General features: G+C 70.7%; 49 protein-coding genes (1 of these 49 running past the window's edge). 21 read left to right on the top strand and 28 right to left on the bottom strand.

Annotated elements, in window-relative coordinates:
- Window positions 1-130: 130 nt before the first annotated feature.
- Window positions 131-724, bottom strand: coding sequence for a DinB family protein (locus BMY07_RS07295; protein ID WP_092776108.1), 594 nt, complete (start codon window positions 722-724; stop codon window positions 131-133).
- A gap of 134 nt (window positions 725-858) precedes the next feature.
- Here BMY07_RS07295 and BMY07_RS07290 point away from each other — a divergent pair, with 134 nt between their 5' ends.
- Window positions 859-2,568, top strand: a complete 1,710-nt coding sequence (locus BMY07_RS07290; protein ID WP_092775701.1) for a PstS family phosphate ABC transporter substrate-binding protein — start codon at window positions 859-861, stop codon at window positions 2,566-2,568.
- Here BMY07_RS07290 and BMY07_RS07285 read toward each other — a convergent pair.
- The 3 genes from BMY07_RS07285 to BMY07_RS07275 all read right to left on the bottom strand — a co-directional run bounded on the left by BMY07_RS07285 (window position 2,565) and on the right by BMY07_RS07275 (window position 7,727).
- Window positions 2,565-4,994 (bottom strand): P-loop NTPase fold protein, encoded by a 2,430-nt coding sequence (locus tag BMY07_RS07285; RefSeq protein ID WP_092775700.1) that lies wholly within the window; start codon window positions 4,992-4,994, stop codon window positions 2,565-2,567. The two genes, BMY07_RS07290 and BMY07_RS07285, sit on opposite strands and share 4 nt — an antisense overlap.
- Window positions 4,995-5,007: 13 nt before the next feature.
- Complete coding sequence (locus BMY07_RS07280) at window positions 5,008-5,871, bottom strand: hypothetical protein (protein WP_092775699.1); 864 nt, start codon at window positions 5,869-5,871, stop codon at window positions 5,008-5,010.
- Window positions 5,872-6,527: 656 nt separating this feature from the next.
- Entirely contained in the window at window positions 6,528-7,727 is a 1,200-nt protein-coding gene (locus BMY07_RS07275) for a cytochrome P450 (protein ID WP_092775698.1), read from the bottom strand.
- A gap of 418 nt (window positions 7,728-8,145) precedes the next feature.
- Here BMY07_RS07275 and BMY07_RS07270 point away from each other — a divergent pair, with 418 nt between their 5' ends.
- Window positions 8,146-8,406, top strand: a complete 261-nt coding sequence (locus BMY07_RS07270) for a hypothetical protein (protein WP_092775697.1) — start codon at window positions 8,146-8,148, stop codon at window positions 8,404-8,406.
- Window positions 8,407-8,630: 224 nt separating this feature from the next.
- On the opposite strand, the gene BMY07_RS07265 is transcribed toward BMY07_RS07270, so the two are convergent.
- Entirely contained in the window at window positions 8,631-9,077 is a 447-nt protein-coding gene (locus tag BMY07_RS07265) for an ester cyclase (RefSeq protein ID WP_143073393.1), read from the bottom strand.
- Between the two features lie 5 nt (window positions 9,078-9,082).
- The gene (locus BMY07_RS07260) at window positions 9,083-9,637 is read right to left on the bottom strand and encodes an acyl-CoA thioesterase (RefSeq protein WP_092775695.1); all 555 of its coding nucleotides are present in this window, start codon (window positions 9,635-9,637) and stop codon (window positions 9,083-9,085) included.
- Window positions 9,638-10,005: 368 nt separating this feature from the next.
- On the opposite strand from BMY07_RS07260, the gene BMY07_RS07255 reads away from it, so the two are divergent.
- Window positions 10,006-12,984 carry a glycine--tRNA ligase gene (locus BMY07_RS07255; protein WP_218150626.1) on the top strand — a complete coding sequence of 993 codons (2,979 nt, stop codon included), beginning with the start codon at window positions 10,006-10,008 and terminating at the stop codon, window positions 12,982-12,984.
- Between the two features lie 722 nt (window positions 12,985-13,706).
- Window positions 13,707-14,108: a histone-like nucleoid-structuring protein Lsr2 gene (locus BMY07_RS07250; RefSeq protein WP_092775693.1), complete on the top strand. Its 402-nt coding sequence runs from the start codon at window positions 13,707-13,709 to the stop codon at window positions 14,106-14,108.
- A 64-nt stretch (window positions 14,109-14,172) separates the two neighbouring features.
- Here the strand turns inward: BMY07_RS07250 and BMY07_RS07245 are convergent, their stop codons facing one another.
- The 4 genes from BMY07_RS07245 to BMY07_RS07230 form a co-directional block, all read right to left on the bottom strand.
- Entirely contained in the window at window positions 14,173-14,520 is a 348-nt protein-coding gene (locus BMY07_RS07245; RefSeq protein ID WP_092775692.1) for a hypothetical protein, read from the bottom strand.
- A 262-nt stretch (window positions 14,521-14,782) separates the two neighbouring features.
- Window positions 14,783-15,871 (bottom strand): hypothetical protein, encoded by a 1,089-nt coding sequence (locus tag BMY07_RS07240; protein ID WP_092775691.1) that lies wholly within the window; start codon window positions 15,869-15,871, stop codon window positions 14,783-14,785.
- Between the two features lie 54 nt (window positions 15,872-15,925).
- Window positions 15,926-16,471, bottom strand: a complete 546-nt coding sequence (locus BMY07_RS07235; RefSeq protein ID WP_143073392.1) for a hypothetical protein — start codon at window positions 16,469-16,471, stop codon at window positions 15,926-15,928.
- Between the two features lie 1,547 nt (window positions 16,472-18,018).
- The gene (locus BMY07_RS07230) at window positions 18,019-19,182 is read right to left on the bottom strand and encodes a cytochrome P450 (RefSeq protein ID WP_245782255.1); all 1,164 of its coding nucleotides are present in this window, start codon (window positions 19,180-19,182) and stop codon (window positions 18,019-18,021) included.
- A 97-nt stretch (window positions 19,183-19,279) separates the two neighbouring features.
- Here BMY07_RS07230 and BMY07_RS07225 point away from each other — a divergent pair, with 97 nt between their 5' ends.
- Entirely contained in the window at window positions 19,280-20,317 is a 1,038-nt protein-coding gene (locus BMY07_RS07225; RefSeq protein ID WP_092776101.1) for a TetR/AcrR family transcriptional regulator, read from the top strand.
- Window positions 20,318-20,789: 472 nt separating this feature from the next.
- Here the strand turns inward: BMY07_RS07225 and BMY07_RS07220 are convergent, their stop codons facing one another.
- Genes BMY07_RS07220 through BMY07_RS07205 form a run of 4 tightly spaced genes read right to left on the bottom strand, consistent with a single transcriptional unit; the run spans window position 20,790 to window position 23,195 of the window.
- Window positions 20,790-21,413 carry an alpha-ketoglutarate-dependent dioxygenase AlkB family protein gene (locus BMY07_RS07220; RefSeq protein WP_092775689.1) on the bottom strand — a complete coding sequence of 208 codons (624 nt, stop codon included), beginning with the start codon at window positions 21,411-21,413 and terminating at the stop codon, window positions 20,790-20,792.
- Window positions 21,404-21,892 (bottom strand): hypothetical protein, encoded by a 489-nt coding sequence (locus tag BMY07_RS07215; RefSeq protein WP_245782254.1) that lies wholly within the window; start codon window positions 21,890-21,892, stop codon window positions 21,404-21,406. Before BMY07_RS07215 ends, BMY07_RS07220 begins: the two co-directional genes overlap by 10 nt.
- Window positions 21,865-22,620 (bottom strand): methylated-DNA--[protein]-cysteine S-methyltransferase, encoded by a 756-nt coding sequence (locus BMY07_RS07210; RefSeq protein WP_092775687.1) that lies wholly within the window; start codon window positions 22,618-22,620, stop codon window positions 21,865-21,867. The genes BMY07_RS07215 and BMY07_RS07210 overlap by 28 nt, the downstream gene beginning before the upstream one ends.
- On the bottom strand, window positions 22,617-23,195 hold the full coding sequence (locus BMY07_RS07205; protein ID WP_177215483.1) for an RNA polymerase sigma factor: 579 nt from the start codon (window positions 23,193-23,195) through the stop codon (window positions 22,617-22,619). The genes BMY07_RS07210 and BMY07_RS07205 overlap by 4 nt, the downstream gene beginning before the upstream one ends.
- A gap of 116 nt (window positions 23,196-23,311) precedes the next feature.
- On the opposite strand from BMY07_RS07205, the gene BMY07_RS07200 reads away from it, so the two are divergent.
- On the top strand, window positions 23,312-24,595 hold the full coding sequence (locus BMY07_RS07200) for an aminotransferase class V-fold PLP-dependent enzyme (RefSeq protein ID WP_092775686.1): 1,284 nt from the start codon (window positions 23,312-23,314) through the stop codon (window positions 24,593-24,595).
- Between the two features lie 5 nt (window positions 24,596-24,600).
- Here BMY07_RS07200 and BMY07_RS07195 read toward each other — a convergent pair whose 3' ends face one another.
- A complete protein-coding gene (locus BMY07_RS07195) occupies window positions 24,601-25,629 on the bottom strand; it encodes a TRM11 family SAM-dependent methyltransferase (RefSeq protein WP_092775685.1) in 1,029 nt (342 codons plus the stop codon).
- A gap of 118 nt (window positions 25,630-25,747) precedes the next feature.
- Between BMY07_RS07195 and BMY07_RS07190 the strand changes: the two genes are divergently transcribed.
- Both BMY07_RS07190 and BMY07_RS07185 read left to right on the top strand, forming a co-directional pair.
- Window positions 25,748-26,341: an ArsR/SmtB family transcription factor gene (locus BMY07_RS07190; protein WP_092775684.1), complete on the top strand. Its 594-nt coding sequence runs from the start codon at window positions 25,748-25,750 to the stop codon at window positions 26,339-26,341.
- Window positions 26,342-26,363: 22 nt separating this feature from the next.
- The gene (locus tag BMY07_RS07185; protein ID WP_092775683.1) at window positions 26,364-27,071 is read left to right on the top strand and encodes an SRPBCC family protein; all 708 of its coding nucleotides are present in this window, start codon (window positions 26,364-26,366) and stop codon (window positions 27,069-27,071) included.
- A 262-nt stretch (window positions 27,072-27,333) separates the two neighbouring features.
- Here the strand turns inward: BMY07_RS07185 and BMY07_RS07180 are convergent, their stop codons facing one another.
- Window positions 27,334-27,684: a hypothetical protein gene (locus BMY07_RS07180; RefSeq protein WP_092775682.1), complete on the bottom strand. Its 351-nt coding sequence runs from the start codon at window positions 27,682-27,684 to the stop codon at window positions 27,334-27,336.
- A gap of 158 nt (window positions 27,685-27,842) precedes the next feature.
- Here BMY07_RS07180 and BMY07_RS07175 point away from each other — a divergent pair, with 158 nt between their 5' ends.
- The 8 genes from BMY07_RS07175 (at window position 27,843) to BMY07_RS07140 (ending at window position 35,127) form a co-directional block, all read left to right on the top strand.
- Window positions 27,843-28,667, top strand: coding sequence for a helix-turn-helix domain-containing protein (locus BMY07_RS07175; RefSeq protein WP_092775681.1), 825 nt, complete (start codon window positions 27,843-27,845; stop codon window positions 28,665-28,667).
- Window positions 28,668-28,796: 129 nt separating this feature from the next.
- Window positions 28,797-29,351, top strand: coding sequence for a hypothetical protein (locus tag BMY07_RS07170; protein ID WP_092775680.1), 555 nt, complete (start codon window positions 28,797-28,799; stop codon window positions 29,349-29,351).
- 114 nt (window positions 29,352-29,465) lie between these two features.
- Window positions 29,466-30,584, top strand: coding sequence for an efflux RND transporter periplasmic adaptor subunit (locus BMY07_RS07165; RefSeq protein ID WP_092775679.1), 1,119 nt, complete (start codon window positions 29,466-29,468; stop codon window positions 30,582-30,584).
- Window positions 30,581-31,267, top strand: a complete 687-nt coding sequence (locus BMY07_RS07160) for an ABC transporter ATP-binding protein (protein WP_092775678.1) — start codon at window positions 30,581-30,583, stop codon at window positions 31,265-31,267. The genes BMY07_RS07165 and BMY07_RS07160 overlap by 4 nt, the downstream gene beginning before the upstream one ends.
- Entirely contained in the window at window positions 31,264-32,463 is a 1,200-nt protein-coding gene (locus BMY07_RS07155) for an ABC transporter permease (RefSeq protein WP_092775677.1), read from the top strand. The genes BMY07_RS07160 and BMY07_RS07155 overlap by 4 nt, the downstream gene beginning before the upstream one ends.
- 8 nt (window positions 32,464-32,471) lie before the next feature.
- Window positions 32,472-32,999 (top strand): DUF5666 domain-containing protein, encoded by a 528-nt coding sequence (locus tag BMY07_RS07150; protein WP_092775676.1) that lies wholly within the window; start codon window positions 32,472-32,474, stop codon window positions 32,997-32,999.
- Complete coding sequence (locus tag BMY07_RS07145; RefSeq protein WP_092775675.1) at window positions 32,996-33,679, top strand: response regulator transcription factor; 684 nt, start codon at window positions 32,996-32,998, stop codon at window positions 33,677-33,679. The genes BMY07_RS07150 and BMY07_RS07145 overlap by 4 nt, the downstream gene beginning before the upstream one ends.
- Complete coding sequence (locus tag BMY07_RS07140; protein WP_218150618.1) at window positions 33,676-35,127, top strand: sensor histidine kinase; 1,452 nt, start codon at window positions 33,676-33,678, stop codon at window positions 35,125-35,127. The genes BMY07_RS07145 and BMY07_RS07140 overlap by 4 nt, the downstream gene beginning before the upstream one ends.
- On the opposite strand, the gene BMY07_RS07135 is transcribed toward BMY07_RS07140, so the two are convergent.
- Genes BMY07_RS07135 through modA form a run of 4 tightly spaced genes read right to left on the bottom strand, consistent with a single transcriptional unit; the run spans window position 35,083 to window position 38,414 of the window.
- Window positions 35,083-35,838 (bottom strand): 2-phosphosulfolactate phosphatase, encoded by a 756-nt coding sequence (locus BMY07_RS07135; RefSeq protein ID WP_092775674.1) that lies wholly within the window; start codon window positions 35,836-35,838, stop codon window positions 35,083-35,085. The two genes, BMY07_RS07140 and BMY07_RS07135, sit on opposite strands and share 45 nt — an antisense overlap.
- 37 nt (window positions 35,839-35,875) lie before the next feature.
- Window positions 35,876-36,898, bottom strand: coding sequence for an ABC transporter ATP-binding protein (locus BMY07_RS07130; protein WP_092775673.1), 1,023 nt, complete (start codon window positions 36,896-36,898; stop codon window positions 35,876-35,878).
- The gene (gene modB, locus BMY07_RS07125; RefSeq protein WP_218150625.1) at window positions 36,895-37,662 is read right to left on the bottom strand and encodes a molybdate ABC transporter permease subunit; all 768 of its coding nucleotides are present in this window, start codon (window positions 37,660-37,662) and stop codon (window positions 36,895-36,897) included. Before modB ends, BMY07_RS07130 begins: the two co-directional genes overlap by 4 nt.
- Before the next feature lie 26 nt (window positions 37,663-37,688).
- Window positions 37,689-38,414 (bottom strand): molybdate ABC transporter substrate-binding protein, encoded by a 726-nt coding sequence (modA, locus tag BMY07_RS07120; protein WP_092775671.1) that lies wholly within the window; start codon window positions 38,412-38,414, stop codon window positions 37,689-37,691.
- Between the two features lie 171 nt (window positions 38,415-38,585).
- Between modA and BMY07_RS07115 the strand changes: the two genes are divergently transcribed.
- Both BMY07_RS07115 and BMY07_RS34185 read left to right on the top strand, forming a co-directional pair.
- On the top strand, window positions 38,586-39,122 hold the full coding sequence (locus tag BMY07_RS07115; RefSeq protein ID WP_092775670.1) for an EF-hand domain-containing protein: 537 nt from the start codon (window positions 38,586-38,588) through the stop codon (window positions 39,120-39,122).
- Window positions 39,123-39,174: 52 nt separating this feature from the next.
- On the top strand, window positions 39,175-39,321 hold the full coding sequence (locus BMY07_RS34185) for a hypothetical protein (RefSeq protein WP_177215482.1): 147 nt from the start codon (window positions 39,175-39,177) through the stop codon (window positions 39,319-39,321).
- Window positions 39,322-39,331: 10 nt separating this feature from the next.
- Here the strand turns inward: BMY07_RS34185 and BMY07_RS07110 are convergent, their stop codons facing one another.
- From BMY07_RS07110 to BMY07_RS35850, 4 genes are read right to left on the bottom strand one after another with little or no spacing between them, the layout of a single operon-like run.
- Window positions 39,332-39,919, bottom strand: a complete 588-nt coding sequence (locus BMY07_RS07110) for a hypothetical protein (protein WP_092775669.1) — start codon at window positions 39,917-39,919, stop codon at window positions 39,332-39,334.
- 11 nt (window positions 39,920-39,930) lie between these two features.
- On the bottom strand, window positions 39,931-40,629 hold the full coding sequence (locus BMY07_RS07105) for a response regulator transcription factor (RefSeq protein WP_245782253.1): 699 nt from the start codon (window positions 40,627-40,629) through the stop codon (window positions 39,931-39,933).
- Complete coding sequence (locus tag BMY07_RS07100; protein WP_092775668.1) at window positions 40,626-41,717, bottom strand: hypothetical protein; 1,092 nt, start codon at window positions 41,715-41,717, stop codon at window positions 40,626-40,628. Before BMY07_RS07100 ends, BMY07_RS07105 begins: the two co-directional genes overlap by 4 nt.
- On the bottom strand, window positions 41,714-42,850 hold the full coding sequence (locus tag BMY07_RS35850) for an ATP-binding protein (protein ID WP_143073391.1): 1,137 nt from the start codon (window positions 42,848-42,850) through the stop codon (window positions 41,714-41,716). The genes BMY07_RS07100 and BMY07_RS35850 overlap by 4 nt, the downstream gene beginning before the upstream one ends.
- Window positions 42,851-43,069: 219 nt before the next feature.
- Here BMY07_RS35850 and BMY07_RS07090 point away from each other — a divergent pair, with 219 nt between their 5' ends.
- Complete coding sequence (locus BMY07_RS07090; RefSeq protein ID WP_092775666.1) at window positions 43,070-43,342, top strand: hypothetical protein; 273 nt, start codon at window positions 43,070-43,072, stop codon at window positions 43,340-43,342.
- Here BMY07_RS07090 and BMY07_RS07085 read toward each other — a convergent pair.
- Genes BMY07_RS07085 through BMY07_RS07075 form a run of 3 tightly spaced genes read right to left on the bottom strand, consistent with a single transcriptional unit; the run spans window position 43,339 to window position 45,941 of the window.
- Complete coding sequence (locus BMY07_RS07085; RefSeq protein WP_092775665.1) at window positions 43,339-44,163, bottom strand: ABC transporter permease; 825 nt, start codon at window positions 44,161-44,163, stop codon at window positions 43,339-43,341. The two genes, BMY07_RS07090 and BMY07_RS07085, sit on opposite strands and share 4 nt — an antisense overlap.
- Entirely contained in the window at window positions 44,164-44,988 is an 825-nt protein-coding gene (locus tag BMY07_RS07080; protein WP_092775664.1) for an ABC transporter permease, read from the bottom strand.
- Window positions 44,988-45,941, bottom strand: coding sequence for an ABC transporter ATP-binding protein (locus BMY07_RS07075; RefSeq protein WP_092775663.1), 954 nt, complete (start codon window positions 45,939-45,941; stop codon window positions 44,988-44,990). The genes BMY07_RS07080 and BMY07_RS07075 overlap by 1 nt, the downstream gene beginning before the upstream one ends.
- A gap of 255 nt (window positions 45,942-46,196) precedes the next feature.
- On the opposite strand from BMY07_RS07075, the gene BMY07_RS07070 reads away from it, so the two are divergent.
- Both BMY07_RS07070 and BMY07_RS07065 read left to right on the top strand, forming a co-directional pair.
- Window positions 46,197-46,517 carry a hypothetical protein gene (locus BMY07_RS07070; RefSeq protein WP_092776089.1) on the top strand — a complete coding sequence of 107 codons (321 nt, stop codon included), beginning with the start codon at window positions 46,197-46,199 and terminating at the stop codon, window positions 46,515-46,517.
- Between the two features lie 81 nt (window positions 46,518-46,598).
- On the top strand, window positions 46,599-47,372 hold the full coding sequence (locus tag BMY07_RS07065; RefSeq protein WP_092775662.1) for an SDR family oxidoreductase: 774 nt from the start codon (window positions 46,599-46,601) through the stop codon (window positions 47,370-47,372).
- A gap of 4 nt (window positions 47,373-47,376) precedes the next feature.
- Here the strand turns inward: BMY07_RS07065 and BMY07_RS07060 are convergent, their stop codons facing one another.
- Window positions 47,377-47,449: the 3' end of a carbamoyltransferase family protein gene (locus BMY07_RS07060; protein ID WP_092775661.1), read on the bottom strand. The gene runs 1,655 nt beyond the window's last position; the window shows 73 of its 1,728 coding nt (coding positions 1,656-1,728); its start codon lies beyond the right edge, outside the window — the gene reads right to left on this strand; the stop codon is at window positions 47,377-47,379.

Below are 47,449 nucleotides of genomic sequence, written 5' to 3'. Positions count from 1 at the left end.
CGCCCGGTGCGCCAACGGCACGCCCGGTGCGCCAACGGCACGCCCGGTGCGCCAACGGCACGCCCGGTGCGCCAACGGCACGCCCGGTGCGCCAATAGGGTCAGCTCGCACAGCGCAACGGACAGGCGGGTCAGGCCTCGGTCTGGCCCGCCTTCCGCGCCACCTCCTCCAACCCAGCCCGGTACTCCGCCCACCACGCCGCGTCCCCCTCCGGCATGTTGTCCACCTCCTGCCGCAGCCCCGCCGCGCCGTCGATCAGTTCGCGGACGATGTCGGCGTGGCCCGCGTGCCGGTGCGTCTCGGCGATCATGTGGACCAGCAGCCGGTGCAGTGTCGTGTCCGCGCGGTCGGGGGCCCAGTGCGGTACCCGGGCGGGCGCGTCGAGGGCGTGGGTGGCGATGGTCGCGTCCGAGTGCGCCCAGACGTCGCGGTAGAGGCCGGTGATGTGCGACCGGGATTCCTCCGCCGTGGCCCACATGTCGGCGTTGGGTTCCGCGCCGTCCTCCATCCACGGGTAGCTCACCGGGAACGGGCGGCCGAAGCTGGCCCCGAAGTAGGCGGTCTCGCAGCCCGCCACGTGCTTGACCAGCCCCAGCAGGTTCGTCCCCGTCTGGGTCAGCGGTCGGCGGATGTCGTACTCGGACAGCCCCTCGAGCTTCCACAGCAGCGCTTCGCGCGCCACCGTCAGGTAGCGGAGCAGGTCGTCCTTCGGGTCCGAGGTCATGGCCGCCAGCATCCCACCGACCCCCGACACTTGCGCGCGGCTGAACCACAGGTGAACGGATGGCGGTCACGGTGTCCAGCCGGGACGCCGCTCCCTAGGCTTTCGCGCGGTGGCGGCGGGGGAGGGAGATCAACGTGACCGACCTGCGGGACGCGTTGCGCGCGGTGCTGGACTTCCTCGGCGCGGGCAACCTGGTGCTGGGGATCGTGCTGCTGGTCGCGACCCCGTTCGTCGACCGGTTCCTGATCCGGCGCAAGCGGGTCAGCTACCGGGTGCACTACAACTCCAAGATCGGCCTCGGCCCGGAGAAGCTGACCGACGAGACCGCTGGCGGCGACTCCGCGCAGCTGACCAGGCTGACCCGGCTGCTCGACCGGCTCAGCATCGTGGTGATCCGCATCCGCAACACCGGCGGGTACGACATCGACCCCGACGACTTCGACCGCCCGCTGACCTTCACCTTCGGCGAGCGGGTGGTGTGGAACGCGCGGATCTCCGAGGCCGGATCGGTCGAGGTGCGCGAGAAACTGCGCGCCGGACTGCGGTTCTTCCGCACCGACGGCACTGACGGCACTGACTCGGCGACCAACGGCCAGGTCGGGCCACCGGTGGCCGACGAGCGCGACAGCCTGCGCACGGTCAGGGACAAGATGGCCCAGCGCATGGTCCGCTGGATCGGCGGCCAGGCGCCCGCGCCGAAGGAGCCGGAGGCCGAGCCGCGCTGGCACGGGGTGCGGCTGGAGACGCTGGCGCTCAAGCGCAAGCAGAAGATCAAGCTGGTCGTCGTGCTCGAGGAGCCGGAGGACCACCCCGGCGGCGAGACCAGCAAGGAGATCACCGCCACCGGCAAGCTCGCCGACAACGGCATCATCAAGGACGAGAAGCGGCAGCGGCGGTTCACCCTGCCCAGGCTCACCGGCGCGCTCGCCCTGGCGCTGACCGCGTTCCTGGTGCTGAGCCTGGTGTTCGCCTCGCCGCCGGTGGACCCGTCAGTGCGCTGCGTGTCCGGTGAGCTGACCATCCGCGGCTCCAGCGTCTTCATGCCCACCATGAAGGCCATGGCCGCCGACTACACCGCCGCCTGCCAGGACGCCAGGATCACCACCCAGGCGACCGGCAGCATCGACGGCGTCCGCTGGCTCGCCTCGGCCGACCCGGCCACCTCCGCCGCGCTGTCGGACGGCCTGCAGAACACCAACGGCCTCGTCGCCCAGCAGTTGGCCATCGTCGTCTACCACGTCGTCGTGCACTCGGGCGTCCCGGTCGAGACGCTGTCCACAGAGGACCTGAAGCGCATCTACGACGGCACCTACACCGACTGGAACCAGCTCAACCCGAAGTCGCCGTCCCTGCCGATCCGCATCGTCGGCCGCGGCCAGTCCTCCGGTACCCGCCAGCTGTTCGAGAAGCAGGTCCTCGCGGGCGGCGAGGGCGGCCTGTCCTCGGACGAGTGCGTCGAGAAGAACCGCGACCCCAGGGCGCGCACCATCCGCTGCGAGCGCGAGTCGAACTCCGACGTGGTCGCGATGATCGGGGCCGTGCAGGGCGCCATCGGCTACGCGGACGCGCCATCGGTGGCCGAGGCCCGCAAGAAGGGCGACCTCAGGGCGGTCAGCATCGACGGCAAGACCTTCGACACCGCGGCCGCCCTGGCGTCGAACTATCCCTTCTGGACAGTCGAGCACCTCTACCTCAAGGGCGAGCCGGGCAAGGACACCCTGCTTGAGGCCTTCGCCGAGCACGTCCGCAAGCACGACAGCGCCCGGTTGCGGCTCAAGGACTCCGGCTACTTGCCGTGTGTCACACCGCAGGGCGCGCCGCTGGAGCTGTGCAGCACCCGTTAGCCGCCGCAGGCCTCGCGGATCAGGTCGGGCGTGAGTTGCTTGGCGAGGGCGACCAGGGCTTCGTCGGCGAAGACCGGGCGCAGTGCCTCGGGAGCCTGGTCCGCTTTGGTGTCGGCCAACAGGATCGCTTCCGGAGTGGCGCGCAGGTAGTCCGCGAGGCTGGGCCACCGGATCTCGACGACCGTCCACAGTGCCAGGGTTTGGACCGGGACCACGTTGCCCTCCAGGGTCCGCACGGCGCGCGACGTGCTGTAGGTGTTGATGAACCGCTTCATCGCCCGCGGGTTCGGCGGCAGCATCCCGCCGTAGCGCTGGAGGCTGTGCTCGGTCGCGACCACCGCGGCCGGGGTGCTCATCCGCCGCAGCGCTTCTCCTGCGACGCGACCGCGCACGACCGGGCTCGCGGTGCTCAGCGCGTCGACGACCTGGGCCTCGGTGACGCTGCGACCGAGCTGGGCCAGTACGCGGCCTTCCTCCGCCGCGATCTCCCGCGGTCGCGGGATGTCGACGGTGCGCAGGAGTTGGCGCAGGTAGTCCTGTCTACGCGGGGAGTCGATCGCCGGGACCTGGACGCGCAGCTGGAAGAACTTGTCCAGGAACAGGTAACCCAGCGGCCTGCCCGGTTCGGCGACGGCGGTGCTGAACTTCTCGTACGCCTGCTCGTAGCCCGCCCGGATCCAGGCGCCGTCCGCGGCGACGATGAAGTGCGGTCCGGTGTCGCGCACCAACGTCTGCACGGTGTCCAGCAGTTCGACCACAGTGGACTCCTTGCACCGGTCGAGGTCGTCGACCAGGAACACCACGGGTCGCTTGGCCCGCTTGGCGAGCCAGCTGAAGTGGCGGTTCACCTCCAGCATCGGGTTGGTGTTCGACTGCTCGAACAGCCGCGCCCCGCGCGCGGAGTCCCACAGCAGGAACCGGCTCGCCACCAACGCGCCCGCCCAGAGAGTGCCGACACCCGCGATCGCCCCGGTGACGGACTTCGCGATCTCGGCGACGTTCTTGAAGTCCGACGCGAACAGCCACCAGACGCCGAAAGTCAGCGCCAGCAACAGGATGAACGCGAACACGACCGGTGCTCCCACGCGTCGCAGCCGGGCGAAGGACTCGCTGATCCTGAGCCCGATCCGGCCGAGGAACCCGCGCTGGCCACGGATAGCGGTGCGCAGGGCGGTCAGCAGCGCCCACCAGGACGGCCCGACGCCTGCCTCGCGCCACGCGTCGAACGGCACGGTGGTGAAGTCGCGGTCCAGTTCGGTGCGCAGGAAGCCGAGGATGGTGCTCTTTCCGGAGCCCCAGGGGCCGTCGAGGTGCACGAGGAACGAGGAGTCGACCTGGCGGAGCTGTTCGGCGATCAGTGTCGCGAGTGGACGGCGGTGCAGGGCGTCCTGGGTGGCGGGGGCGTCGGCGGCCCATTCGACGTGGTCGGTGGTCGGGCGGGCCCACACGCGGACCGTGCCGTCGTCGCCGCCGCTGACCACGACGGGGCGTTCGTCCACGGTGCCGAAGGCGACTCCGCGCACCGGGCCGGTGTGGCCGGGGAGGTTGGTGAGGCCGCCGGTATCCGGCTCCCACAACCGAACCAGACCGTCCTCGCCTCCTATCGCGACGGTGATCGTGCCGTTGATCGCCGTGATGGCGATGGACAGGGGCACGGCGCCGAGGTGGAGCAACGAATCGCCGACGTGGACTTCGCGGTCTTGCGTGCCCAGGGCTGTTGCCGACTGGTGGGCGGCGACGCAGGTGGCCGGGACGAGAGCGCTGGCAGGCCTGTCCGGCTCCCCCCAGATCAACCACTGCCCATCGGGGGAGATCGACATGGGGGTGATCTCGTCCGCCAGGGCGACACCGGTGACGAAGTCGTTGTGGCCGCGCAGCTCCCGGACGTCACCGTTGGTCCAGCGGAACACCGAGTTGTCGTCGCCGCCGCTGATGACGGTGCTGCCCTTGCCCGCGGCGACCGCGTTGGCGATGCCGTTGTGCTGGTAGAGGGTGACGCTGTCGCCGCTGCCGTAGAGGGGCCAGGCGCGCACGGTGCCGTCCTGGCCCGCGCTGAAGACCTGGCCGGGGGAGTACCGGCTCGCCGCGACCGACCAGACCGGGCCCGCGTGCCCGCGCAGTGGCCGTTCGCCGAGGTCTTGGAGGTTCCACAGCCGGAGCACGCCGTCCTCGCACCCGGCGGCCAGGATCGCTGGCATCTCATCGGCGACCACGACTGAGGTGACCTTGGTGCCGACGTCGAACACGCGCTGCTCGCGGTAGGGCGCCATGGTGGGTTTGGCGATGTCGGTGCCGGACTTGACGACCTGGTCGGCGTCATCCGGCCGGTCGGTGAGCACGTACCCGGAATCGGCCGACAGCGACGCCAGGTCGGCGCCGCTGTGGCCTCCTTCGATGTGGAGGCGGATCTCCCGCTGCGGCGCCATGCGCCGAGATTACCTAGCCGAAGAAGACCGAGGTGGCCAGGTTGTCGAATCCGACCGCGGCCAGGTCCGGCACGTCACCGGTCACGACCAGCGACTTGCCCTTGCAGTCCTTCTCCGACCACAGCTTCAGCGACCCCTGCGCGGTCAGCGACGACGCGTTCCTCGGTCGGGCGAGGTTCTTGCAGCCCGGACCCGCGGTGCCCTCGGCCGCGCCGTTCTCGCTGAACCGCGGCTCGTCGAACAGGACGACACTGGTGGCCTTCGTGCTCTGGACGCCCGCCTTGGCACCGGTGGGCGTCACGCCGAACCAGGTGCCGCCGACGCCCTGCCCGTTGGTGTCGCCCGCCTTGGTGTCCTTGGCGAACCGGTACACCGGCCACCCGCCGATCGTGACCTGCTTGCTCCCGTCATCGCGGGTGACGAACCCGACCGCCGACTGCTGTACCCCCGACACGAACACCTTGCCACGCTTGGCAACGGTCACCGGCGGCCATTGCTTCGCGCACTCCCCAACACACACCGACTTCGACGGCGCCGCCGAGTCCTTGTCGAACCGGTACAACGTGAGCCCGGCCCCGTTGACCACCACCGGGTCCAACGCCCCCGCCTTGCCCGCGGTCAACTCCACCCACTTGCTCGAACTCTCCGCCTTGGCCGAGTTCACCGAGCCATCGGGCCCCTTGGCCCAGTCTCCGGTCCCCTCGGCCGCATTGTTCGCCTTCGCCGTCCCCGCAAAGAACGACGCGTCGCCCTGAGTGTCCATTGCGTACTCGTCGGTCGCAGTGACCTCAGTGGACACTGGCTCGGCCTTCTCGCCACAAGCCGACAACACCAACATCCCCGCCGCGATGACAACGAACCCGATCTTGCGCCTCATGGCAACTCCCCGATCTCCCGACAACCTCATGACCTCCCCAACACGGCCACCCCCCTCCTCCGGTTCACCCAACGAGTGAATCCCTCCCCTCTGCGCCCTCTTCCCCCAGGTCGAGTTATCCACAATCCCCCCAGTTGTCCACAGATCCCCACAACTCCCGTTGACCGCAACCCAGCCCCGATAGACTGGCCTCGGGGACGCCCCCGGAGTGGGTGGGGGCTGCGCCCGGACGCGCGCGCGAAGCAGTGGGTGTGGGGTAAGAGGCTGCGGGTGTTCGGGGCTTTGCGGCGGCCGAATGGGGCTGGGGAGCCGTAATGGCGCTGATGGGGATAGGGCGACCGGAAAGGTGGTGAGCGCCTGAAGAGAGGCGAGGGGTTGCCGAGAAAGGGCGGAAGTCCGCAGGAAGGTTGGCGGGGCATCGCCGGGCTAAGGCTGGGGTTAGGGGAAGGCTTGCGGTAAGGGTGTCTGCGAAGGCGCAAGGGCGGGCGCGCACAGGGGGAGTGGACGCCTGGCGGTGAGCCTGGAGAAGGGGAGCGGGGGCCGACAGGGCGTGCGTGAAGGGTGTCAACGGCTCGGTGGCAGAGGAGACCGCTCATAAAGCGACGCGGCGTCGGGGATGTGCCGTGGCGGGAAGACGGGTGCCTGGCGAGGAAGTGCTAGCGGCTGAGGTGGAGGGGGAGTTCGGTGAGGCCGCGGAGGTTGAAGTGGGAGTGCCAGTGCAGGTCGTCGGTGGCCAGGTCGATGTGGGAGTAGCGGGCCAGTAGTTCCGTGAACACCGTGCTGGCCTCGAGTTTGCCCAGTACCGCGCCGAGGCAGTAGTGGTTGCCGGAGCTGAAGGCCAGGGACTTCGGGTCCGTGCGGGACAGGTCGAGGCGGTCCGGGTCGGGGTAGCGGGCGGGGTCGCGGCCCGCGGCGTCGAAGAGGACGAGGACGGTGTCGCCAGCGGGGATGAGCTTGTCGCCGATGGGAGTGTCCTCGGTCATGATGCGGGCGGCGAGTTGGACCGGGGGGTCGAAGCGGGACAGTTCCTCGACCGCGGTGCCCATCAGGCCGGGGTCGGCGCGCAGGGCGGCCAGCGCCTCGGGTTGTTGGAGCAGGGCGAGCATGCCGTTGGCGATCAGGTTGACCGTGGTCTCGTGGCCCGCGTTGAAGATCAGCAGGATGTTGGCGACGATCTCCTCGTCGGTCAGCTTCTCGCCGTCGGCGTCGGCCTGCATCAGCACCGAGAGCAGGTCGTGCTCGGGGTCGGCGTCGCGGCGGGAGTCCATCAGCTCCAGCAGGTAGGCGCGGAACTCGGGCTCGGCCTTGTTCATCGCGATCCGCCGCTGCGGGGTGACGCCCGGGTCGATGACGTAGCCGACCTTGTCCGTCCAGTCCCGGCACCTGGCCCGGTCCTGCGGCGGGATGCCCAGCAGCTCACCGACCACCAGGATCGGCATCGGCAGCGCCAGCCCGGCGATCAGGTCGACCGGTCCGTCGCCCATCTCGTCGATGAGCCGGTCGACGACCTGCTGGATCCGCGGCCGCATCCGGTCGATGTTGCGCGGGGTGAACACGCGCGCGATGAGCCTGCGCATCCTGCGGTGCGCCTGGCCGTCCTGCATCAGCATCCACTTGCTGGTGCTCTTCACCACCGGGCAGGTCGGCCCGCCGCGCACCATCGCCCAGCCCGGGTCGGCCGGGAAGTTGCTCGACGCGGACGGCGCGCGCAGCAGGGCGTCGACGTCGTCGTAGCGGGTGAGGACCCAGTAGCCGAACGGCGAGCGGTGCACCGGGTCGGTCTCGCGCAGCCGCCGGTAGTAGCCGAAGCGGTCGGCGGCCAGTGCCGGGTCGTTGAGGTCGAAAGTTGCGGTCATCGCGGGATCCGTCCCAGACAGGCCTGGTCGCTCGACGGCTCCGATCGTGCTGTTCCCCACAGGCACCGTCAACCCCTAGGTGGACCCCTAGTGACGAAGCCGGTCACGCTCCGGAGTTTCCCAAGGCCATCACCGTGGGTGATCTAGCCGGTGGCGTTCGGTACAAGATCACTCGGTCGCGAGGCCTCTCGGAGAGTCGTCAGCCGAGGTCACGGCGTTACTTTACGGCTCAACGTGTACGCCGTACGAGTGATACTTGGTTGCGAGTCGGTTGTCATAAGTCACGACGTGTAACTGATGTTATGGGTCGGTGCGATGGAACGGGCAACAGAGCCCCCGTGCGGACCAACGAGCGCCAGGACCTCCGCGCTCACCATCGGCACCCGGGCTTGGCAATCGGAGAAGAATCGACATCGCCATGACACTGCTGTGGATCTTCGGTGGACTCGCGGTCATCGCCGCTCTCACCTGGCGTCTGCGTCGGGCCTCGGCACTGGTCGACCGCATGCTGCTCGAGGAACGAGTCGGCGCGGAACACGACGCCAGGATGGCCGACCACGCCCTCGCGATCGAGGTGGAGCAGGAGCAGGAGCTGACCGTGGACTGGCCGCACCCGCCGCGCCTGGCCTGGTCGCGGCCGCAGTCGCGCACCGCGGCGCACAACCGGCTCGCGGGCTAGGTCGGACGCACCACCCGGCACGGGAAATGACCTCTACCCAGCGAAAGACCTGAAGGCCCCGGGCCGGGTGGCCCTGGCCGGTCACCCGAGGAGGGGCGAGGATGGAACGGGACAGCAGGGACTGGACGCGGTGGGCGCCGCGTCGCGGGCGGGGCAAGCGACCGCTCGGTCCCCCGGTCGGTGGGCGCCGACCGGGGGACCACGCCAGCGGGTGCGGGGGACGGTCAGTACGGGTCGCCGAGCGCGGCGCGCAGCCCCCGGTGGTCGACCCAGCCCAGGTGCGCGCGGGCCAGTGAGCCGCGGAAGGACCACAGGTGGTGCTGGCACCAGGTCGCCGAGCGGCCGTGCCGCTGGCTCGGTGCCAGGTTCGACCCCAGGTAGGTGCCGGACAGCTCCAGCCGGGTCTCGACCGTGTCGGCCCCGGTGCGCCTGGCGCTGAGAATGCGGGCGTGGATATCGGGCATCAGCCGCCGCGCGGCCATCACCGAATGGCGCAGGCCGGATATCCCGTCGTCGAATACCCGGACGTCGGAGAGATCGCGGATATCGGGGTGGGCGAACTCGGCGAGAACGGTGTAATCACCCTCGTTCACCGTTTCCCGGACGAACGCGACGGCCATGTCGACCTGGTCGACGGCGCCACCGATCGCGGGTGGGCCGAGGGCGAGCACGCCGGTCACCGCTGTGCGGGGAGCGCGACCTCGGCCAGTGCTGCGGAGAGGGCTCTGCGGTGCTCGCGGCGGATGGCCGCGGCGCGGTGCTTGGCGTACTCGGCGTCGGTCTCCGGGTGCACCGGGCGGACCGGGCGCGGCGCGCCGTCCGCGTCGACCGCGACGAACACCAGGTGCGCCTCGGCGATCACCTCGAGCTCGTCGCGGCCCTGCCAGCGCCGGGCGCTGACCTGCACGCCGACCTCCATCGAGGTGCGGCCGGTGCTCTCCACGTGCGCGACGGCGGTGACGATGTCGCCCGCCCAGAAGGGGGTGAAGAAGGTCATGTCGTTGACCGAGGCGGTGACCGCGTGGCCGTCGCTGTGGCGCACCGCGGCCGCCCAGCCGACCTCGTCGGCCAGTTCGAGGATCAGCTTGCCCTTCCCGGAGCCGAACATGTTCTCGTCGCCTGGCCAGATCACCCGGGACAGCTCGCACCGGGAGTGGCCCATCGGCCGCCCGGTCGGCAGCGGCTGCGCGTCGGTCAGCGGTGCCCGTGTTGGTGTGTCGACAGGGGTCATCGGAAGTGGTTCTCCAAAGGGGTATTCGGTCACGTCGAATGCGGAAACGCCCGCGGCGGGGGGAGGCGTGGCCAGTCTAAACGATCACTTGGGTGACCCCGGCCAATTTCTCATGATCACCGCATATCTCCCTGTGTCGGGCGACAAAGTTGACTGGCTGTGATCGAAGTAGGCCCAAAATGTCGGATACCACTAGCTCGATCCGGTGATGGTGGTGCGAATGTCGCGGCGCGGTGCCCGGCGCGGTGCTCCAACCTGTGGGTGACCCCACCGCCACCGACGCGTGCGCGGGGATGACCCGGAGGCACCCCTCTAGACTTCGCGGGCACCCCCCACCAGCCCGTTAGTGAGGTTTCGCCGTGCTGACCATGCAGGACGCGTTGCTGGCGTTGACCAGGTATTGGACCGAGCGCGGCGCCATGGTGGTGCAGCCGTTCAACACCGAGGTCGGCGCGGGCACCCTGAACCCGGCCACGGTGCTGCGCGTGCTCGGCCCCGAGCCGTGGCGGGTCGCCTACGTCGAGCCCAGCGTCCGCCCCGACGACGCGCGCTACGGCGAGAACCCGAACCGGCTGCAGACCCACACCCAGTTCCAGGTGATCCTCAAGCCCGACCCGGGCAACCCGCAGGAGCTCTACCTCGGCAGCCTCCAGGCGCTCGGCATCGATGTCGCCGCGCACGACGTCCGCTTCGTCGAGGACAACTGGGCCTCGCCCGCGCTCGGCGCCTGGGGCCTCGGCTGGGAGGTGTGGCTCGACGGGCTGGAGATCACCCAGTTCACCTACTTCCAGCAGGCCGGTGGCCAGACCCTGGACCCGGTGTCGGTGGAGATCACCTACGGCGTCGAGCGGATCATGATGGCGCTGCAGGGCGTCGCGCACTTCAAGGACATCGCCTACGCGCCGGGCATCTCCTACGGCGAGGCGTTCGGCCAGGCCGAGTACGAGATGAGCCGCTTCTACCTCGACGACGCCGACGTCGACACCCAGCGCAGGCTCTTCGAGGACTACGCCGCCGAGGCGCGCAGGCTGCTCGACGCCCGGCTGCCGGTGCCCGCGCACATCCACGTGCTCAAGTGCTCGCACACCTTCAACGTCCTCGACGCGCGCGGCGCGGTCAGCACCACCGAGCGGGCCAAGGCGTTCGCCAGGATGCGCGGCCTCGCCCGCGAGGTCGCCGGGCTGTGGTCGGAGCGCCGGTCCGAACTGGACCACCCGCTGGGCCTGGTGCCCGCGCTGCCGCAGGCCGCCGCGCCCACCGAGTTCCCCGCCGTCGAGGGCGCGCACCCGCTGCTGTTCGAGATCGGCACCGAGGAACTGCCCCCGCACGAGGTGACCCGCACCGCGGCCGCCGTCGAGCGCGCGCTGACCGAGAAGCTCGCCGCCACCCGGCTCGGCCACGGCGCCATCACCACCTACGCCACCCCCCGCCGGGTCATCGCCGTGGTCGACGCCGTCGAGCCGGTCGAGCCGGACGCCGAGCGGACCGTGCGCGGGCCGAAGGCCGCCGCCGCGTACGACGCGGACGGCAACCCGACCAAGGCCGCCGCCGGGTTCGCCAGGGGCCAGGGCGTCGACCCGGCGGAACTGCGCCGCATCGATGTCGACGGCGTCGAGTACGTGGGCATCACCCGCACCGACATCGGCAAGGGCGCGGTCGAGGTGCTCAGCGGCGTCCTCGGCGCGGTCGTCGCCGAACTGCGCGCGGACAAGAACATGCGGTGGAGCGACCCGAAGCTGTCGTTCACCAGGCCGGTCCGCTGGCTGCTCGCGCTGCTGGGCACGACACCGGTGCCGGTCGCGGTCTCCGCGCTCACCGCCGGGCACACGACCCGCGTGCACCGCACCGCGGCCGACCCGGTCGTCGAGGTCGCCTCCGCCGAGGGCTACCTGGACTTCCTGGCCGGGCACGGCATCGTCGCCGACCAGCGCAGGCGCCGGGATCTGGTGGTGTCCTCCGCCGCCGAGCTGGCCGCCACCGTCGGCGGCGTGGTCGACGGCGAGTCGGCGCTGGTCGACGAGATCACCAACCTGGTCGAGGAGCCCAACGCCGTCCTCGGCTCGTTCGACGCCCGCTACCTCGAACTGCCCGCCGAGATCCTCACCACCGTCATGCGCAAGCACCAGCGGTACCTGCCGGTGCGCGACGCCGACGGTGCCCTGCTGCCGCACTTCGTCGCGGTGGCCAACGGCGCGTGCGACCACGACAAGGTCCGCGCGGGCAACGAGGCCGTGCTGCGCGCGCGGTACGAGGACGCCAGCTTCTTCTGGCGCGCCGACCTGCGCACGCCGCCGGAGCGGATGAAGGAGGGCATCGCCAAGCTGGCCTTCGAGGAGCGGCTCGGCTCGGTCGCCCAGCGCGCCGACCGGATCGCCTCGGTCGCGCTCGCCCTCGGCGCGGCCGCCGGTCTGTCCGAAGAGGACGACGCGGTGCTGCGCGCTGCCGCGGGCCTGGCCAAGTTCGACCTCGGGTCGCAGATGGTCATCGAGCTGACCAGCCTCGCGGGCACGATGGCCAGGGAGTACGCGCGGCGCGCCGGGCAGCCGGAGTCGGTCGCCCAGGCCCTCTACGACATGGAACTGCCCCGCTCCGGCGGCGGCGCGGTGCCCACCACCGTGCCCGGCGCGCTGCTCGCCCTCGCCGACCGGTTCGACCTGCTGGCCGGGCTGTTCGCCGTGGGCGCCAAGCCGACCGGCAGCTCCGACCCGTTCGGCCTCCGCCGGGCCGGGGCCGGTGTCGTGGCGATCCTGCGCGCTTTCCCGCGGTTGAGCGGCCTGACCGTCCCGTTCGGACTGTCCACTGCGGCCGACCAGGTGCGCGCGCAGGGCATCGGGGTCGACGACGCGGTGCTCGCCGAGGTCGCCGAGTTCGTCAAGCGCCGCTACGAGCAGGTGCTGCTGGACGCGGGTACCCCGCACGAGCAGGTCGGCGCGGTGCTCCCGCTCGCCGACGCCCCCGCGACCGCCGACGCCGCCGTCGCCGAACTGGCCGGTCTCACCACCGACCCCGGGTTCGCCGGTCTGGTCGCCGCGCTGCAGCGGGTGCGCCGGATCGTGCCTGCCGACACCGGGGCGGGCTACGACCCGGCCGCGCTGGTGGAACCGGCCGAGCTGGAACTGCACCAGGTGTTCGCCAAGGCCCACGCCGCCGGTGGCACCGGGCTGGCGGGCTTCGTGGTCGCCGCGTCGCCGCTGACCGAGCCGGTGAACACCTTCTTCGACGCCGTGCTCGTCATGGCGCCGGAACCCGCCCTGCGCGCGGCCAGGCTCGGCCTGCTCGCCTCGATCAGGGACTGGGCCGCGCCGGTGCTCGACTGGCAGGCGCTGGGCACCTCGCTGGAGGCCTAGGCCGCACCGCGGCACGACGACCCGGTCCAGGTTCGCCTGGGCCGGGTTTTCGCTATCCGGGCCACGGCCGGAGTCGGTCTTACTGAGCAACCCACTCGGCCGCATTGTGCGTGATGGGGCATTCGGGGTACCGGCGGCGATCGGTGAATGTCGAACCAGGCACCGCGCCCGTGTCGCTTTTCGGCGGGAGACCGCCGTTCCGATCCCCCTCGGCCGCAGTTCTGATACCCCCACCCTCCACCCGGAGGGTTTACGGACACCGTGAGTGGCCGTCCGGTGGCCGAATTGCGTGGTCACGAGACCCGTCGGCGTCCGTCGAGCGGCATTCGACCACCACCCCCGGTAGCCGCGCGCGGCGTCCCCGGTGGAATCGCCTGGGGCGGGTGAGTCGAGGTGGTCGGCTAATCCCGACCGCCCGCCGCCGCCCGGATTGCCCGGAGCGGCTTTCGTATGCCGTCCGCCGCGCCGCCGCCCCCGGGCCCCCGACCGGCGGAATGGTCCACCGCGCCCGGCTGCCCGACTCGACGTGAAATCGGGTGTCCACCGGCGGATATGTGCCGAGGCACCCACCTTTCGCCGATGCGCGGTCCCGCCGCGGGCCGACACGCGGGACATTAGCCGAGCGACACCTATTTGAAACACCGTTGCGCAGCGGGTACTGTTCACCGCAAGTGGGGAGCTTTTTCAATTCCCGTGACACCCCGTGTGCAGTGAGGTGCCCTATGGCTCAGAAGACCATCGTCCAGCTTTACGACGACCTCGACGGCTCGGCTGGCGAGGACATCCGCCCGGTCGAATTCAGCCTGGACGGGGCGAACTACGAGATCGACCTGAATGAGGCCAACGCGACCCGCCTGCGCGAGCAGCTGGCCGAGTTCGTCGCCGCCGCCCGGCGCACCGGTGGTCGGGTCAAGCGCCACTCGGCGCCGTCGACCAAGCCCGCAGGCGACACCAGGTCCAAGGAGCAGACCAAGGCGATCCGGGACTGGGCGCGGCAGAACGGCCACGACATCTCCGAGCGCGGCCGCATCCCCAGCGCCGTCGTGGAGGCCTTCGAGGAGGCGCACACGGTGAAGGCCAAGGGCAACGGCGGCAAGGCCAAGAAGGCCGCGTTCTCCGGCTGAACCAGCCACCGGGACGGACCGCGGCGGGGACGACCCGCCGCGGTCCCGCTGTGCTCCAGCGCGGTTAGAAGCTGACCCCGCCGTCGATGTCGCGGGCCTGCAGCACCTTGCCGCTCACCGTGCCGGTGATCTGGTTGATCACGCCACCGTGCTCGGCGCGCAACCCGGCCGATTCGACCGCCCAGTTGGCGCGCAGTTCCTCGGCGAACTCCGGATCGGCCCGCTCGAGCTGTTCCAGTTCCGCGGCGAGCACGGCCACTTCGGCGGACTCCGGTGCCGCCCCAGCCGCCGCGGTGAGCGCTGCCTGGCCTTCCGCGCGCCGGGCGAACCGGGTTCGCACCAGTTCGTAGAGCGCTCCCGCCGACTTGGCAGCCAGGGCGGCCGCGATGGATACCAACACCGGTTCGGGCATCCGAACCCCTCCTTAAGCCTGTGTTCGTTCCACCCACCGTACGACGTTCCCGGCAGGGCGGGCACCGCCGACCCGAGTCCGCTTACCGCTCCGGAATTCCGCCGGTCGGTGCGCCGCGGCGCGGTGGTTTCCCGGCACCCGCCGCTAAGCCCGGTCGGCGCCCACCGGTGTTCCCCGGTTATTCACGTTCCGCCGGTGCGCCCGCGGCCGGTGGGTTATCCACCACCAAGATCCACGGGGGGAATCGGGTCGGCCACTCGGCCTACCCCGGTCGGCCGGTGGCGGCGCTCGGCGGGAAACCGCATTCGGCCAGGTCCGCGTGTTCGGCCATCTCCACGCGCAGCGGTTCGGCCCCGGCGCGGACCTCGGCGAGCAATTCGGCGTCCGCGGCCGGTATCCGGTTCGCCAGGTCGCGCAGCAACGGCGCGACGACCTCGGCGGCCACCGCTTCCCGGTCCCGGACATCGGCCCGCAACGCGGTGAGCGGATCGACACCGCGCGGCACGCTCTCACCGCCATTGAGAACGACCAGAACCGGCGCGCCCGCTTCTCCCAGCACCGCCGTGGCCCGCGCGTCGGCGTCACACCAATGGCCGCGAACCACCTGGAGTACGACATCTATATCGAGGCCCGCGACGACGTGCAGATCGGTGCTGATGGTGACCGCGCCGGTGCCGGGGAGGTCGTGCAGCGAGATCGGCACCCGCTCCCGCTCGACCAGCACCTCGCGGACCGCGTGCGGTGCCCTGGCCGCAGCCGCTGCGGCGTCGAGGGGGTCGTCGAACCGCAGCGGGCGGCCCCGCCGGTCCAGCAGATCCACAGAGGACGCCTGGATGGCCCGCAGGTCGGCCAGCAGGCTGGGGTGGGCGCAGGCGAGGTAGCCCTGGTCGCCCGGCTCGGGGTAGCGCCAGGCGCGCAGGTCGGCGGCGGAGGTGGGCGGCTCGGGGAGACCGAGCAGCAGGTGCCTCGGCCGCAGGTGGGACGTGCGCAGTTCGGCGAAGGTGCGGGGGAGCAGGGTCGCCCGGCGGCGGGGACCCGCGCGCAGGACCAGCCGCGTCCCGGGCGCGGCGGGCAGGGCGGCGGGGTTCAGGCCCGCGATGGACCGTGCCAGCGTCGACTTGCCGGTGCCCCGCTTGCCCCCGACGGCGACCGCGATCGCCGCCCGGTCCAGCCTGGCCACCACCCGGCGCAGGTCGCTGATCACCGCGGACACCCCGGCCAGCACGTCGGCCCCGGCGCCCGCCCTGGTCAACGCCCGCTCCGCGCGCCGCCACGCCTCGACCTCGGCCACCACCGCGGGCACCCGCGCGCGCCTGGCCGCCACGAACGCCGCGACCTCGTCGTCGAGCACGGCGCGACGCTATCGCCGATCAGCCGCGCGCCGGGCCGATCGGCGGATTCCCGCTCACGCGACGCCGAGGTAGCGCACCGGCGTGTAGTCGAGCTCGCCCGGTCCACCCCAGACGTAGACGCGGTGCTTGACCGGCGTGGACCCGAAGTCGTAGGCGAGGTAGCGGCCCCGCTCCCGGTCGACCCACCGCTCGAACAACCGCACGTGCTCCCCGTCGCGCACCAACGCGTCCCCCATCACCAACGCCCCCCGCTCCACCACCCGGGTCACATCCCCCAAATCCCGCCCACCCCCACCCCGCGGCGTCGCGTAACTCACCGACAACCCCCACGCCATCGACACGAACCCCGAACAGTCAGCCCGATACGAAGGCCGATGACACCCCCCGAGCACCCCCGCCCAGTCGGTGCCGCTGTACCCGCCCCCCACGCTGAAGCACGCGTCCTGGTTGTACGTGGGCCCCGCCACGAACCACGCCTCAGCACGCGCCATCGCCGCGGGCCCGAAGTCGGCCAACGCCACCCGCTCCCGGACCGCCGCATCCCCCGCCAGCCCCAACCCCACGACAACCACGCCCGCGATCACAATCCCCCTGCGCACTCCTCTTTTGTAGCACTCTTCCCCTCCCTCCAGCCGAAACTCACCTCCCGCGTCGGCACTTCCGCTGTCTCGCCGACCCCACCCGCGTCCGCTCTCCCTGCCCGCGCCCGTCGGGCCTCCAGCCACCTTCCGCTGCGTTCCACCACCCCCCGTTGCCCACCCCGCGCCCACACTCAACTGCCAGCGCCGCCTACTCGCCTCGTCCGCCTAACCACCCCCACCGCGCCCATCCGTCCACCCACACCCGACTAGCTCGACGGCGCTTGTTCCTTTCTGCCTGAACTCTGGAGGCAGCCGCCCAGGTAGCCACCTCCTCGCAGCGCCTACTCGCCTGGACTCTTTCCGCGCCCACCGCGTTCGTTCGTCTACCTGTGCCCGATCGGCTTGACGGTGGCGCTTGTTCCTGTCTGTCTGAGCCTGGAGGTCGTCCGCTCAAGCCGGCGCAGCTCGTGCTGCCTGTTGTTCCGCTAGCCCGTGCCGCGCTCGTTCCTGTCTGTTTGAGCTCGGAGGGGCATCCGCTCAAGGCGCCGCACCTTCCGCCGCCCCGTGCCCTGTCAGCCCCGGATATGTCCCGTCAGCCTGCTCGCGCCCGTTGCAGCGTTCAGCCGGCCCTCCACTGCGTTCCGCTAGCCTGCTGGCCCGATCGAACCTGCCATCCCGCTGCGTCCTGCCGATCTGACCACGGCCATTGGCACGATCGCCGTTCTGCCAGCATCGCCATGTTCAGTCAGGCTTGGTTTCGTCCTGCCTGCCCGGCCATGTCCCATGAATCTGGCCAACGGGAGCCTTGCCAAGCTCAGCAGGCTCCCGCCGGCCTGTCTGGCGCGCTTAGCCAGCCCAGTTACGCCCACACATGCCCGCTGGCGCAGCCGTTCCCTTTGGTCTGCCGTGTGCGGCCAGCCTCACCCGCGATACGATCATTTCCTTTGGCGCCTTCGCATTCCGGTCCAACCGGCCCCATTCGCGACCTGCCTGCCTGCTCGCCAAGCCCGGCTGCGTCCTGCCTGCCGCATGACCATGCGCCATGTCGGTCCACCGCATCCAGTTGGCCAGGATGCTTCCCCCAGCCTGAACGAGCCCACCATCCCCACCGCCGCGTTCTACCGATACCGGCCACCCCTGGCCGTCTCCTGCACGATCGCCCACATCAGTCGGCTTGACCGCGCCGCCGCGCCTGGCCGGGCCCGTGTGCACCCGCCCGGCCAGGCCTGTGCGTTCCACCAGCCCGACCGCGCCGTCAACCTCGCCCCCGATCGCTGGCGCAACGGCATTCCAGTCACTGCGCCGCGCCCACACCCAACTCGGGCGGCGATGAGCCGGCCCAGCCGCGGCCCGCCAGCCCGGGCGCGATTCCGGAGGCCCTCCCCGCCCACCCCGGCCCCCACCCTCTCCGGGGGGCTGCCCCGACGCCAGTCTATCGGGGTGGCAATGGGGGCCGGGGGAAATCGGGCGGATCTATGGACAAAGGACTGCTTGTGGACAAACGTGGCCTGGGCGAAAAGGTGGTCAGGCAAGGGGAATCGCTCGATTGGGGGGTGGTTGTGCGGTCATCCGGCTAGGTGTACCGGTAGTTCGGCCAAGCGCCAGGTGCCGGGGTCTGGGGTTCGGGTGAAGTGGTCGGTGGCGGGCCGAAGGGCGGGGAAGCGGGCCAGGAGGGCGGTGAGGGCGATCTCGGTTTGCAGGCGGGCGAGCGGGGCGCCGAGGCAGAAGTGGGGGCCGTGGGAGAAGCCGAGGTGGGTGGGGGCACCCAGGGGGCGGGTGATGTCGAGGGTGTCGGGGTCCGGGAAGGCGGCGGGGTCGCGGTTGGCGGAGCAGATGGCGACGGTCATGGCGGCGCCCTGGGGGATGGTCGCGTCGCCCACGGTGATGTCCTCGGTGGCGAAGCGGGGGGTGGTGAGCAGTTGTGGGCCGCACCAACGCATCAGTTCCTCTACCGCTGTAGACGCGAGGGTCGGGTCCGCGCGCAGGAGGTCGAGTTGTGCCGGATGTGCGAACAACGCCGCGACGCCGTTGGCGATCAGGTTGGTGGGGGTCTGCCCGGCCAGGGCGAGGTGCCAGACGAGGGTCACCAGTTCGGTCTCGGTCAGTTCGCTGTCGAGCAGTTGCGACAGGATGTCGGCCCCCCGCCGCGCCCGCTTGGCCGCCACCGCCGCCTCCGCGCTGGCCATGATCCCGGGGATCGCGGCGAGGAACCCGGGTCCGTAGCCCGCCGCGACCGCCCGCCCGTACTCCAGCCAGTCCGGTCGGTCTGCCTCCGGGATGCCGAGCAGCTCGCAGATCACCACCATCGGCAGCGGCCCGGCGAAGTCGCGCAGCAGGTCCGGGGACGCGTCCAGCGAGTCGAGCAACCGGTCGACGGCGGCCTCGATCCGCGGGCGCATGACGGCCGTCCGGCGTGCGGTGAACGCGGGCGCGGCCGCCCCGCGGACGCGCGCGTGCTCCGGCCCGTCCATCTCCGCCATGGTGTGCATGTACCGCCTGCAGTGCTCGGGAATCCCCGGCGGCCGCATGAAGCTGGCCTCGCTGAGCACGAACCGCGGGTTGTTCAGCACCTCCCGCGCGGGTTCGTGCCGGGTGACCGCCCACATCGGCGGCATGCCCGCCCCGGTCAGCCTCGCCACCGGCGACACCGCCCTGGCCTGGGCGTACGCGCTGAACGGGTCGGCGAGCACGGCCGGATCGGTGACCGGGACCTCGGGAACGACGGGCACGAGCGACCTCCACGGGTAGATGTTCTGACCAGATGATGTCATCATCTGAACGAGCTGTCACGGCAACGGCGATGATGTGCGCGTGAAGGGTGCGAGGATGAGCCGGGCGGAGATCCAGGAGGCCAACCGGACGCGGATCCTGGGCGCCGCGCGCGAGGAGTTCCTCGCCCGGGGCTACCGCGACGCCAAGGTCGACGACATCGCTGCGCGCGCCGACCTGACTAGGGGTGCCGTCTACTCTAACTTCTCCGGCAAGCGGGCCCTCTATCTAGAGGTGCTCGCGGCCCAGGCGGAGAAATCGACGCCACGCGATCCGTCAGCGCAGACGCTGTGGGAAGCGGTAGGAGCGTTCGCGCACGCTTGGGTCGCGCGGCTGGAAGAACCAGGTCTCAGCACATACCTGGCGCCCGAGGTGGTCGACGATCTCGCGTTGCCCTACACGCGGCTGCGACAACTCAGCGCCCTCTTGCTCGGACTGGCGATGGAACGCCTAGAGCCCGTGTCGTCCCCAGACGGAGCGCCACCGGCCCGACGAGTGCGGCAGGCTCAGGCAATCCTGACAACGTTGCACGGGACTACAGCCCTCGCCCGGGTCACACCGGGCCTGGTAGAGCCCTTCGACGTGATCAGCGCGTGCGAGCAGTTGACGCGGCTGGAACTGAACGACTGGTGGTCCTCTCCGCACAACCCCGTCCCCGCGCACCCCGTGGACGAGCCATGGCCGGAGACAACCGCGCGTGACCTCGTCAGCGGTGAACCGGTGCAGGTAGACGGCGTCGTCGCGGTCGTAGGCACGCACCGGCTGATGGCTGTCGAGGAAGCGTTGCGGCAAGGGCATCGGGTGACTCTCGTGGTGGTGACAAGCCAACCCGCCGAACTGCACCCCTTGACCCGTCTAGTGCTCGCCGAGACCGTCGTCGGCTTGCGACAGTCCTTCCGGGGGGAGTTGCCGCTATCAGTGATCCGCGATGACACGCTCGCCGAGCGGGTGGGGATCACGGCGGTGAGCGACGCGACCGAGGTGGCGCTGCGGGTGCGCGGCGGCCGGATCGTCGCCAGGGCCGAGGGAGCGGGAGCCTGCCACGCCGTGGCGGGCAGTCGAGCGGGGGTGTCCCGGACCCCGCCCATCGGGTGACCCCGCGGGGTCCGGGACGGCGCTCGGGCGCTAGCCGAGGCCGAGGCGGCCGACTTCACCGAGGGCGGCCACCCGTCCGGGACGGCGCTCGGGCGCTAGCCGAGTAGGCCTCCGAGGAGACTGGTGACGGTGCTGATCACGGTGTTGAGGATGCCGGTGACCACGCCGAGCAAGGGGCCGAGCAGTTGACCGAGCATGTGAAACCTCCTCTGATCGAACCGGTCGGGGCGGACAACCCCGACACCGTTCTTTGTACGGTTCGGACGGTTCCGGGGCGAGCAAGTCCGCACTGTGGAGTGACACCCGAAAGAGTGCATTAGCGAAACGTTCCCGCCCCCTGATCGGGGGAATCTCGTCTACCAGCGGTTTGATGCGAAACCGAGGAATGCTCATCGGTGGAGTGTGCTGTCCCGTTCGGTACGGAGCGCGTCACGCAGTGCGGCTGTGTGGGTGACCTTCGCCGCTGGACGGACTAGTCCAACCCGGACACTCGCAGGGTGACGTTCAGCCGCCCGCTCAGCCCCAGGTCGGGGTCGGCGGTGCCCGGCTTGATCCTGGTGACCCCGTGGTAGGCCAGCCGGGACCCGCCGCCGAACACCACCAGGTCGCCGGAGCGGAGATCGACATCGGTCCACGGGCGACCCCGGTTCTCGGTGTTGCCGAACCGGAACACCCCGGTGTCGCCGAGGCTGAACGACACCACCGGGTCCAGGGACCGCTCGTCCTTGTCCTGGTGCAGCCCCATCCGCGCCTCGGCGTCGTAGAAGTTCACCAGGGCGATGTCCGGCCGGTAGTCCCCGGTGAACCCGGCCGCCGCGACCGCCCGCCTGCCCAGGTCGCCGAGCCACGCCGGGAACGGCAGCACGGTCGAGCCGTCGTCGAGGGTCCTGGTGTAGCGGTACGGCGCCCAGTGCCAGCCCAGGCACACCATCCGCACCGACATGACCCCGCCGTTGGGCAGCCGCTGCTGCCGCATCCCCGGCGCCCACTCCCGGCACGCGGCCAGGAGCCTGCGCTGGGCGTCGAGGTCGAGCCAGTCCGGCAGGTGCACCGCCCCCGGCGCGAGGTCGAGCCGGGGGCGCGGGATCAGCTCCACCGGCCCTCCACTGTGCTCACTCCACTGTGGATGCCCGACCAGCGAAGGCCGCCGTCGAAGAACGACCAGCTCGACCCGTCCGACCCCGCGCCGGACAGCCCGTCGATGTCACCGACCAGTCCCGGCAGGGCCGGGTCGGCCAAGCCGGAGAAGGCGATCGTCCGACCCGGCCGCCACTGCGGCTGGGCCACCAACCGCCGACCCATGCCCGCCCAGGACGCCGCGTCGTCCGCGATCACCCACAGGTCCGGGCTCCCGCCCGCGAACCGGCAGGCCTGCCGCAGCCAGGACGCCGCCTCCGGTGGCCACGACACGACCGCGCACACCGTCCCCGGCCAGGCCGCGACGAACGCCTCCGCCGCGGCCGTCGACCTCGGGTCCCGCCCGTGCCCCACGTTCACCAGCCCACCCCCGCGCCGCCGCGCCAGGGCCAACACCGTGTCCAGTTCCATCACCCTGCCGGGGTGCAGAGTTCGCACGGCCGCAGTCCCGCGGCGCGCGCGGCGGCCAGGGTGCGCAAACCGCGCGGGTCCGCGGCCGTCCGGGCCCTGGTGCAGGTCGGGTAGCAGTACACGCCACCGGAGCCCACGTAGGCGACGCGGGACCTGGCGAGGTCCAGCAGTTCGTCCACATTGGTCTCTTCCGCGCGCAGCAGCCGCTCCTTGACCTCGGCGCCGAAGACGTACTGGCCGAGGCTGCCGTCCGAGCGGGTCACCCGGTGGCACGGGATCAGCAGCGGCACCGGGTTGTTGCCCAGCGCCGTGCCGACCGCGCGGACCGCCTTGGGCCGCCCGATCGCGTGCGCCACCCAGGCGTACGGGCGGGTCTGGCCGGTCGGGATCTCCCGCGTCGCGGTCAGCACGTCCCGCTCGAACGGGGTCAGCACCCGCAGGTCGACCGCCACCCCCGCGGCGCCGTGACCGCGCAACGCCTGCCGCAGTCCCGCGGGCACGTCGCTGGCGCGCCGCAGCGGGCGCTGGAACAGGGCGTGGAAGCGTTCACGGAAGGTGTCGTCGTCGTCCCCGACCGAGGCCGCGGTGCGGATGTAGCTCACGCCGACCTCGGTGAAGGCGACCAGCAGCTCGCCGACCGGGCCGTCGACCCTGGTCCAGTCCCCGTACACCGAACCGGTCAGGTCGCGTGGTGGTGCCACCGCCAAGCCGCCCAGCCGCAGCGCGAGCGGGTCGTGGCTGTCCTCGCCGGTCATCGGACCACCTCCTTCGCGTACTGCTCCCGCAGCCGGGCCAGGCCGCGGGAGACGTGTGACTTCACGGTCCCCTCGGGGATCCGCATGACGGCGGCGATCTCGGCCACCGGCAGCTCGACCACGTGCCGCAGCACCACGGCCAGCCGCTGGTTCTCCGGCAGCGCCGACACCAGGGCACCCAGCTCGCCCCTGGTCTCGCTCCCGGTCACCACGTCCTCGACGGTCGGGCCGGGCGCGGGCCGTTCCGGCACGTCCGCCATCGCCACCGCCGGGCGCCTGCTCGCGCCGCGCACCGTGTTGCGCCAGGTGTTGAGCAGGATCGTCAACAGCCACGACCGCGGCCGCAGCGCGAGGATGCGCGAGCGGTCGTAGCCCAGCAGCGCGCGGTAGGCGCGCAGGAAGCACTCCGCGGCCAGGTCGTCGGCGTCCGCGCCCGCACCGACCCGCAGTGCCACCGAGTAGACCACCCGCTGGTAGGCGCGGACCATGCCCGCGAACCCCGCGTCGATGTCCTCGACGATGGCCGCGAGCATGACCGCGTCGTTGTCGGCGTCGCTCTCGGGCAGGTCATCCATACTCAGGTAAACACCGAGGGGCCTTCCGGCGTTGCACATCCGTTCGCCTTCGAGCGTACCTGCGTTCCAGGGCCGTGGCCTGCGACACTGGGGCACGCCTGCCCTGAGGAGTGCCCATGGACCTGACCCGTCGCCGGTTCCTCGCCGCGGGCTCCGGACTCGCGGTCGTGGCGGGTGCCGCGGCCTGCACCGCCGAGGTATCGGCCACTGCGACGCCGTTCAACCCGGCTGACTGGGGTTCGGTCCGCGAGCAGTTTCCGCTGACGCGCGACGTTCGACAGTTCTCCGCCTACGTGCTCGCCGCACCCCCGCGGCCGGTGAGTGACGCGATTGACCGGCATCGCGCGGGGTTGGACCGCGACACACACGCTTACCTTGACGCTCAAGCAGGCGCCGCTGAAGACGCCGTGCGCGCGGCTGCGGCTGATTACCTCGGCGGTCGTGCTGAGGACATCGCCTTCACTGACAGCACAACCATGGGGCTTGGCCTGCTCTATGCGGGGATTCGCCTCTCACCTGGACAGCACGTTCTTACGACGGAGCACGACTTCTACTCCACGCACCACGCGCTCAAACTCCGCGGCGCCGAGGTTCGTCGCGTACGCCTCTATGACACCGCCGCGACTGCCTCTGCCGAGGAGATCGTCACCCGGCTCCGCGCCGCGCTGACGCCCGAGACCAGGGTCGTCGCCATCACGTGGGTGCACTCGGTGACGGGGGTGAAGCTGCCTGTTCGCGCCATCGCGGACGCCATCGCCACGCACAACGCCGCGTTGCCGCCCCGACAACACGCCCTGCTGTGCGTCGACGCGGTGCACGCGCTCGGTGTCGAGGCGGCCACCCCGGCCGACCTCGGCTGCGACTTCCTGATCTCCGGGACGCACAAGTGGCTGTTCGGACCGCGGGGAACGGGCATCATCTGGGGGCGCCAGGGCGCCTGGGAGGCGGTCGCGCCGGTGCTGCCGTCGTTCAGCGGCCCGGCGTTCGACGAGTGGCTCAACGGCACCCCGGCGGGCCCGACCACCGCCGAGGTGGTCACCCCCGGCGGCTACCACTCGTTCGAGTACCGCTGGGCACTGGCCGAGGCGTTCCGGTTCCACCTGGCCATCGGCAGGGACCGGGTCCTGGCGCGCACCAGGGCCCAGGTCGACCGGGTCCAGGCCGCGCTCAGGGAGATCCCGGCGATCACGGTGGTCACCCCCGCGGCGCCCGAGCTGTCCGCCGGGATCATCTGCTTCGACGTGGCGGACACGCCGCCGCAGGCGGTGGTGGCGGCGCTCGCGGCCAAGGGCGTGTCGGCGACCGTGACCCCGTACAACGAGCGGCACGTGCGGGTTGGGCCGAGCATCGTCACATCCGACGACGACGTGGACGCCCTTATCCGCGCGCTGCGTCCATAAGGGATCTACTTCCGCGCTACCACCACGTCGCGCACGATCGCCTGGTCGACTCGGTGGGAGAAACCGAGGTAGGCGCCTTCGTCGAGCGGCGTCAGTTCTGCCTCCGCGAGTGCGTCGACGAGTGCGGTGCGTGGGGCGACGTTCGTGTTCCAGGACAGGGCAATCGTTCCCCCTGGGCGCAAGAGCCGGGCCCAGCCGGGTAGTGCCGCCCGCATCAGTTCCAACGGGCCTCGGTGGAGGCCACCGCCTGCTCGGCTGCCGTGCTGCACGCCGTAGGGGGCGTCGGCGACGATGATGTCGAAGGTGGCCGCGCGGTGGAACCGGGGCGCCTCGGTGGTGTCCGCGTTGACGTAGTCGAGGCTGAGGGCGTCACCAGCCTTGTAGCTCTCCTTGTCGATACCGACGGACGCTGTGAGGCGGCGGGCGACGACCTTGCCGTCGCGGCGGACGCGGGTGACGTCGGCGGTGTGCTTGATCCGCTTGCGCTTGAGCCAGGTCTGCAGGAACGCCGAGTAGGCGTCGAAGTCCTTGGCGTCCAGGTCGATCCCGGCCGTGTCGTAGCCGTACATCAGGGCCTGGTTGAGCGTGGTGCCCCGGCCGCACAGCGGGTCGAGCACGCGGAGCCTGCGGTCGAGCATCTCCCCGGCGAACTCCGATGACGTCACCGCCAGGTTCAGCATCAGCTTGGTGAAGTGCTCGTTGGTCTTACCTGAGTACTTCTGGATGGTGACCAGGTCGTCGTCGAACTTGTCCAGCGGCGTCAGCTCTACCGGCGCCAGGAGATCACCCTGCCGTTCGAACAGCGCGTAGGCCGACGACAGGTTGGCCAGGTAGCGCACATCGCGCTCGTCAAGGCTGTCGGCCTCGAACGCCAGGTAGGGCACTCCACCGATCCGCACCGGCTCGATCCCGCCGATCCGCCCGCCCAACGCCCGGTCGCCGAACACGGCGAGCTCAGCGGCCATCAGGTCCACCGAGGAGTCGGCGTAGACGCGGTTCAGCGCGGGCCGCACGAGCAGCGCGTAGGTGGGCATGGGCTCCCGTTCCTCAAGGTTCTCGGCGGATGGCCAGGTCAGAGCAGGGTACGGCCCTCGCACACCGACAACTCGGGTCGTCCTTGACAAGAAAAATTGTCGGTGAGAGGGTAGGCCCATGTTCGAGGTAGCGGTGATCGAGGACCCGGCGGCCGCCGAGGTCACGCTGGACCCGGTGCGGTCGGCCCTGCTGGCCGCGCTCGCGGAGCCCGGTTCGGCCAGTTCGCTGGCCGCGACCGTCGGGCTGCCGCGCCAGAAGGTCAACTACCACCTCCGCGCGCTCGAGAAGCACGGTCTGGTCGAACTGGTGGAGGAGCGGCGCAAGGGGAACTGCACCGAGCGGGTTCTTCGCGCTACCGCTGCCTCTTACGTCATCTCGCCCGCTGCGCTCTCCGCGGTCGCCCCTGATCCGTCGAAGTTCCCCGACCAGCTCTCCGCGCGGTGGCTGCTCGCCCTCGCCGCCCGCCTGGTGCGCGAACTCGGCCAGCTCATCGTCGGCGCCACCGCGGCCAAGCAGCGGCTGGCGACCTACGCCAGCGACGCCGAGATCACCTTCGCCACCGCGGCCGACCGGGCCGCCTTCGCCGGTGAGCTGCAGGAGGCCGTGGCAGACCTGGTCCGCAAGTACCACAGCGAGGACGCGCCGGGCGGCCGCAAGCACCGGCTCATCGTCGCGCTGCACCCCAGTCTCAAGTCCCCGCAAGACCACTGACCCATCCGTGAAGGAGCACACCATGTCGAGGCAGTTCGAGATCCGCCGCGAGATCGTCGTCGAGGCCACCCCGGAGCAGGCGTTCAACGCCATCACGGAGAACAACGGCTCGTGGCTGTTCCCGATCCCGTACCCGAACCCCGACGGGACGGTCGACGAATCCGGCAGCCGGGTCACCGCGTGGAACCCACCGCACGAGGTGTCGGTCCGCACCGAGGGGCCGGACGGCTGGTTCAACGCGCTGGAGCACATCATCGAGGCGCGCGACGGTGGCACTACCGTCCTGCGGTACGTCCACAGTGGCATCTTCACCGACGACTGGGACACCCAGTACGACGGCGCGGGCAAGCACACGGACTTCTACCTGCACTCCCTCGGCCAGTACGTGAAGTACTTCCCGGGACAGGCCGCGACCTACGTTGCCGCTGACGGTCCTGAGGCGTCTACCGCGCAAGGTTCGGTTGACGTGCTGCGCCGCGCGTTGGGGGTTACCGGCGTCGGTCAGCGCGTACGGCTGGAGGTGCCCGGTATCGATCCTGTCGACGCGGAGGTCGACTACCTGGAGGGCCAGTTCGTCGGCCTCCGGTCCGGTGACGCCCTCTACCGCTTCTACTGCCGCGAGGTCTGGGGCGCGCCGGTGTCGTTGGCGCACCACCTGTTCGACGCCCCTGCTGAGGCCGACAAGACCACCGCCGCGTGGCAGAACTGGCTGAACTCGGTGTTCGCCTGATCCAGCGCGTGCCTGCCGGAAATGCCCGGCGGCCTAGGACCAATTGCCGCAGAAACGCCCCGGGACCGCCCCGGGGCGTTTCTCCGTCTTCCGCGCACATTCGCGGAACCGGACTCAAGACCGGCGGTCGGCCTGGCGAAATGTGTGCTTACAATCCGTCACCTCCACCGATCGCGGGAACAGCCCCACCACACCAGCGCCGCGTAGACCAGCAGCACCGGCACGATGAGTCCTAGGACCATCTGCCACACCTCGCCCCCGCTCACGGGATCCACAGCGAGGTCGGCCGGATGACCAGGTTCGGCGCCCCCGGTTCACCCGGTGCGGGCAGGGCCAGCAGGTCGCTGACCACTTCCACCAGGTCCGACCCGTCCTTCATCCACACCACCCCGTCCTCGACGAGGCGGTTCGCCAGCACGTGGTGCCGGTCGAAGACGAACACCGCGTCGGTGTAGCGCTCCTCGGTGTGCGTCGCGGCGACCGCGACCAACTTGTCGTCCTCGGTCAACAGGTGGAATCGCCACTGCCGCTCGCGCAGGGCGACCAACGCGCCGAGTTCGGGGAACCGACGCAGCGCGTCCTCGGCCGAGATGGGCTCGCGGGTACCGGTCATCACCAACTCCGTGTGATCTACAATCGAAAACCGAATGCCCCGAGTCTCGCGCCACCGAGCCGAGTCCTGCGACGCGTTTGCCGTACGTGCATCAAGCGATTCTTTCACCCGGCCGGTCACTCTTCGTCGTCTCCGGCCCGTCGACAAAGGGGAGAGCCATGCCGAGGACACCGAAAGCGGTCGCGTTGGGACGCGTGCTGCGCCGCAGCCGGGAAGCGGCCGACCTGTCGCTGCGCGAGGCCGCGCTGTCGCTCAACCGCGACGTCCCCAGCCTGTCCCGCTACGAGAACGGCATCCGGATCCCCAAGCCGGAACTGGTGTCCCGCATGCTGACCGCCTTCGGTGTCGACGGCGCGCGCCACGACGAACTGATGACCCTCGCCTACCGGGTGGGTGATCCGCAGTGGCTCGCTACCACCGACGCCGAACGCCGCCAACAGGCAGAGGCCTATGTGGAGTACGAACGCGACGCGACCAGCATTCTGCAAGTCTCGCCCTTGGTCTTGCCCGAACTCTTGCAGACACCTGCGGTTCTTAGGTCCACGCACCGCACCGAAGCCGAGGTCCAACACGCACTACGACGTCAACAGGTCATCACGGGCCCCAACCCCACCCGCCTGACCGCCCTGATCGGAATGCCCGCCCTACACCAACACATCGGCGGCACCACCGCGGCCGCCGAACAACTCCAACACCTCTTGGCCCTCTCCCGCCGCCCACACATAGAGCTACGGATAACCCCCTCCGGCCAAGGCTGGCACCCAGGCCTAGAGGGCCCCTTCACCATCGTCGACTCAACCCCAATAGGCCCAGTCGCCTTCGTGGAAACAAGATTCTCCACCCTCTGGCTACACAACCCCACCGACGTCTCCCCCTACCGCAAAGACGCCGAATCCATCCGCACCCTCTCCCTATCCCCGCACGAAACCAACACCTTCCTCGCCACCACCGCCTACCGCTACCAGATGGCCGGCTGCCGATAAGAGCGCCGAGGCTGTACGGGTACCTCTTAAATGCGCGGGGGTAGGAGTGCCTAGTTAGGCTCGACGGCACGGTAGCGTAGATCTTGAACCTGGCGGGGTTCTATGTCACGACGTCGCGGGGAGGCGTGGATGCCTGCTGAGTTCCGCAGCGGCAGTCGACCGATCAACTGGTTCGCCCTGGCGGTCCTGTGTGTGTTGTCCGCGTTGGTACCCAGCTACCTGGTGCTCGAGTGGGGAGCCGGGTTGCCCGCGATCCCGATCGCCGTTGTAGTTGCTGCTGGGGCGTGTGAGGTGATCTGGCGGTCGGGGTTGCGGCCGCGGTTGTTGTGGGGCGAGGGCGGGCTCACGGTGGTGTGGGCGGTGCGGGTGCGGGCGCTCCGGTGGTCGGAGATCACCAGGATTGATGTGCGGGGCAACGCTTTTCTGGTGGCCACGGGGGATGGGGAGTCGCTGCGCTGGGAGTTTGACCGGGTGTGGTGGTTGGCCAGGTTGTCCCGCCGGTACGCGGATGTCGGTAGTGGTGTCGGTGCGCAGTTGCAAGAGGCGCTGGACAGCGGTCGGGCGCGCGGTGAGCTGCACCGTCCCCCGGAGTTCCGCGCGCGTCGGCCGTGGCTCGTGTTCGTCCTGGTGGTCGCGGCCGTGGCGGCGCTGACCCCGTTGGTGACGAAGCTGATGTTGGCCTGACCTGCCCTCAGGCCCCAGCCCCTCACGTTCGCGTGGGGGGCCGATCGGTGTTCACAGGGAACTGCCGGCTTTCGCGCAGGTGGGGCACAGGGTTGGTGTCGAGGATAACCGGCCATGAGACGTGGGTGGCTCGTCAATGGGCTGTTGGTCGTGGTGTTGGTCGGTGTGGGGGTCGGCGGGTACTTCCTGTTCTTCGACTCCGGGACCGAGCAGGCGGCGGCTGCTACGGCGCGGACGGCTGAGGTTGCGGCGCGGGATGTGACGGAGACGGTGACCGCGTCGGGGACCGTTGAGGCTGGGTATACCGGGACGGCGTCGTTCGGGGCGTCCGGGACGGTGGCGACGGTGAGTGTCAAGGTGGGGGATGTGGTGACCAAGGGGCAGACCCTGGGCACGCTCGACACCACCGAGGCGAAGCTGGAGCTGTCGATCGCGCAGAACAGCCTCGCGCAGGCCGTCGACAGCCGGGACACCGCCGAGGCGGAGGGCAAGGACACCGACCAGCTCGACAACCAGGTCACCCAGGCCGTCCTGAACCGGGACAAGGCCAAGGCCGCGTTGGCGGACATGACGCTGGCCGCGCCGGGAGACGGCACCATCACGTCGGTCAACGTCACCGTCGGCGGTAAGTCGGGATCGGGTGGGTCATCGACGGGGACTACAGCGACCGGTGACTTCGTCATCACGGACCTGAAGAACCTCACCCTGCACGCGGACGTGGCCGAGAGCGACGTCAGCAAGCTCAAGGCAGGGCAAACGGCGACCGTTACCGTCAACGCGCTGCCCAACCAGCCCATCCAGGCGGCGGTGGCGGCGATCGACCTGTTGCCCACCACCGCCAACAACGTCGTCCAGTACGGCACCACGCTCGCCCTGACCAGCCCGCCCGCCAACCTCAAGCCGGGCCAGTCCGCCAGCGTCACCGTCACGGTCGCGAGCGCGACGAACGTGCTGGCCGTACCTTCGGCGGCAGTGCAAACGGTGGGCAACGCCAGTTCGGTCACTGTCGTGGTGAACGGACAAGAGACCCGCCGCACCGTTGAACTCGGCGTCAAGGGCGACACCTACGTCGAGGTCACCTCTGGGCTTGCCGCGAACGAGCAGGTCCTCCTGCCGCAGGTAGCCACAAGCACCCAGAACAACAACAACCGCAACGCGGGCGGCCTAGGTGGCACAGGTGGCTTCGGCGGCGCAAGGCCCGGCGGTACTGGTGGAACCGGGCCAGGCCGGTGACCGCGCCAGTCATCGAGGTCCGAGACCTGCGCAAGACCTACGGCACCGGAGACACAGCCGTACACGCGCTAAGAGGCCTCGATCTCACCGTCGCGCGTGGGGACTACCTCGCCATCATGGGCGCCTCGGGCTCCGGTAAGTCCACCTTGCTCAACATCCTCGGCTGCCTCGACGTGCCCACCTCCGGTCGGTACCTGCTCGACGGCATCGACACCGTCGAGTTCGGCGAGGCCCAGCTGGGGATCCTGCGCAACCGCAAGATCGGGTTCGTGTTCCAGTCGTTCAACCTGATCCCGCGCACCTCCGCGCTGGCCAACGTCGAACTGCCGCTGGTCTACGCGGGTGTGCGCCGGGCCGAGCGCCGGGCCAGGGCGATGGCGGCGCTGCGGCTGGTCGGCCTGGACGACCGCGCCCACCACCGGCCCAACGAGCTCTCCGGCGGGCAGCAGCAGCGCGTCGCGATCGCCCGCGCGCTGGTCACCGCCCCCGCGATCGTGCTGGCCGACGAGCCGACCGGCAACCTCGACACCCGCAGCAGCCAGGACGTCATGGGCATCCTCGACGCGCTCAACGCCAGCGGCCGCACCGTCGTCCTGATCACCCACGAGGACGACGTCGCCGCGCACGCGCACCGCGTGGTCCGGGTCGTCGACGGCCACATCGCGCAGGGGGTGCCCGCGTGAGGTTCACCGAGGTACTGGCCTTCGCGGTGCGCGGGGTGACCGCGAACAAGCTGCGGTCATCGCTGACCACGCTCGGCATCATGATCGGCGTCGCCTCGGTGATCCTGCTGATCGCGGTCGGCAACGGCGCTTCCCAGTCGGTGCAGCAGAGCATCGCCGGACTGGGCACCAACGTGCTCACGATCTCGCCGCAGCGCGCCCAGGCGGGCTCGTCGACCAAGCCGCTGACCACCGCCGACGCCAAGGCGCTCGCCGACCCGGTCGAGGCGCCCGCGGTGAAGTCGGCGTCCCCGGTGGCCTCGACCTCGGCGACCGCCGCGCACGCCGACGTCAGCTACAGCATCTCCCAGTTCATCGGCACCGACCCGGCCTACTTCTCGACCACCAACAGCGCGGTGGCCCAGGGCGCGCTGTTCACCGCCGACGACCTGGCCCAGGGCCGCAAGGTCGTGGTCATCGGCGCGACCGTGGCCACGCAGCTGTTCCCGTCGTCCAGCCCGGTCGGCCAGGCCGTCCTGGTCAACAACATCCCGTTCACCGTCGTGGGCGTGCTGGCCACCAAGGGCTCCAGCGGCCTGCAGGACGCAGACGACACCGCCGTGGCGCCGCTGAGCACCGTGCAGAACGCGCTCACCGGGTACGGCAGCCTGTCCCAGATCGTCGTGCAGGCCACCAGCGCCGACACCATCAGCGCGGCCCAGGCCCAGGTCACGACCATCCTGGACGGCCGCCACAAGATCGGCTTCGGTGCGACGGCCGACTACCGCGTGCTCAGCCAGGAGCAGCTGCTCACCGCCCGCACCGCGACCACCGACACCTTCACCGTGCTGCTGGCCTCGGTCGCGGCCATCTCGCTGCTGGTCGGCGGGATCGGCGTCACCAACATCATGCTGGTCACCGTCACCGAGCGGATCCGCGAGATCGGCATCCGCAAGGCCGTCGGCGCCCGCCGGGGCGCCATCCTCGGGCAGTTCCTGCTGGAGGCGACCATGCTCAGCCTCTTCGGCGGCCTGCTCGGTGTGGCGGCCGGGTTCATCGGCGCGCGGTTCACCATCGCGGGCATCACCCCGGTCATCGTGCCGTCGTCGGTGCTGCTCGCGTTCGCCGTGTCCGCGCTGATCGGCCTCTTCTTCGGCAGCTACCCGGCGAGCCGCGCCGCTCGCCTCCGTCCCATCGAAGCTCTGCGACACGAATAGGGGAAACCGTGACCACACCAGACCAAGACCCGCTGTTGGCCCAACCGGTCGGCGGTGACATCGACAAGGAGTTGCGCGCGGCGGGTAAGGGGATCAGCAAGGTCACCATCGGTCTCGCGGTCGCCGTGCTCGTAGTGCTCGCGTTCGGTGGTGGGGCACTGGCGCACAAGGCCCTCGCGTCGACCACTACGACCGCGGCGCCCGCTGCCGGGGGTAGGGGCGCGGGTGGTTATGGCGGCTTCGGTGGCGGCCAGGGCGGGCAACCCGGACAAGGTGGCCAAGGCGGTCAGCCGGGACAGGGTCGGGGAGGGACCACCGGCACGATCGACCACGTCGAGGGTTCCACCGTGTACGTCAAGACCCAGGACGGTAGGCTCGTCAAGGTGTCCACATCGGACTCCACGACGGTCGACCTGGTCAGCGCGGGCAAGCTCGCCGACCTGGCCGCGGGCGACACGGTCGTGGTGCTCGGCCAGCAGGCCGCGGACGGGTCGGTGACCGCGCGGTCGCTGACCCGCAGGCAGGCGGCGGGGTGAGCCCGGCGTCGCTGCTGGTCGTCGAGGACGACGACGGCATCCGGGACCTGCTGGCGACCAGCCTGCGCTTCGCCGGGTTCACCGTGGCCACCGCCGCGACCGGTGCCGACGCGCTGCGCCAGGCCGAGCGGCTGCGCCCGGACCTGCTGGTGCTGGACGTGATGCTGCCCGACCGGGACGGGTTCGACGTGCTGCGGCGGCTGCGCGCGGGCGGGCACGGCGTGCCCGTGCTGTTCCTGACCGCGCGCGACGCCAACCAGGACAAGGTCACGGGCCTGACCATCGGCGGCGACGACTACGTCACCAAGCCGTTCAGCCTGGAAGAGGTCATCGCCCGGGTCGCCGCTATCTTGCGCCGTACCCGGCCCGCGGGCGGTGAGCCCGAGCGGCTGACAGTGGGTGACCTGGAGTTGGAGGTCGACAGCCACACCGTGCGCAAAGCGGGTCGCGCGGTGGAGCTGTCGCCGACCGAGTTCAAGCTCTTGCACTACCTGCTGCGCAACGCTGGTCGGGTGGTGTCGAAAGCGCAGATCCTCGACCAGGTGTGGAACTACGACTTCAACGGCGAGGCAGGCGTTGTCGAGTCCTACATCTCCTACCTGCGCCGCAAGGTCGACGATGGCGAGACCCGTCTTATCCACACTGTGCGCGGGTTCGGCTATGTGCTGCGGTCTCCGTGAGCGGCTTGTCGCGGGTTAAGGCCGCCTTCGGGCGGTTGCCGCTACGCGTCCATCTAGTGCTGGTTATCGTCGTGCTCACCGCGGCTGGCCTGCTTGGCACGTGGGCGATCGGCTCGCAGGTGATGCAGGACTACCTGCTCGGCCAGGTCGACACCCGGCTCGACCGGATGAGCGGGTTGGCCCAACGGCAACTGCTCACTGGTTTCGAGCCCGCGCGCGCGAACAGGGGCCAGGCATGGGCGCAGCAGGAGATCGTGGTGCTGCTCCACGCGGACGGCCAGGCACTCGACCTGACACCGCGGCGCGACAGCGGCCCGCGGCCCGCGCTGCCCGCGTTCGGCACGGTCCCGTCGGGCACCTACGTGACCGTGGACTCGGTGGGCGACTCGACGCCGCGGTGGCGGGTGCTGGTCCGGCCCGTAGGGGCGGACGAGGTGGTGGTCGCCGCCAGCCAGGCCGATGTCGACACCGCCGTCGACGACCTACGGCGGACCTTCCTGCTGATCAGCCTCGGCGCGTTGGTGCTGCTCGCGGGCACCGGGTACGCGCTGGTGCGGGGCAGTTTGCGCCCGCTGGAGGAGGTCGAGTCCACGGCGGAGGTCATCGCGGCCGGTGATCTGTCGCGCCGGGTGCCCGTGCGGCGCCCGGGCAGTGAGGTCGGGCGGCTGGCGGTGTCGCTGAACGGCATGCTCGGCCAGATCGAGCAGGCCTTCCACGCGCGTGCCCGGTCGGAAGAGGCGGCGCGGGTGTCCGAGGGGCGGATGCGCCGGTTCGTCGCCGATGCCAGCCATGAGCTGCGCACGCCTCTTACCTCTATCCGTGGCTACGCGGAGCTGTACCGGCAGGGTGCCGCTGCGGACGTCGGTGAGGTCATGGCCCGGATCGAGGGGCAGGCCGAACGGATGAGCGCGCTGGTGGCAGACCTGTTGTTGTTGGCGAGCCTGGATCGTCAGCGCCCGTTGGAGCTAGCGCCTGCCGATTTGGCTGTCATCGCTGTTGACGCTGTCCACGAGGCCAGGGTGGTCGCGCCCGGTAGGTCTATCTCGCTGAAGCTGGACATCGGCGGTGAGCAGGCGGCGGTGCTGGGCGACACCCAGCGACTGCGGCAGGTCGCGTCGAACCTGGTCGGCAACGCCCTGCGCCATACCGAGGGCGCTATCGAGGTGCGGGTTCGGTTGATCGGGCCAAGAGCGGCGTTGGAGGTCAGCGACGAGGGTCCTGGTCTTACGCCAGCGGAGATGCAGCGGGTGTTCGAGCGCTTCTACCGGGCAGACCCGTCACGAACGCAGGAGAGCGGCGGTACGGGCCTGGGGCTGGCGATCGTGGACGCGGTTGTTTCCGCCCACGGCGGCTCGGTCGCGGTGGAGTCAGAGCTTGGTAAGGGGACAACGTTCTCGGTAGAGCTACCTCGACTGCCGGAAACGTGGACCGACCAGCACCGGGACTGAGGTGCTGCTGTCGAACTCCGCGGCGATCTCGACGTCCTCGCCGAACCCGAGTCCGATGAGCTCCTGGCCGCTCGCACAGGCGCGCAACTGGGGTGTCAGATCACTGGCCACATCGCGGTACGCCGCCGCGGCCAGTCGTGCCTCGGGAGAGGGCATCCCTAACGCGTAGGTGTCGAGGGCTGCCAGGTAGGCACCCGCGCCCCACAGATCCTCTGCACCCGGCCGTAGCGTCCCGCTCTCGCGCCAGTGTTCGCCAGCGGCAACTACCGCGACCCCCTCGGCCTCGCCGCTGCGTAGGCGCTCAGCTGTCCACGCTGCTGCGGCGGTGGCGTTGCGCAGGGACACCCCGATGACGGTGTGTCCCTGCATCGCGTGCGAGATGGTGGCACCGTTAGGTGAGGGCAACACCAGGCGGCGTAGACCGTCAGCGTTTCGCACGGTTCCCGGCGATAGACTCACCTTGCCCGGTTGTGAACGTCCCACGGCCAGTACGGCGTCGTGCTCGTTCGCGAACTCCACCGCCGACTCGTCCCGCCATCGATAGGGGAAGACCTCGACGCACGCGTCTACCGCGACCGTCAGGGTTGTGGTGAATGACAGCACGTCAACGACCGCGACCACCCACCCCGCTTCCGCGATCTCTCGGGCTCCCGACAGACCCCAGTCGAAGCGGAACCGGTAGCCATCCTGTGCATACGGACTCTTACCCACGCGCGGGATCTTGCCGTGCCGCGTCCGGATAGGCGACTCACTTGTACGTCTGAAGACTCTCCGGGGCGACCGTTGCCCATAGAGGCACGCTGAGGTCCAGATCGGCCATGGTTGCCGGGGCAAGGTCAGCGGAGATACCGCCCTCTAGGTGGATACGAGTGGTGTGGGCGTGCTGCTCCACTCCGACCACGCTCGTCTTCCACGTGTTGGGCGCGCTGGACTGCACGTGGTGCAGGGAGATCGCCGAAGGGGGACAGGCGACGTAGATGCCGCCGGTGTTGGCGTCGACTGTGGTGAGGGCGATACCGACATCGAGAGTGACCACGGAGCCGTTGGCGTTACCGCGCAACAGGTTGAGGCCAACCAGGTCTGCGATGTAAGGCGTGCGCGGATGCCGCGCTACCTCGCGAGGGACGCCCGTTTGCGTTACCTGGCCGTCCTCGATGACAACCAGGCGATCGCCCAGGGCCATCGCGTCCACCGGGTCGTGGGTCACCAGGACCGTGCACCCGGGGAAGTCACGCAGGTGGCGGCCCAGTTCCGCGCGCACCTTCAGCCGGGTCGCCGCGTCCAGGGCGGCGAGCGGCTCGTCGAGCAGCAGCACCGCCGGTTCGGTCGCCAACGCCCGCGCCAACGCCACCCGCTGGGCCTGACCGCCGGACAGCGCGCCGGGCCGCTTCCGCGCCTGGTCCCCGATCCCCACGGCATCCAGCCACGTCCTGGCCCGCGTCCGCGCGGTGTCCCGCGGCGTCCCCCGCGCCCGGAGTCCAAAAGCGACGTTCTCCAGGGCGGACATGTGCTGGAACAGGAGATAGTCCTGGAACACCACCCCGACCTGACGCTGCTGCGGCTGCACGAACGTCCGCGGCGGCTCATCCCACACCCGCCCGTCAAGCCGGATGTGACCGTCTTGCAACGGGAGCAGCCCCGCGAGCGCACGCAGGGCGGTTGTCTTACCGGCACCATTAGGCCCCAGCACCACGACAACCTCGCCTGGCGCAACGGTCAACGGTAGGTCCAACCCAGCGCGGTCTACCCGCAGTACGGCATCGAGGGTCATCCGCCCACCCACCGGTTGCGCAAACTGGCCAAGACCGCCACGGACACGACCAGCAGCACCACGCTCAACGCGATCGCGGCCTGCGGATCGGTCTCCAACGCCAGGTAGACCGCCAGCGGCATCGTCGTGGTCTCACCGGGGAAGTTGCCCGCGAACGTGATCGTCGCGCCGAACTCGCCCAACGCGCGCGCCCAGCTCAACACCGTGCCCGCCACCACGCCCGGCATGACCGAGGGCAGCGTGACCCGGCGGAACGCCAACCACCGCGACGCCCCCAGGGTCGCCGCGGCCTCTTCCACCCTCGGGTCCGCCGCCCGGAGCGCGCCCTCCACCGAGATCACCAAGAACGGCATCGCCACGAACGCCTCGGCGACCACCACCCCGGCCGTGGTGAAGGGCAACGACACCCCGAACCAGTTCTCCAACAACCCGCCTACCGGTCCCCTCTTACCCAGGACCAGTAACAACGCCACACCGCCCACCACAGGCGGTAGTACCAACGGCACAGTCACGAGCGCGCGAACCAACCGGCGCCCAGGGATATCGCCGCGCGCCAAGACCCACGCGAGTGGAACACCCAGCACCACACACACGACTGTCGCCAAGCTCGCGCACACCAACGACAACCGCAGCGCTTCGCCTACCTCCGCGCTCAGCAGTCGCGAAGGGAACTCGGCCCACGAAGTCCGTGCGAGCAGACCGACCAGCGGTAGGACCAAGAACGCCAGGCCGAGCACAGCGGGCACGACAAGGACGGCGGGCAGCCTCCCCTTGCCTACCCGCCGCCCGCTCACGGCGCTGAGAACCCGGCTTCGGCGAGTACGGCCTTACCCCGGTCGGACCGGACGAAGTCGACGAACGCCTTGGCCTGGGCAGCGTTAGGGGCCTTGCCCAGCACCGTGATCGGGTAGTCGTTGACCGCCTTGCTCGCCTCGGGGAAGTCGATGCCCTCCACCTCGGCGCCCGCGGCCTTGACGTCCGTCCGGTACACCAGCGCCGCGTCGACCTCGCCGAGCCGGACCTTCGTCAGCGCCGCCTTGACGTCCTGCTCCAGGGTGTCCGGCTTGGCCGTGATCCCGGCCGCGGCCAGCGCCTTCTTCGCCGCCGCGCCGCACGGCACCTGCTCGGCGCACAGCGCGATGTCGAGGTTCTCGTCGGCGAACGCGGCCAGGCCGGTGACCTTGCCGGGATTGCCCTTGGGGACCGCGATCTCCAGCTGGTTCCTGGCGAAGGTCACCGGGTCCTTGGCGTCGGTGACCTGCTGCATGTTCGCGGGCGCCGCCGAGGCGAACACGTCGGCAGGCGCGCCCTCGGTGATCTGCTTGGCCAGCGCCGAGCTGCCCGCGAAGTTGAAGGTGACCCTCACCCCCGGGTTCGCGGCCTCGAACTCCTTGCCCAGGGTCGTGAAGGTCTCGGTGAGTGACGCCGCGGCGAACACCGTCACCGTCCTGGGTGGTTCTTCCTGGCTGGAGCAGCCGGTTAAGACGAGCAGCACGGCGAGGAGCAGGGCGCGCATCCGTACCTCCGCAGATTCGGTGATATCGGCAGTCTAGTCACGCGACTGCGGTTGCGGGCCGTCCCGATGGCTGTGGGTAATCGCCCGTTTGCCCCCGCGCACCACTGGACTGGAGGCTGCCGGGACGCCGCCGGTGGGTGAGGCTTGACCTCCACCGAGCGGGGAGGCGGCATGGCCAGCGGGTTCCAGCGCGACAAGATCACCGGCGTGTTCACCGCGATGGACCACGACGGCGACGGCCTGCTCACCGAGGCCGACTTCACCGCGCTGGCCGACCGCTGGCGCCAGGCCCGCGGCGCCCCGGTCGGCTCCGACGACCACCGGCGCATCGCCACGATCATGCTCGGCTGGTGGCACACCCTGCGCGTGGCCGCGGGCGGCGCCGACCAGGTCACCGTGGACGACGTGCTCGAGGTGGTCGACCAGCTGCACGCCGCCCCCGACGCGGTCACCGAGACCGCGCACGCCATGTTCGACGCCGTCGACGAGGACGGCGACGGCCGGATCACCCCCGACGAGCACCAGCGCCTCGTCGACGTCTGGAACGGCCGCCCCACCGCGCTGGGCACCGCGTTCAAGTCGTTCGACCTCGACGACGACGGCACCCTGTCCCGCGCCGGGTTCACCACCCTGTGGACCGACTTCTGGGCGGGCGACGACCCGGCCGCGCCGGGCACCCGGCTGTTCGGGCCGCTGCCGGGGGAGTGAATCCGGCACCGGTGGGTATCCGGGGGTCCGACCGGACCGAAAGGAATCCCCCGTGCGCGCCGTGGTGCTCAACTGCTCGCACCACGTCATCGGCGACCACGGCCACGAGTGGGCGCACGACACGGCCAAGACCATGGCGCACGTGCTGCACTCGACGGCCAAGGCGCTCGCCGCTAGTCCCATACCGCCGCGGTCGTGAACGGTGTGAGTCAGTCGAGGGCGAGGCGGGGTGCGTAGCCCGCGGCGAGGATCGCCACCGTTGACGGCGGGGTCAGGACGTCAACGGGGCCGTCCGGGAGGGGACGGCGGTCCGCGTAGCCCACGGGGGTCCAGCGGTGGATCCGGTCCCCGGCGACCAGCCAGTGGTCGTCCTGGACGGTGATGAAGCTGCCGTGCGGCGGTTCGGTCATCGCGGTGGTGCGGCGGCGACCGTCGTGCAGGGACCGCTCGGCGTCTAGGACGCGGTCCATGGCGTCGGCACTAGGCGAGTCCTCTATGGACCAGAGCGCGCGGTAGCGGAGATAGTCGGCACGGCGGCACTCAGCGCAAGGGCGGTGGCCAGCTGCTAGAGCCACGGCTTCGTCCAAGAAGAACAGCTCGGTGTAACGGCCGGGGGCCATGACCGGGCGGTGGCGACCGCGGAACTCGAGTTCGCAGGTGATCCAACGGCGGACCTGGGCTCTACGGACGATCTCGCCACCGGGGTTGTGCAAGACGCCGCGGTTGCCCATGAGGCTGCCGCGGTGCGGGGTCTCGATGAGGTCGCCGCTAGGGGCCACCCGGTTGCGTCGTGCCACTACGACCCAGGTTACTGGTCCCCGGCGGCATGCGACCGGTACTCCCCGATCTCGTCCGCGCGGATCAACCCGTCCTCTATGGCGCGCGCGAGCAGCGCGGTCTTGGTGGGCGCCGGTCGGCCTATCTTCGCGTACTTGACCCTGGCCCGGTCGATGTACTGGCGCACGGTCGCCTCGCTGAGCCCCATCCGCCTGGCCACCGACGCCTTCGACATCGACTGGAACCACAGCAGCAACGCCGTCCGCTCCTGCACGGACAGGTGCGGCGCCTCGGTCAGCAACGCCCCCGCCACCGACGGCGTCACGTACGGCCGGTCGGTGGCCACCGCGACGATCGTGTCGACGCAGTGGCTGCCCGCCTCGTGCTTGGACAGGAACGCCGACGCCCCGGCCTCCAGCACGGTCAGGATGGTGCCCGGGTCGTCCATCGCCGAGTAGACGACGACCCGCCTGCCCTCCGTGCACAGCTGCGCCACCCGGTCCACCACGACGGTGTCGCCCAGTTGCAGGTCGAGCAGCAGCACGTCCGCGTCGCCGCCCGGCCCGGCCAGGACCTCGTCGATGCTGTCGCCGCTGGCCACGACCGCCGCCCGCTTGCCGGGATCGGTGGTGATCCAGGTGGTGACGCCGTCCACGACCACGGGGTGGTCCTCGATGATCGCCACGGTCACGGGCTGGTCGGTCATGGGCGCCTCGATCGGGTCGGTCATGCGGTGCTCCAGCGGGTTTGCAGCCAGAGTTCGGTGCCGTCGTGGTCCTGGGTGAGGGTGACGCCGGTGGGTGCGGCCGGGTGGACGTCGGGGGCGTCGGCGACTACCGCGACCGTGACGTCGGTGCGGCTCGCGACCACAGTCACCCTGGCGGTGGATCTAGCAGCGCTCAGGCCCACTACGGGCGCCTCGGTCAACGCGCGGCGGATGTCGACCGGTAGGTCCGGCACCGCGCCGACCACCGACAGCGACACCTGGACCCCGCGCCGCTCGGCCACGTCGGCACCCGCGCGCAGTTCGTGCAGCAGCGAGTCGGGCACGTCGTCGGTCTCGGCCATCAGGCGGCGGAGCCGGGCCGCCCCCGCCGCCGCCCTGCGCCGCACGGTCGGGTCGGACGGGTCCGCGCCCGCGACCAGCTCGGCCAGGAGCGTGGCGGTGACCCGGTGCAGCTCCTGGTAGCGCACGGCCCGGTCCGCGGCGACCGCCTCCGCCGCCGCCCGGTGCGCCGTCGCCGCCGTCCTGGCCGCCGAGCTGCGGGCCGCCCACTGGGCCGCCGCGTGCAGGCCGTGCGCGCCGAGGCTGTAGCCGAGCTGGAGGGTGAACGCCCCGAGCAGCACCATGATCGCCCGCGACACCTGCTCACTGCTGCCCACGTCGAGCACCACCATCCCGACCACCAGGATCGCGGTGTCCGCCACCAGGAAGGCGACCAGGTGCGCCGCCCGGTGCCGCCAGAACGCGATCACCGCCACCCACCCCACCGACCCCCACGCCCAGTTCGCGGGCAACACCACCGCCCCCGGCGCCGCCACCAGCAACAACACGTCCACCCCGAGCGTGCCCACCCCGGCCAGCCACGCCACCCGCCGCGACCCACCCCGCAACAGAACCGTCGCCGCCACACCCCCGACCACCAGGTACAGCACCCACCCGACCACCGCAGCCCACTGTCTGCTGTAGACACCCCAGTTGGTCGCGGTGGCCGCCAGGTCGTACCCCAGGTGCCAGAACGCCGCGATCACCACCGCCGCCACGGTCGCCCCCCGCGCGTACCGCTCGGCCACCACCACACTCGGGTCAGCGCTCATGTCCCGGATCCCGCCGGGCAGGGGGTGGTGTCGGGCCAGCGGAGGGTGATGGTGGTGCCGGACGGGGTCGAGGTGATGGTGGCGGTGCCGTCCACCGCGCGCATGCGGCCGAGGATGCCCTCGCGGACGCCGTAGCGGTGGTGGGGGATGGTGGTGGGGTCGAAGCCGGGGCCGGTGTCGGTGATGGTGACCAGGATCGAGGCGCAGTCGGTGGTCAGGGTCAGGCGGGCGGTGTCGGCCGAGGTGTGGCGGGCGGTGTTGGCGAGGGCCTGTGCGGCGGCGGCCGAGAAGGCAGTGGCGACCAGGACTGGCACCTTGCACGGGACTAGATCCGCTGTGACCGCTACCTCCGCTCGGTCTGCGACCGCACGCAGTTGGTGACGTAAGTCAACGTCCGTGTCAGGCTCACCGAGGTCGATGCTGCCCTCGACCACCGCGAGGTCTGCCGCGGCTCTAGCCCTCAACGCGAGGGACGACGCGGTGACGCCATCGGTGCCGATGGTGGTCAGCGTCGCCAGCACCGTGTCGTGCAGCCTGCGCTTGTGCTCCCGCTCGTCCGCGCGCCGAGCGAGCATGACGGCCGCCGCGCGCTCGGTGGCCCGCAGGTCGGCGAGCGCGTCGTCGGCCACCGCGGCGGAGCGGCGCAGCACCGTCATCAGCGCGGCCGTCGCGGCGATCTGGATCACGTGGATGCCCAGCGTCCCCAGGGCGCCGCCGACCTGCCACGCGCCGACCACGTGCACCGCGGCCACCACCAGACCGGCGGGCACGGCCAGCCGCGGCCGCCACGCGAAGTGCGCGATCACGATCGTCATCGAGGTCAGCCCGTCCACCCAGCTCGCCCCGCCCGACCGCAGCTCCGGCGCCACCAGCCACGGCTGCGCCAGGCACAGCACGACGGTCAGCGCGATGTCGACCAGCACGACCCAGCCGCGCACCCCGCGCCGGACCACCGTCCACGCGAACCCCGCCGACCACACCACGCTCACGCCGACCGCGAGCACCACCCACCCCAGCCCCGCGCCCGCCGTCGCGATCGCGGCCACCCCGCCGAGCACCGCGGTGGCACCGCGCATCGCCGCGGCGCAGCGCGCGACCACCCGATCCAGCGCGGCCTGGGCGTCCTCGGTCACGGCCACGCCCCTGTGATCGATCCGGGCCCCGCCACCGTTTCGCGTTCCACCCAACTCGGCGGGCGACCGCCGGTCCGCGGTCGCCCTGTCCAACGCACCCGACCCCCGGGGGATACGTCCTGACCGCCGATCGGCTGTCAGCCGAAGACCGGTCGTTCCCCCCGGGCCCGCCCCGGCTCTACTGGTCCCCATGGAATCCCACCGGAGAACGCGCCCCCCGTGCCCGGCGACGCCCTGATCATCACCCGGCTGGCCGCGGCCATCGGCGCCGCGGTAGCCGACCACGGCCCCATCGACCTGCGGTTCGCCCTGATCGCCCGCACCGCGGGCCTCGCCGCAGGCCTGCGGTGGCTCATCACCACCCTGCGCGGCGGCACGGGTGTCGTCGGCTTGATCGCGGTACTGCGCGGCCTGCTGGAGGCTGTGGAATCCGGCGAACCCCTGCGGACGGTGTGGCGGGTGGTGGCGGTGATCGAGGCGGCGCGGGGTTAGCTGAGGAGGAGTTTGCCGATGCGGCGGGAGGTGCCGTAGAGGCCTGCGGCGGTGAGGGCCAGTAGGTAGGCGGTGTGGCCTAGCAGGGAGGGGGTGAGCACGCCGACCGAGAAGGTTCTGGCTAGTTCGACGCCGTGGTAGAGGGGGGAGAGTTCGGCGATCACCCGCAGCGGCAGGGGGTAGCGGTCCACGGGGAAGAAGGTGCCCGAGAAGAGGAACATCGGGACCACGAGCAGGTGGATGTACTCGAACTGGGCCGACGACCGGAGCAGGGTCGCGCACACCATCCCGATCGCCGCGAACGCCATCGACACCAGGAGTGCGACCGGGACGAGCAGCAGCGCCCACGGGGTCGTCACCAGGCCCATCGTGGCCATGACGCCGAAGAAGGCCACTGCGTACAGGCCGCTGCGCAGGACGGTCCAGGTCAGCTCGCCCAGCGCCACGTCGTAGGTGCCCAGCGGGGTGGCCAGGACCGAGTCGTACAGGCCGTCGAAGCGGAGCTTGTAGAACATGCTCATCGTCTCCGACACCGCGCCGTTCATGGCGGAGGCGACCAGCAACGCGGGGGCGACGAAGGCAACGTAGCTGAGTTCCACCCCGCCGGGGCCCACCACGACCGGGACCAGCGCACCGAAGCCGATCTGGAACGCCAGCACGTAGAACAGCGGCTCGAAGATGCCCGACAGCAGCACCATCCACGCCCGCGCGTACAGCAGCGCCGACCGCTCGACCAGCCGCCGCGCCATCCCGGCGTAGCTGCCCGAGGGCAGGACCCGCTGCAGCACCGCGGTGCGCCGTCCAGTGTCCACAACAGACATTCAGACCACCAGCCTGCGGCGGAAGCACCGACGCCCCAGCACCAACCCGAACACCAGCAAACCCACCAACACCGCCAGATGGCCCACCGCGGGCCACAACCGCAACCCGCCCAACGCGACACCGCGCGCCAGTTCGTTCCCGTGCCACAGCGGCGAGATCCACGCCAGCGGCCGTACCACGACCGGCAGCCGGTCGACCGGGAAGAACGTGCCCGCGAACAGCGTCATCGGCATGACCACGAACCGGTTCACCGCGGCGAACGCGTGCCCGTCGCCCTTGGTCGTCGCCGCGAACGCCATCACCGGGGTCGCGCACGCGGCGCCGGTCAGGATCGCGATCGGCGCGACCAGCAGCGCGCCCGCGCTCGTCCAGCCGCCCACCAGCGTCGTGACCACCAGGTACAGCACCGATCCCAGCACCAGCCGCAGCGTGATCCACACCAGTTCGGCGGTGAACAGCTGCCCCGGCGTGACCGGTGACGAGGCGACCGCCCAGTAGTCCTGCTTCCACTTGAACCCCGACAGCACCGGCAACCCGGCCTCGGCCACCGCGATCGTGATCAGCCCGCTGACCAGGATCGTCGGTGCCACGTAGGCCAGGTAGGGCATCCCGCCGGTCAGCGGCCCCGGCCGCACCTGCGACCCGAACCCGATCCCCATCGCCGCCAGGAACAGCACCGGCTGCAACCCCGACGACAGCAGGCTCGCCGTCCAGTGCCGCCGGTACCAGGTCCACTGGCCCTCCACCCGCAGCAGCACCGCGCGCCACGGCCGGACCACCACACCGGTGGCCACCGCGGTCGGCTGGTCGAGCGTCGCGGTCATCACTCCACCAACGTCCGGCCGGTGAGCCGGAGGAACACGTCCTCCAACGTGGACCGGCGCACCAGCGTCGAGGTCGGCCGCACACCTCGGTCGTGTGCGCGGACGGCAGTGGCGTCGCCGTCGGTGGTGTAGAGCAGCAGCCGGTCGGGCAGGACCTCCACCCGGTCGGCCAGGTCGCGCACGGAGTCGACCGCGCCGTGCTGGTCGCCGGGGGAGAAGCGCAGTTCGAGCACCTCGCGGGTGACGTACCGGGTGATCAGCTCGGCCGGGCTGCCCTCGGCGACGATCCGACCCGCGTCCATCACCACCAGCCGGTCGCAGAGCTGCTCGGCCTCGTCCATGTAGTGCGTGGTGATGATGAGCGTGACGCCGCGCTGCTTGAGCGCGAACAGCTTCTCCCACAACAGGTGCCGCGCCTGCGGGTCCAACCCGGTGGTCGGCTCGTCGAGCAGCAGCACCTCCGGGTCGTTGACCAGCGCGCGGGCGATGGTCAGCCGCCGCTTCATGCCGCCGGAGAGCGGCTCGACGTCGTGGTCGGCGCGGTCGGTGAGCCGGGCGAACTCGATCAGCTCGACCGCCTTGGCGCGCACCTGCTTGCGGGTCAGCCCGAAGTAGCGGCCGTAGACGTGCAGGTTCTGCCGCACCGTCAGCTCGCGGTCGAGGTTGTCCTCTTGCGGCACCAGGCCGATCCTGGCCCGGATCGCCGGACCGTGCGTGTCCGGGTCCATGCCGAGCACCCGCAGGTCGCCGCCGCTGCGCGGGGACATGCACGACACCATGCGCATGGTGGACGACTTGCCCGCGCCGTTGGGCCCGAGGAAGCCGAACGCCTCACCGCGGCGCACCTGGAAGTCGATACCGCGGACGGCCTCGAAATCGGCGAATCGCTTCACCAGGCCGCTACCGGATATCACCGGCGCGCCAGTATCCGAACTCACGAGCGCTGTCTCCATTTCTCCCGCCGCGGGCGTGGTCGTGACCTCGGCGGTAATCGTCCCGACACTACCAGCGACGGACCCGTCCGGGTGCGGGTCGGTGAAACACCCACCACCGGCCGGGCGCCGTACGGTCCCGGTGGGCGGCAACGCGATCGGTGATCCACTGTGTCTATCCACTGTGGACGATCCACAAGTCCTGGGGTCGCTCACAAGGGTGATGTGCGCGCCACGACCGAACACCTGTTCGACATCCGGGTTAGGGTGTCGCCCATGTACGACAACCGCCCGGCCGATGTGGCCGTCCGTTACCGCGTGAGCAACATCGGTGAGCGCGTGGCCATCCTCCCCGCCACCTGCAAGGTCGGCACCCACTCGCTGGCCAGGGTCGGTTACCTGGCGCAGGCGAGCGAACACGAGGGGGTCGTCCGCGTGTCCTGCAACGCCTGCAACGAGAACGTCGACGTCGACCACTTCTGGGCGCTCACCCTGGTCGGCGCGCCACCGGCCAGGGTGGAGCTCGACGACGCCCCGTACGCCGACGTCGTCCCGGTCATGGTCGACCCCAGGGGTAGGGTCGCCAGACTCCCCTGAACAGCCGCCAGACAGCTTTGGTGAACAGCTGCCATGCCGCTTTGGTGAACAGTCGCCAGGCCGCTCTGATAGACAGGTCGGGTGACCGATCTCCCGCAGCGCGGCCGCGTCGCGCTGGTGACCGGGGTGAGCAGGCGCGCGGGCATCGGCTACGCCACCGCCCGCAGGCTCGCCGCCGCGGACGCCTCCCTGTTCCTGCACCACCACGCCCCGCACGACGCCGACCAGCCGTGGGGCGCCGACCCGGACGGCCCGGCGGCGCTCGCGGCCGAGGTCGGCGCCGCGCACCTGGGTCTCGACCTGGTCGCCCCCGGCGCGCCGGAGCACCTGCTGGCGACCGCCGCCGCCACCGCGGGCCACGTCGACATCCTCGTGTGCAACCACGCCCGCAGTGGCGGTGACGGCCCGCTGGGCACCCTCGACGCCGCGATGCTCGACGCGCACTGGGCGGTGAACACGCGCTCGACGCTGCTGCTGGTCCAGGCCTTCGCCGCCCAGCACGACGGCCGCCCCGGCGGGCGGGTGGTGCTGATGACCTCCGGTCAGGACCTCGGCCCGATGACCGGCGAGATCGCTTACGCCGCCAGCAAAGCCGCGCTCGCGGGCGTCACGAGGTCCCTCGCCGACCACCTGATCGACCGGGGGATCACGGTCAACGCCGTCAACCCCGGCCCGGTCGACACCGGCTGGGCCACCCCCGAGGTCCGCGACGAGGTGCGCGCCGGGTTCCCGACCGGCCGCTGGGCCGAGCCGGACGACCCGGCGCGGCTGATCGCGTGGCTCGCCTCGCCGGACGCGGACTGGGTCACCGGGCAAGTCATCAACTCCGAGGGTGGGTTCCGCCGGTGGCGGTGACGGGCTACGCGGTGACGGACTGCGCGGTGGGTGACTTGCGCACCAGGAACGGCCCGATCGCCAGGTAGTCGATCTCG

The sequence above is a fragment of the Actinokineospora terrae genome (assembly GCF_900111175.1).
Classification (GTDB): Bacteria; Actinomycetota; Actinomycetes; order Mycobacteriales; family Pseudonocardiaceae; genus Actinokineospora; species Actinokineospora terrae.
The sequence above is the reverse complement of the archived record's forward strand: the minus strand, read 5'-3'. Positions and strand labels throughout refer to the sequence as shown.

What these genes read in the sequence shown, in the direction of transcription:
- BMY07_RS07175 (WP_092775681.1), top strand. Translation starts at nt 27,843, where the DNA reads ATGCCGAGGACACCGAAAGCGGTCGCGTTGGGACGCGTGCTGCGCCGC.
- BMY07_RS07190 (WP_092775684.1), top strand. Translation starts at nt 25,748, where the DNA reads ATGTTCGAGGTAGCGGTGATCGAGGACCCGGCGGCCGCCGAGGTCACG.
- BMY07_RS07130 (WP_092775673.1), bottom strand. Translation starts at nt 36,898, where the DNA reads ATGACCCTCGATGCCGTACTGCGGGTAGACCGCGCTGGGTTGGACCTA.
- BMY07_RS07195 (WP_092775685.1), bottom strand. Translation starts at nt 25,629, where the DNA reads ATGCCCACCTACGCGCTGCTCGTGCGGCCCGCGCTGAACCGCGTCTAC.
- BMY07_RS07100 (WP_092775668.1), bottom strand. Translation starts at nt 41,717, where the DNA reads ATGAGCGCTGACCCGAGTGTGGTGGTGGCCGAGCGGTACGCGCGGGGG.
- BMY07_RS07280 (WP_092775699.1), bottom strand. Translation starts at nt 5,871, where the DNA reads ATGAGGCGCAAGATCGGGTTCGTTGTCATCGCGGCGGGGATGTTGGTG.
- BMY07_RS07185 (WP_092775683.1), top strand. Translation starts at nt 26,364, where the DNA reads ATGTCGAGGCAGTTCGAGATCCGCCGCGAGATCGTCGTCGAGGCCACC.
- BMY07_RS07255 (WP_218150626.1), top strand. Translation starts at nt 10,006, where the DNA reads ATGCAGGACGCGTTGCTGGCGTTGACCAGGTATTGGACCGAGCGCGGC.
- BMY07_RS07165 (WP_092775679.1), top strand. Translation starts at nt 29,466, where the DNA reads ATGAGACGTGGGTGGCTCGTCAATGGGCTGTTGGTCGTGGTGTTGGTC.
- BMY07_RS07260 (WP_092775695.1), bottom strand. Translation starts at nt 9,637, where the DNA reads ATGACCCCTGTCGACACACCAACACGGGCACCGCTGACCGACGCGCAG.
- BMY07_RS07200 (WP_092775686.1), top strand. Translation starts at nt 23,312, where the DNA reads ATGGACCTGACCCGTCGCCGGTTCCTCGCCGCGGGCTCCGGACTCGCG.
- BMY07_RS07080 (WP_092775664.1), bottom strand. Translation starts at nt 44,988, where the DNA reads ATGACCGCGACGCTCGACCAGCCGACCGCGGTGGCCACCGGTGTGGTG.
- BMY07_RS07250 (WP_092775693.1), top strand. Translation starts at nt 13,707, where the DNA reads ATGGCTCAGAAGACCATCGTCCAGCTTTACGACGACCTCGACGGCTCG.
- BMY07_RS07070 (WP_092776089.1), top strand. Translation starts at nt 46,197, where the DNA reads ATGTACGACAACCGCCCGGCCGATGTGGCCGTCCGTTACCGCGTGAGC.
- BMY07_RS07205 (WP_177215483.1), bottom strand. Translation starts at nt 23,195, where the DNA reads ATGGATGACCTGCCCGAGAGCGACGCCGACAACGACGCGGTCATGCTC.
- modA (WP_092775671.1), bottom strand. Translation starts at nt 38,414, where the DNA reads ATGCGCGCCCTGCTCCTCGCCGTGCTGCTCGTCTTAACCGGCTGCTCC.
- BMY07_RS07170 (WP_092775680.1), top strand. Translation starts at nt 28,797, where the DNA reads ATGCCTGCTGAGTTCCGCAGCGGCAGTCGACCGATCAACTGGTTCGCC.
- BMY07_RS07275 (WP_092775698.1), bottom strand. Translation starts at nt 7,727, where the DNA reads ATGACCGCAACTTTCGACCTCAACGACCCGGCACTGGCCGCCGACCGC.
- BMY07_RS07270 (WP_092775697.1), top strand. Translation starts at nt 8,146, where the DNA reads ATGACACTGCTGTGGATCTTCGGTGGACTCGCGGTCATCGCCGCTCTC.
- BMY07_RS07180 (WP_092775682.1), bottom strand. Translation starts at nt 27,684, where the DNA reads ATGACCGGTACCCGCGAGCCCATCTCGGCCGAGGACGCGCTGCGTCGG.
- BMY07_RS07210 (WP_092775687.1), bottom strand. Translation starts at nt 22,620, where the DNA reads ATGACCGGCGAGGACAGCCACGACCCGCTCGCGCTGCGGCTGGGCGGC.
- BMY07_RS07115 (WP_092775670.1), top strand. Translation starts at nt 38,586, where the DNA reads ATGGCCAGCGGGTTCCAGCGCGACAAGATCACCGGCGTGTTCACCGCG.
- BMY07_RS07075 (WP_092775663.1), bottom strand. Translation starts at nt 45,941, where the DNA reads ATGGAGACAGCGCTCGTGAGTTCGGATACTGGCGCGCCGGTGATATCC.
- BMY07_RS07225 (WP_092776101.1), top strand. Translation starts at nt 19,280, where the DNA reads ATGAGCCGGGCGGAGATCCAGGAGGCCAACCGGACGCGGATCCTGGGC.
- BMY07_RS07105 (WP_245782253.1), bottom strand. Translation starts at nt 40,629, where the DNA reads ATGACCGACCCGATCGAGGCGCCCATGACCGACCAGCCCGTGACCGTG.
- BMY07_RS07085 (WP_092775665.1), bottom strand. Translation starts at nt 44,163, where the DNA reads ATGTCTGTTGTGGACACTGGACGGCGCACCGCGGTGCTGCAGCGGGTC.
- BMY07_RS07285 (WP_092775700.1), bottom strand. Translation starts at nt 4,994, where the DNA reads ATGGCGCCGCAGCGGGAGATCCGCCTCCACATCGAAGGAGGCCACAGC.
- BMY07_RS07295 (WP_092776108.1), bottom strand. Translation starts at nt 724, where the DNA reads ATGACCTCGGACCCGAAGGACGACCTGCTCCGCTACCTGACGGTGGCG.
- BMY07_RS07245 (WP_092775692.1), bottom strand. Translation starts at nt 14,520, where the DNA reads ATGCCCGAACCGGTGTTGGTATCCATCGCGGCCGCCCTGGCTGCCAAG.